The following is a 56,029-nucleotide window of genomic DNA, read 5'->3' on the forward strand; positions in this document are numbered from 1 at the left end:
GACGACGTACACCGGGTAGTCCAGCAGGGCGGCGAAGGCGTCGAAGTCGGGCATGGGTGTCGCTCCTTCCGTGCGGAGGCCGCGGTGGCGGCGGTGGGGTGCGTCCGGTCCTTCGCTGCCCGCTCCCGCGGCCGCCATTCCCGGGCGGCCGTTCGTCGGGCCTTCGCACGCGCGCCCCCGGCCGAAACCTACGTCGGTCGGTCCGGCGGCGCCCGCCGGGAGGACGGCGCCCCTCAGCGGCGGTGGCGGCCGGTGGGGCGCCGGGAGGTGAACGCCGGCCGCGAGGCCGGGAGGAAGAGGCGGGCCACCTCTCCCCCGAGGTTGACGCCGATGGCCAGGGCCATCGCGGTGGCGCACGCCCGACCGACCCAGCTGCACCCGGCCTCGGGCCGGCCCTGGACGAACGCGAGCATGCCGAAGTACAGCACCGAGCCGGGCATCAGCGGCCCGAGCGCCGCCGTGACGTGCGGCAGCGCGGACATCGCCCGGTAGCGGGCCATCAGCTGGCCGAACAGGCCGACCAGCCCGGCGGCGAGCCCGGTGGCCACGATCGGCTCGACGCCGGCACCGGCCAGGACGGCGTAGGTGGTCCAGCCGACGGCGCTGTTGAGGACGACCGGGGCCAGGGTGGCCCGGTCGGTGCGCAGCAGGACGGCGAAGGTCAGTGCCAGCAGCATCGCGGCCGCGAGTTGGAGCGGCGGGTTCACCGTGCTGCCCGGCGCCCCGTCGGGGGTCAGGTCGGCGTCGTTGCTGACGCCCAGGTACAGCACCGTCATGACGCCGATCACGATGCCGGCCATCAGGTACAGCACTTCGAGCAGCCGGGCGGCCGCGGTGAGGTAGAAGCCGGTCAGGCCGTCCTGGGCCGCGGCCACCAGCGGGCGGCCCGGCAGCAGGGCGAACAGCCCGCCGGTGATGACCACGGAGCCGCGCAGGTGGAGCCCGTTCAGCGAGAGCAGGCTGCCGATCGTCGCGGCCGGTGTCGCGGCGGCCACGAAGCCGTAGAACTCGGGCAGGTCGTGGCGGGCGACCAGGGCGGCCAGCCGGTCACCGGTCAGGGCGGCGACGAAGGCGGTCCCGAAGACCAGCCAGGCCCGGCCGTCGGCCCGGCCGCCGACCAGCAGGGTCGCGGAGCCGGCCAGCAGCCCGGAGGCGAGGACGAGGAGCCAGCCCGGGTACGGGGGCCGGCGGCCGAGCAGGACGGTCAGCCGGTGCCGGGCCTCCTCGGCCGCCACCTCGCCCGCCGTGATGGCGGTGACCAGGCGGAAGACGGCGGCGAGCCGGGTGTAGTCGCTGGCCGGACGGCGGACCGCGCGTTCGGCCGTCAGCGGCGCGACGTCCGGCGTCGGCTGGTAGGAGATCGCCACCAGGGTGTAGGTCACCTGCGGCTCGCAGGGGTACACGCGGTAGGCGTGGGCGACGCCCAGCATCGCGCCCTCCACGTCCTCCGCGGACTCGCCGCTGGCGAGCAGCGCCTCGCCCACCCGCAGGGCGAGGTCCAGGACGCCCGACGCCTCCGCCGGGCCGGGCCACTGCCGCGGTTCTCCGCCGGCCGCGAGCGGGCGTTCGGCCATCGGCATGCGCACCAGTGGCCGCATCCGGTCCGGCCAGGGCGTGTCCCCGCGACCGGCGCGCCCCGGGACGCTTTCCCCGTCGGCGGGCGGCCGGGGAGCGACCAGCCCGCCGCGGGCGTCCTCGGGCCCGGGGCCGCCCGGCGCCGCGGGGTGCGGGGCGGGGGTCGCGCCCGGCTCCGGCCCGGGGTCGCCGGCGTCGGGCCGCCGGCCCGGGTGACCTTGCTCCGACACCGCCGCTCCTCATCGTCGAGCCGCGCACCGGGGCGGTCACCTGCGGCGGGGTGGCCGCTCGGCGGCGGTGCGGGACCATCACGTTCCACTACGGATGGTCATGATCGTGCTACCCAAAGTGATCTGCGAGGGAACGCCCAGGGCGGCGCGCGGGCCGCTGCCCGGCGTCCGGCCGGTTCCGTACGCTCGGCCGACCGGGTGGCCCCGCCGCCTGCGGAGCGCGGCCGGCCCGCCGTCGAGAAATCCGCTGGCGGGCCCACTCCCCATTGGCGATCATCGGCGGTATGAACGACCAACCCGTGCGATGGACCCAGGCGACCGTCTACCCCGACATGTGGGTCGACCCGGACAACGACCCGCGCAACGGCGACGGACCCGCTCCGGACGGCGAACTCGCGACGCTGATGGGCTACCTGGCGGACTACCGTGCGACCCTGCTGATGAAGTGCGAGGGCCTGGAGCCGGAGCAGCTCGCCCGCCGGTCGGTCCCGCCGTCGACGATGTCGCTGCTCGGCCTGGTCCGCCACCTCGCCGAGGTCGAACGGGACTGGCGGAACTGGCTGGACGACGCCGAGCCGCTGCCCAAGCTGTACGGCAGGCGTGACGCGGACTTCGACGAGGTGGTCGGCGAACGGTCCGCCGTCGACGCCGCGTACGCCGACCTGGCGCGTGAGCAGGCGGCGACCGACGCCGCGCTGGCCGGACACACCGACCTCGGCGCGCGCCTGGAGAAGGACGGGATCGCCGTCCGGGAGCTGCTGGTGCACCGGATCGAGGAGTACGCCCGGCACTGCGGGCACGCCGACCTGCTGCGCGAGTGCGTCGACGGCCGGGTGGGCCAGTAGCGCCCCCTCCCACCGGAGCCCGGCCGAGCCCCCGCCGGTGCGCGCGGCCGTCTACCCGGGGGGCGACGCCAGACTCCTGGCCGCGGGAGCGTCCGGGGCGGCGCCCTCACCGGGAACATGACGGACAAGCCGGTGATGATCCACGGCGACCTGTGCGCGGACGTGACGGTGCTGTCCGCCGAGTTCGCCCCGGACCTCGTCGGTGGGGCGCTGCACGGCCCGGCGATCGCGCCCCCGTACCTCGACGGCTACGCCCAGGACATCGACCCGGCCACCGTCCTGGTCCCCGAGGTCCTCCGCACGGAGGCGGACGACGACCCGGACGAGTACCGCGGCTTCGACGCCCCGAAGGTCCACGGCGGCCGGCTGCTGCGCCACAGCGAGGAGGGCCTCCCGATCACCCTGCCCCGGTGAACCCGGCGGGGGTGCGGCCGGGCCGTCCGGGCAGCCTCGGCTGCCCCTTTGTCGCTCGTCCCACGGGGGTAAACCCCCGCATCAATCGGAGGCCATCCGCAGCGCGCCGCCATGGAATCGCAGGCGATGATCGATCCCACGACACAGTCAGCGAGTTGAGGGGTCGAAGACATGGCACGGCATCACCAGCACATCGGTCGGCGGGGGCTGCTGGCCGCGGCGGCCGTCGCGATCGGAGCGGTCCTCGCTCCGGTCGCGGCCCAGGCGGCGCCGGCGGCATCGGCGGCACCGCCCGTCGAAGCGGCCGGGACGAGCGGCGTGGTCCGCGCGCTGGACCGGGCGGCCCACCCGCTGCGCTCGACCGAACCGGGCCGCGGCACGGCCGATCTGCGCGCCCTGGGAGCGATGATCGGCGACGCGAAGGTGGTCGGGCTCGGCGAGGCCACCCACGGCTCCCACGAGTTCTTCGCCATGAAGGAGCGGGTCTTCCGCCACCTCGTCGAGGAGAAGGGCTTCACCACCTTCGCCCTGGAACTCAGTTGGTCCGCCGGACTCCGGATCGACGACTACCTGCAGACCGGCCGCGGCGGCGACGCCCGCAGCGTCGCCAAGGCGGCCCTGGCCGACTCCCCCTGGGACCGCGAGGAATTCGTCAGCCTCATCGAGTGGATGCGCGACTACAACCGCCACCACCCGGACCGCACCGTCCACTTCATGGGCGACGACATCGGCGCGCCCTCGCTCGACGACGCGTTCTTCGCCCGGATCACCGACTACGTGCGGCAGACCGACCCGCAGGCCCTCGCCCGGCTCGACGCGCTCTACACCGGACTGCGCCCGATCGACGACGCCTTCGCCTACCTGGGCAGGCCGCTCGCCGAGCGCCGGCGACTCGCCGCGCAGGCCCGGCAGGCCCTCGACCTGGTCAGCGGTCTGCGGGGCAGCGACCCGGAGGCCGCCGCCTGGGCCGAGCAGAACGCCCGCTCCGTCGCCCAGACCGCCACCTTCCTCTCCCTCGACCCCGGGGACGCCACGACACTGCCCGAGTTCGAACGCTTCCGGGACGAGGTGATGGCGCAGAACGTCACCTGGTGGCAGCGGCGCACCGGCGGGAAGGTGCTGCTCTCCGCCCACAACGACCACGTCGGCCGCCTCGCCGGCGACCCGGCGCTGTACCCCAGGACGCAGGGCGCCTACCTGAACGACACGATGGGCCGCGACTACCTGCCGATCGGCTTCACCTTCTACCAGGGATCGCTCCTCTCCAAGGACGCCGCCCTGGGCGGCCCCTGGAAGAAGTTCACCGAGGGGCCACCCACCTCGGACATGAGCGAGTACACCCTCGACCAGGTCCGCCATCGGGACTTCTACCTGGACGTCCGCACCGCCCCGGCCGCCGCCAGGGCCTGGCTGAGCGGCACCCGGCCCGTCCGCACCTACGGCACGCAGTACCCGTACCCGCCCGGGAACGTCGCGCTCGGCACGTCCTTCGACGTCCTGGTCCACCTCCACGACATCCGGGAGGCCGACCGGACGCCGTAGTGCCGGGGCCGACCGGTCCGGCTACTTGCTCCGGACGCTGCCCAGCGGCTCGGGGTCCGCCCCGAGGGCGGTGAGCGCCGCCTGCCAGTCGGCGTCCTCGGCCTGGAGGGTGCTGCGGAGGAAGGCCGTGGTGAGCCGCCGGATCAGGGCGACCCGCGCGGGGCTCTCGTCGGTCGTCTCGGCGACCTCGTACCCGACGATTCCACCGAGCGAGTGCTCCGCGCCGAACAGGGTGAGCAGGCTCTTGCGGCCCGGGCTGTAGGTGTAGGGGTCGGTGAACCAGTCCGGGCCGCGGGTGGACAGGTGGGACTGGTCGCGGTCCCCGGCGACCACGAGGGCCGGTGTGGTCATGGCGTCGAAGGACGGCTTCAGGAAGGGCAGGTGCTCGGCGGCGAACGGGGTCAGGTCGTCGCCCAGACCGGCTGCCGCCAGCAGGACGCCCGCCTTCACCCGGGGATCGGCCATGGACTCGCCGGGAACGCCGTCGGCGTCCAGGACGCGTGCGCCGAGCAGCGCGCTCGCCGTCTGGGCGCCCCAGGAGTGGCCGGCCACGGCGACCCGGCCGTGGTCGACGCGCCCGCCGAGGCCCGGCACGGCGGCTTCCAGGACGTCGAGCCCGTCCAGCACGCGCGTGAGGTCCTCGATGCGCAGGCGCCAGATCCGCGGGGTGCGCGGGTCGTCGGCCGGGATGCCGAGGGTGCGGGAGTCCAGGTGGGTGGGCTGCAGGACGACGAAGCCGTGGGCGGCCCAGTAGTCCGCGAGCGGGGCGTAGCCGTCCATCGACCAGCCGAAGCCGTGCGAGAAGAGGACCACCGGCAGGCCGCGGCCGGTCGCCGGGGCGGACACCCGGACCTGGAGGTCCTCGCCGCGGCCCGGGGCGGGCAGGACGACCGGCTTGGCGGAGAGCACCGTGGCGGGTGCGTCGGTGCTGTGGGGGACTGACATGGAGGGGCCTTCCGTTCGGGTTCGCTGCGCAGGTGGCTTCGGTGGGCCCGGCGGCGGGTGGCGCCGCCACGGGGCCGGGAATCGGCGATCGTGGGCGCTCCGCCGTCCGGTGGAGACGGGACAGCCGGTGGACGGCATGGCCGGTGGCCCCGTGTTCTGCCATCATGGCCGAAACGGAACCTCGCTCCGCAAACGATACGGAACGACGTTCCGCTTTACAAGCGTCGGTCATCGATCGTCGGTCATCGCTCGCCGGTCATCGATCGTCGGTCACCGACCGTCCGTCACCGATCGAGAGCCATCGATCGTCAGTCGTCGATCGTCAGTCGTCGACCAGGTCCGTCACGGCCCGGGTCGGTCATGGGAGGAGTGCCGTGGTGAACGACAGCGGCCAGGGCGCGGAGAGCGCAGCCGGGTCCAAGCGAAAGGACGCCCGGCGCAACCAGCAGGCCCTGCTGGACGCGGCCGCCGCGGCCTTCGTCACCTCGGGGGTCGAGGCACCGGTGCGCGACATCGCGGTCGCCGCCGGCGTCGGGATCGGTACCATCTACCGCCACTTCCCCACCCGGGCGGACCTCGTCATCGCGGTCTACCGCCACCAGGTCGAGGCGTGCGCCGAGGCCGGCCCGGCCCTGCTGGCGAGCAGCCCGTCACCGCACGTGGCGCTCGCCCGGTGGGCCGACCTCTTCGTCGACTTCCTGGTCACCAAGCACGGCCTGGCCGCCGCGATGCAGACCGACAGTGCCGGCTTCGAGACCCTGCACGCCTACTTCCTCGACCGCCTCCTGCCGGTGTGCACCCTGCTCCTCGACGCCGCGGCCGCCGCCGGCGAGACCGACTCCGACCTCACCGCGTACCAACTCATGCGCGGCATCGGCAACCTCTGCATCGGCGCCGACAGCGACCCCCGCTACGACGCGCGCCCGCTGGCCGCACTCCTCGTTGCCGGCCTGCGCCGCCGGCCCTGAGGGGCCGCCCGCCCCTGCTCACCACGCCCGACGACCGCGCCTCCGGGCCAGTGCCGGGAGACGCGGTCGTCGGCGCCGGTCAGTAGCCGACGGTGAAGCGGCGCTGCACGAAGCGCGGCAGCTCCGCCTCGTCGACCAGGGCGACGGCGGCGTCCTCCGCCGAGATCCGGCTGCGCCCGTCCGCGTCGACCACCGGCTGGTCGCCACCGATCCGGAACCGGCCGGTGCGCTCGCCGGGGGCGATGTCCTGCGCGGGGCTGAAGTACGTCCAGAGCCGATTGGACTGCCGCAGGACGTTCAGGGCGTCCCGGCCTCCGCGCACGGCGGCGGCGTATTCCTCCGGGAGTCCGAGTGCGGCGAGGATCCCGTGCAGGCGCTCGTCGGAGTCGGCCAGCACCAGCCCCGGCTCGATCTCCAGGCTGCCCGCTCCGCCGATGACGATCAGCCTGGTCCGGGGGTGACTCTCCAGGGCCTTCACCAGGGCCCGCGCGGCGGTGGCGTGAACCGTCGGGTCGGCGATCGAGCGGCGCACGGTGTCCGCGATGTCGCGGGCGCCGTTTCCGAGCTGGAACCCGCTGATCAGCACGTCCAGGCCGGGCAGGACGGCGGCGACGCCGGCCGCGTCGAGGACGTCGACGCTCTTCCAGATGACGTTCGCCCGGGCCTCCTCGATCCGGGTGGCGTCCCGGCTGAAGGCGGTGACGTGGTGCCCCCGGCCGAGGGCTTCGGTGACGACGCGGCTGCCGATGGTGCCCGTGGCCCCGATCACTCCGATGCGCATGGCTCTCCCCTGTCTCATGCTGCGGCCCGGCTCATGCTGCCGCGCTTGCGAGCGCCGCCTGTTCACGGCGTAGCAAAACTATACGGCGTGCAGTTTTGATACGGCAACCAGCACGGGGACGCCGTAGAGCCCCGCGGTAGAGTGACGGCGTGGCAAGCACAGACGCGGGAGAGACCGGCACCGGAACCCCTGACACGACGACCGCGGGCGCGGGACGGACAACGGGGCGCCGCGAGCGGCTGCGGGCCGAGACCACCGCCGAGATCAAGAAGGTCGCGCTGGAGCTGATGGCAGCGGGCGGCCCCGACGCGATCACGCTGCGGGCCATCGCCCGCGAGATGGGCATGACGGCCAACGCCATCTACGGGTACTTCGCCACCCGCGACGAGCTGGTCACCACGCTGATCGACAACGTCTACAGCTCACTGGCCGACGCCGTGGAGGCCGCTTGGGCGGCCGCCCCCACCGGGGACCCGGCGGCCCGGATCCGGGCCTGGGCCGACGCCTTCCGGGACTGGGCCCTGGCCAATCCCGAGGGCTTCCGCCTCGTCTACGGCGACCCCGTCCCCGGCTACCGGTCCCCCGAGGGCGGCGCCGCCCCGGACGCCGCCCACCGGGTCTGCACCGGCATCACCGCACTCGCGGCCGAGGCCTGGCCGTACGCCGAACCCCGGTACTCCGACAGCGAGTTCGCGTGGTCCGACTTCGACCCCGGCCTGCTCGACAAGGTCCGCCCGGCCTTCCCCGACCTGCCCCCCGCCGCCGTGGCACTCGCCCTGCGGACCTGGAGCCACCTGCACGGCCTGGTGTCACTGGAGATCTACGGCCACCTGCGGACCCAGACCCTCAGCCCCGGGAAGCTCTTCCGCGAGGAACTGGCCCAGCTCGTCCGCTCCCTGGGCATCCCCCCGCGGGGGTGACCATCACGGGTCGCGGCACCGCTCCGCCCCACCGATCCGCACCAGAGGACAGGACTCCACCCGGTGGACGACGGGAACCACGACGGGCTCGGCTCCTACTGGGACCCGCTGCCCACCGCCCGGCGGCTGCTCACCGGCCAGCCGCACCTGGACCGGTTCGGCGGCCACTGGGGCGAGCGCAACTGGCGCAACGTCCCGGGCCCGTTCTACGGCGCCGACACCGACAGCCTGCAACTGGGCCGCCGCGACGCACCCTTCCACCTCGCCCACGACGACGACCACGGCCCGTTCTCCGGCCGGGAGTTCGTCTACCGCCAACCGGTCGGCGCGGCACAGACGCGGGACCTGCTGGACGGCTGCGCCCTCGGTCACGGCGGCTTCGCGATGGACGGCGACGACCACTGGACCGTCCCGGCCGTGCGCGAGTGGTGGCAGGAACGCGGGCGGGTACGCGAATGGGCCGTCGAAGCGGCCGACCGCTGGTCGCGCGCTCGTGGAGAGCACCGCGAACACTACCGGGACGCCGCCGACGGCCTGCGCGACTACATCGCCCACCTCGACCACGGGCTGGAGGAGTACCTGCGCGGCTACCTCCTCTGGCTCGCCGAGCGCCGCCCGCGCCGCCCAGGCGAGCCGCTACCCCTTCTGGAGCGGCCCCGGCCCGGTGCGACCCTGCCCCCGACCGTCGGCAGGGCACCGACACCCGCACCCGCACCCGCACCCGGGCCAGGAGCCACGGCCGGGGAGCCGGTGCTCGCCGGCTACTTCGTGGCGGTCCCCGAGCCGGTGACCGGCTCGGGCCTGCCCCGGACGAAGCTGCTGACCACGGCGTCCGACTGCCTGATCGACCGGCTCCCGCAGGACGGCTGCTGGTTCCCCACCGCGCAGGACGCCCTGGCGGCCTGCGCACCGCTCGACGTACCGGCGGCGGCCCGGCTCTACGCCCTACTGGTACCGGCCGGCCATGCCGCCGCCCTCGCCACCGACATCCGCGCGGCAGACGGCCACGAACCGGTCCTGCTCGCACGACTCGACGGCCGGGCCGACGACCCGGCCACACCCGAGGGCGGGTACCAACTCGGCTGGGAGGTGCTCGGCTACGACCACGGCCTGCTGCACAGCTGGCTCTGCAACGACCTGTACCGGGAAGCCGTGCGCGCCCTCGCCGTCGACACCGACGACCGCGGACTGCTCTCCGGCCGGGAAGCGGCCGAGCGCGTCGCCACCTGGGCCAACGACCTCGGCGACACCAGACCCGTCACCTGGTTCCCGGCCGCCCTCGTCGAATGGAACGCCCCGATCGAGACCGACTTCGAGCCGATCACGACCGAAGCACCCCGCCCGCCCCGGCCATGGTGGCATCGCTTCACTGCCGGATGAAAGCACTCGGCCCGGTCTGGGTACTGCTGCTCCGCTCCCCGGGGATGCCGCCGGCCGCCGCCGCGGGCGAACTCCGGCGGGTGGCATTTCGCTGGTGCTGCGTCACCGTCGAATTACTGTGCGTTCCGCCGGGAGTGGATATGACGCCCAGTCATCGGAATGTCACGCATTTCCCCGAATGGATACCGGACCCTCTTCTACGGGCGGCCGGCGGTAATCGGTTCATCACGCATCGCTTTCGCTCCGCCCGGCAATTGCCGGGCGGAGCGCGGTCCGCCGCATTCCGCCCGCCCGGGTGGCCGGTTCCGGTGGGCGGGCTCAGACGTCCAGCCCGGCCTCGATGCGCTTGAGGCTGTGCCGGGCGAGTGCCAGGTTGGCCCGCGAGCGGTCCAGGGCCAGGTAGAGGAAGAGCGAACCACGCGCGCCCGCAAGGGGCCTGATCAGGTGGTACTGGCCGCCGAGGGTGATCAGGATGTCCTCGATGACATCGTCGATCGACAGCGCCGCCATGGCCCTCAGCTTCGCCCGGACGACCTCGGTGTTGCTGGCGGCCGCGACCTCCAGATCGAGCTGCTGGTTCCCCCCGAGATGCCCGAGCGACATACCGCTCTCGTAGTCGACCAGGGCCACGCCGATGGCGCCCTCGATGCCCATCGCGTCCGTGAGTGCGCTGTCAATGTTCATGACCTGTTCGTCCTTTGCGTGCCATCCGGGCGGAACCCCCGTGTGCAGGAATCAAAGTAGCAAGAAGGTCATCGGGTGTGGCCACCGCACGGAAATGGTGAAATAAAGTACGCTGCCAGCGGTTCAGAAAGCGAAGGGGTACTGGTGCACGCGCTCGAAGCTTCCCTCTCCGATGTGCTCGACTCCCCCGGAGTGGTCGGCGCCGCGCTCGTCGACGCCGTCACGGGCCTCACCTATCGGTCCGCCGGGGAGCACCGACTGCTCGGGACCGGAGCCGAACTCGCCGAGCTGGCCAACCTGATCGGCGAACGGCTGTGCGAAGCCGGGGCGGAGGGCGAGTTGGAGAGCCTGGTGGTCACCAGCACCCGCCACCACCACGTCGTCCAGGTGGTCCCCCGGCAGGGCGACCCGCTGCTGCTGGCCACCGTGCTGGACCGCAGGCAGACCAACCTCGCCCTGGCGATCCGCCAGAGCGCCGACCGGGCAAAGGGCCTGCTGGCATGACGGGCCGTCTCCACGACCCGGCCGCGCCCGCGTCCCCACTCGTGTCTCCCGCCGCACGCAACGTGCCCGCCCTCCTGCTGACGCTGCGCCAGGGCGAGTTCACCGGCTCGGTCACCGTCTCCAGCGCGCCGGGCGGCACCATCCACCTGGAGCGGGGGCTGGTCACCGCGATCGAGACGCCCGGGGCCCCGACCGTCGAGACCCTGCTGCTGAAGTCACGGCGCGTCGGCGAGGCGGACTGGTCCGCCGCCGAGACGGCCGCCACCGCCAACGCCCAAGGCGTCCCCGGCCTCCAGGGCGGCGAGCTCGGCGCGGCACTGGTGGCCCAGGGGTCGATCGGTGCCGCCGAACTCGAAATGGTCTGCGCGGCCGCCGCCTTCGACGGCGCCTTCGCCCTGGTCCTGAGCCCGCCCGGCAGTTGGGAGGTCGCCGAAGCGGCCGCCCCCGCCAGGATCGCGCTGCGCCCCGGCATCGAGCCGCAGCGGCTGTTCGAGGAAACCGGCCAACGGGTGGCCCTGTTGACCCGCCTCTGGGGGCCGCCCGGACAGCTCGCTCGCAGCCGGATCCGCCCGGCCACCCCGGCCGGGTCGACGGCACCGCGGATCCCGGACCGCTACCGGGAGATCCTGGTCGCCGCCACCGGCCGGCGCACCGCGCGCGACATCGGGTTCGCACTCGGGCGCGGACTTTTCGCCGTGCTGCTCGACCTCGCCCGGATGGACGCCCGGCAGCTGCTCCACCGCGAGCCGGTGGTCCCGCCCGCCGCGGTGCCGAGCGTGGCGCCGCGCGCGCCGCACACCGGCCCGCCGCCGGCCACGACCGGGCCGCTGCCCCGCCGGGTCCCCGCGCGGCGCGGCCCGCAGGCCCCGGACGGACCGACCGCAGCCGGCGGGCTCCCCCGCCTGCCCACCCGGCCCGAGGGCCCGGCTGCCGTCTCCGGCCAGCCATCGAACGTTCACCGCGCCGAGCGGACCGAGAAGACCGAAGAGACCGAGAAGAGCGCACCATGAGCAGCCAGACGTCATCCGCAGCACTCGTCGACGAGTTGAAGTCCCTCCGTGACCGGGTCGTGGGCATCTCCGAGAGCGTCGTCTCGACCGCCGACGGCCTGCTCGTGGCCGCCGACACGGCCGCCGTCCATCCCGAGTCGGCCTCCGCCCTGTCCGCCGCCATGCTCGGCCTCGGCCGGCGCACCGCCGCCGAGGTCGGCCTGGGCGGCCTGCGCGACGTGGTCACCCGCTGCGACGGCGGCTACGTCGTGGTGCTGGCGATCGGTGAGCAGGCGCTGCTGATGATCCTGGGCGACGAGGGCATGGACGTCGCCGGTCTGCACCGCGAGGCTCCCGCCACGATCCAGCGGCTGGGCGAGCTCCTCGGACTGGTTCCGACGCGCTAGGCCCGGACCGGGGCCACCGGCGCGGGCCGGGTCGCCGACGGGGCCCGGACCGGGGCCACCGGCGCGGGCCGGGTCGCCGACGGGGCCCGGACCGGGGCCACCGGCGCGGGCCGGGTCGCCGACGGGGCCGGACCGGGGCTACCGGCGCGGGCCGTAGTCCCAGTAGTGGTCGGGGTAGTCGCCGCACGGGTACTGCATCAGCGGTGCCTGCGGAGCGGTACTGCGGTAGGTGACGGCGAGGCACTGGTGGCTGTTGTCGTTGACGAACCGCATGCCGCGCGGCCACTTCTCGATCTTCCAGGACTGCCCCGGGCTGCTCCGGCACTCCGACTGCACCACCTCGGCGGTGGCCCGGGTACTGGAGTTCCGGACGGACAGACAGAGGGCACTGTTGTAGCTGACGATCCGGTAGTAGGTGTCGCCGTCCGGGTCCGTGTAGGCCTTCTGCGCCTCCCAGAAGTGGTCGGGGAAGTCCCCGCAGGGGTACTGCTGGACCTCCCGGCCGTCCTCCCGGGTGCCTCCGGGCGTGGCGATGCACTGCTGGCTGTTCCCGTTCCTGATCTCCACCGATCCCGTCGGCGGAACCACCGGGGCGCCGCCGAGCCGGCCCGGTGCCGGGACCTCCGCCGTCGGTGTGGAGCTGGCGGGCGCCGGGGGCGTACCGGCGGGCGTGGCCTCGCCCGAGGGGACGGCGGGAACGGCGGGATCCGGCGGCGGGCCGGCTCCCGTACTCCGAGCGGCCGTCCCGGCCGGTTCGGACGCCACCGGAGCGGACGGCGGCGGCACCGGCGGTGCGGTCGGCGTCCCGCCGGACCGGTCGGGCGCACTGCTCGGGGTGGCAGGAGCGGAGGGGGTCGACGAGACCGGCCCCGTACTCGGAGCCGGTGCCGAGGGGCTCCCGGCCGCCGGTGAGGGGGCGCCGGAGCCCGGCCTGCCCCAGGCTCCGGCCGCCTGCGGGACGGCGTCGAAGGGTCCGTGCGCCGCCGCGCCCAGGCGGACGCCCACCAACACCCCGGCCAGCACCAGGATCGCGGCCAGCACCGCCCCCGCCGCCCCGACGGCCGCCCCCGCCCCGGCCTTACGGCGCCATCGCGCACCCGTGGGCCCGCCGCGCGGCGGGCCGAGGACGGTCGCACCGATCGCGACCTCGCGGGTCGGGCCGGTCGGGCCGCTCCGGCCGTGGTCCACGACCCGGACCAGCTCCCCCCGGACGATCCGGGGCCCGGCCGGGACGAGAGCCATCCCGGTCACCTCCCGGTACTGGCCGGCCAGCGCCTCCCGCACCCCCACGAGGTCGGCCTCCAGCCGCCGCAGCACCGGTAGGTGCGCTTCCACCCCGTCGCTCACCGGCTCCGCCCCGACCCGTGACCGTTCCCGGTCGACCAGGAGCCCGACGGCCTCCTGCTCCCGGCCGGCCGTGTGCCGCGCCTCACGGGCGCTCTCCCTGATGCGCCGTACCTCGGCCAGACACCAGGTCGCCTCCCGCAGCCGGACCTGCCGGACCTGTCGGAGCGGCGCTGCCACCGGGTCGGTCGTGGCACCTTCCGGGGCGTCGGTACCGCCGGTACCACCGATACCCTCGACACCATCTGCACCACCGGCCAGCTCACTCCGCAGCTCGGCCACGATCGCGACCAGCACACGGATCAGGTCCTCCGCCTCCGCCATGCCCTCCTCGGCCTGCCGCTGCGCGTCCTGGGCCCGGTCCAGCGCCTGCTGCGCGGCCGACCGCCGGGCCGCGGGCGGCTGGAGCCCCTCGGCCGCCCGGGTCGCCTGCTCGTGCAGCTGGGCGGCCCGCGCCAGCAGCGCCGCCCGGGTCCGCGGGTCCTCCACCTGGTCGTGGACCAGCCGTTGGAGCAGGTGCCACGGGATGTCCTTCTCCGCGGAGCGGTACGCGCTCCAGCTCGTCCGACCGGCGGGGTAGCGCTGGGCGAGCCTGCGGAGGGTCACCCCCGAGGTCACCTCCCGCACGAACCGTGCCAGGGCGTCCGCCTGTTCGGTCTCCCCCTTCAGGCGCCCCTGCGGGCGTCCAGCACTACCCACCTCTTGCCCCCTCCCGTGTAGGCGGACGATCCGGGCTGTCCGCCGCTCGGTCGGCCCTCGGCCGATTCCTCGTAGCCGGACAATCCAACATGGCGCGCCGTGGGACCTCCACCGGTTCTTCGGACAACTTCCCGGTTCCGTCAGGACACCACCGGGCCGGGTGCGAATACCGAACTCGGCCAGGGCGGGCACCCCCTGAGTGCCCGCCAGGTGCCGGCCCACCGCTCCGCCGCGGCTCTCCCGCGATGGCGACCGGCACCGTCGCCCCCTCCACCCGGGCCGTCGGCCCTCCGGTAGTCTCCGCTGTCAACGGCCGGGCGCGGCGCGGCCGGGAGGCGGACCGTGGCGACAACGTACGGAGTGGGCATGACCGGTGAGGTCGTAGTCGTCGGTGGCGGGGTCATGGGGTCGTCGGCGGCCTGGCACCTGGCGGCGCGGGGCCGGCGGGTGACGCTCCTGGAGCGGTTCGCCCCGGGGCACGACCGCGGCAGCTCGCACGGCAGTTCACGGATCTTCCGGCTGGCTTACCCGGAGCCCGAGTACGTCGCCCTCGCCGTGCGGGCGCTGCCGCTGTGGCGGCGGCTGGAGGAGGAGACGGGCACCGCCCTCCTGGAGCTCACCGGGGCGGTGGACCACGGCCCGGCCGCCGCGACCTCGGCCCTGCACGCCGCGCTGGCCACCGCCGGGCGGCCCGCCGAGCTGCTCGACCCGGCGCGGGTGGCCGAGCGGTGGCCGGGATTGCGGGCCGACACCTCCGCGCTGTTCCACCCCGAGGCCGGGCGGCTGCACGCCGACCACGCGGTGGCGGCGTTCCAGCGGGCGGCCGCGGCGCACGGGGCCGAGGTCCGGCACGGCGTCCGGATCGCCCGGATCGCCGTACGCGGCGGCGGGAACGGCGACGGGAGCGGCGGCGGGGGCAACGGCGGCGCAGGCGTCGAGCTGGTGACCACCGAGGAGGAGGTGATCCTCGCCGAGCAGGTCGTGGTGGCGGTCGGCGGGTGGGCGCCGGGCCTGCTGTCGGGGCTCGTGCCCGGGCTGCCGCCGATGCGGGTGACCGAGGAGCGGCCGGTGCACTTCCCGGCCGCCGCACCGCTGGACTGGCCGAGCTTCATCCACCACGGCGGGGCGCAACTGGTCTCGGACGTCGGCGTGTACGGCCTCGGGAGCGTCGACGGCGTCAAGGTCGGCTTCCACGGCGTCGGCCCGGTCGTCGACCCGGACCACCGCGCGGGCGACCCCGACCCGCGCGCGGTGGAGCGGGTGCGGGAGTACGCGCGGCGCTGGCTGCCGGGCGTCGACCACACCGCGCCGACCGCCACCACCTGCCTGTACACCACCACCCCGGACCACGACTTCGTGGTCGACCGGCGGGGCCCGGTGACGGTCCTGGCCGGGTTCTCCGGGCACGGGTTCAAGTTCGCGTCGGTGCTCGGCGCCCTCGCCGCGGACCTGGTCGAGGGCCGCCCGGCCGCGCGCCGCTTCGCCCTCGGGGCCGGCCGGGGGCGCTGACCGCCCGCACCGGAGCGGCCGACTCAGCCGTGGCCGTCCTCGGCCGCCTCCGCCCGCTCCCGGGCCGCCATCACGTCCTCGCCGTGCTCGAAGGCCCAGGCGCCGAACGCCTCGACCGGCTCCAGCAGCGTCCGCCCCAGCCCGGTGAGGGTGTACTCCACGTGCGGCGGCGACCCGGCGTACGCGCGGCGCTCCACCAGACCGTTGAACTGGAGCCGGCGCAGCGTCTCCGTGAGGACCTTGGGGCTGATGCCGCCGATCCGCTCGCGCAGTTCGCCGGGCCGTGCGGGACCGTCGCGCAGCGCCCATACCACGACGGCGTTCCAGGTGTTGGCGAGCAGATCGAAGGCGAGCCGGGCTCGGCAGTCGGCGAGGAAGCCGTGGTCGGTGGTCACTTACCAGATGGTGCCCCAGCGGTTTCGTAGTGTCGTCCCGATTCTGAAGGACGGGTCACGACAGAGGGGTTGAGCATGATGAGGATCGGGATCGTCGGCACCGGAACGATGGCGCGGGCGCTGGGTGAGCAGTGGGCGCGGGTCGGCCACGAGGTGCTGGTGGGCGGGCGGGACGCGGACCGCGCCGGCGCCCTCGCCGACCGGATCGGCGCGCGGGCGGGGACCGCGCGGGAGGCGGCCGAGCACGGCCGGGACGCGGTGCTGCTGGCCGTGCCGTACGCGGCGGCGGTCGGCGTGGTGTCCGGTCTGGCCGGCGCTCTGCGGGGCAGGGCACTGATCGACTGCACCAACCCGGTGGCCCCGGGCTTCGTCCTCGAAACCCGGGGCGGCCCCTCGGCCGCCGAGCGCATCGCGGCCGCGGCGCCCGGCGCCTCCGTGGTCAAGGCGTTCAACCTCTGCCACGAGAGCGTGTGGCGCAGGACGCCGCCGGTCTTCGACGGACGCCCGCTCGCGGTGCCGCTCTGCGGTGACGACGCGTCGGCCCTGGAGACCGTACGGGGCCTCGTCCGCGACCTCGGCTGCGCACCGGTCGACGGGGGCGGCCTCGACCGGGCGGGCCTGCTGGAGGCGACGGCAGCGTTCCTGATCGGTCTGTGGGTCGGCGAGGGCGCGGACGCCCAGGCGATCGCCCCACCGCTGGCGTACGCGGGGGGCCGGCCCTCCTGATCCGCGCGCGGGCCGGACCGGCCCCCACGTGGTCGCCGGGGGACCTGCCGGCCCTCGGCGACCACCTGGCGGCCGGGTGCTCGGGCCCCGCGCGGGTCACCGGTCCTTGAACTCCTCGATGGCCGCCCGAGAGGCCTCGGCCATCGCCTCGCTCCCGACGTGCCCGGAGTCCTCGAAGATGTGGAGCCGCGCGTCCGGCCACACCTTCGCCAGCGCCCACGCCGTCTCCACCGGGCTCCCCATGTCGTGCCGGCCGTGCACCAGCACCCCCGGGATCCCGGCCAGCCGGTGGGCGTCGCGCAGCAGTTGGTCCTCCTCCAGCCAGGCACCGTTGCTGAAGTAGTGGGCGCAGATCCGTACGAAGGCGATCTGCTCGTCGACCTCGCGGTCGCTGTACATCCCCGGGATGCCGTTGGGCTCGTTCGAGACGACGGCGTCCTCCCAGGCGAGCCAGTCGGCGGCGGCCTTCGCGCGGACGGCCCGGTCGGGGTTCTCCATCAGCCGGGCGTAGGCCGCGAGCAGGTCGCCGTCCCGCTCGCCCTCCGGGACGCCGTCGCGGAACCGGTCCCAGGCCTCGGGCTGGAACCGCCCGGCGCCCCGGTAGAGCCAGTCGGTCTCGGCGGGGCGGGTCATCGTCACCGCCTGGATGACGATCCCGGTGACCCGCTCCGGGTGTCGCTGCGCGTAGGCCAGCGCGAGCGTGGATCCCCAGGACGCGCCGCTCAGCAACCACCGTTCGACACCGAGGTGTTCGCGCAGTCGCTCGATGTCGTCGATGAGGTGCCGGGTGGTGTTCAGGCGCATGTCCGCCGCCGGGTCGCTCGCGTGCGGGGTGCTGCGGCCGCAGTTGCGCTGGTCGAAGCGGATGAGCCGGTAGCGCTCCGGGTCCCAGGCCCGCGTCGGCCGGCGCGGGGCACCCGCCCCCGGGCCGCCGTGGACGGAGAGGGCGGGCTTGCCTTCGGGGTTGCCGAGCTCCTCGTAGTAGATCCGGTTGCCGTCCCCGGTGTCGAGGAAGCCGTGGCTGTACGGGTGGGTGGGAGCGTAGAGGTCGACCATGGCCGCCGATCCTACGGGAGCGGTCGTGCTCGAACCAGGCCGTGACAGAAGCCGGTTGGGCGGCTCCGCCGCACGTCGGCAGGACGTTCGGCGGAGCCGCCGGGGGCCCCGTCCCGCTACGCGCCCTCCCGGGTCAGGACGGCGGGCGGGGGCGCCGGGGCGGGGTCGGTGAGGAGTCGGGCGGTGAGGGCGTACTGGGTGAGGGCGCCGGCGAGCAGGACGGCGACGCCGCCGACGGCGTCCAGCACCCAGTGGTTGGCGGTGGCCACCACCACGAGGAAGGTGAGCAGCGGGTAGACCGCCGCCAGGGGTGCCAGCCGGCGGTGGCCGACGGTGGTGATGACGACCAGGGCACACCAGCAGGACCAGGCGATGTGCAGCGACGGCATCGCCGCGTACTGGTTGGAGAGCGAGGTGAGCACGCCGAGCGGGGCCTCGCCGGGGATGCCGGACGGGTCCTCCCGCAGGTTGAGCCCCGGGACGAGCCGGGGCGGGGCGAGCGGGTAGCCCCAGAAGCCGACCAGCGCCAGGCCGGTCGCGGCGAACAGGACGGTCCGGGCCGTGCGGTAGCGGTCCGGGTGCCAGACGTAGAGCCAGACCAGCACGCCGAGCGGCACCACGAAGTGCAGCACCTTGTAGTACCCCTGGGCCGCGTCCAGCAGCCAGTCACCGGTCTGCAGGGCCCAGGCGTTGACGACCGGCTCGATGTCCACGTGCAGCAGCTGTTCCAGCCGGAAGACGCTGCGGGCGTGGCCGGTGGCGGTGGCGACGCGCTCGGGCGCGACGTTGCGGATGTAGGAGTAGACGCCGTAGCCGACCTGGACGAAGAGCAGCTCCAGCACCGGGTTCGGGCGGGAGACCGGCCGTAGCGGAGCCGGCAGCAGGGGGATCCAGGGCAGCGCGGGACGCCGCCGCAGGGGCGGGCCGGGGGCGCGGCGCAGGTGCCAGAGCAGGTCGTCGCGGGCCAGGAACGGCAGGGCGGCGGCCGCGGCGAGGGAGACCAGGGTGGGGGCCTTGCGCAGCAGCAGGCCGCTGACCGGTTCGATCTCCGGGTCGAGCAGCGTGCTGGGCAGCAGCGCGACGGTGACCGCGATCACCGGCCACAGCGCGCGGGACTCGGGCCGACGGCCGAGCCGACCGGTGGCGGCGAGCAGCAGCCACCCGAGGTGGCCCGGCCCGGCCACCGGGGCGGCGACCAGGGTGGCGCAGCCGAGCACGCCGACCGCCAGCAGCGGCTGGCCGTCCCGCGCGTAGCCGCCGGAGCGGCGGACGGCGAGCAGCACGGCGGTGACGGTGACCGCCAGCCACCCGACCAGCAGCGCCGGGCCGTGCAGGCCGAGCCGGAGCAGCACGCCGAGGGCGGTCTGGTCGGACGGGTCACCGGTGACGGCCGGGGCGTCGAAGCGGCGCCAGAAGCGGGCGGCGCGGTCCGGGTCGGCGATCAGAACGGTGCCCTGCACCAGGGCGGCCACCGCGAGGGCGGTCAGGGCGGCGGACGCGGGGACGGCGCGCCGGCGCGGGAGGGCGACGGCGAAGAGGGCCAGGACGGGGTGGAACGCGATCGCCAGGCCGAGCGCGAACCCGGCCCGGCGGTTCGGGCCGCGCGGCAGCACGTCGAGCAGCACCAGGGCGGTGCCGGCGAGGCCGACCACGGCGTCCACGGGGTGGCCCCGCTGTTCGGCGCTGATCAGCAGGGTGGCGGCCACGACCGGGGCGACGGCGTCCGGGGCGGGCAGGTCCGGGGGCGGGTGGCGGGCGACCAGGGTGCCGATCACGGCCACCGCGGCGACGGCGGTGAGCACCAGGCCGACCCGGGTCGCGGTGGCGGGCCAGCTGCCGAGCAGCAGCGGGAGGAGGGGCCGGTCGTCGGCCTCGTCGCCGAGGGACGTCCAGGTGACGACCGCGGCCGCGGCGAGGGCGAGCACCAGGCAGGTGGTGGTGAGGAGGGCGGCCGGGGGGTGCCGGGTGGGCGCTCCGGGCGCCGGCCTGCTCGCGCCCATCCCGCTCCTCCCGCCGTGCCGCCGCGCCCCGGGCCGGTCCGCCGGTCGGGTCGCCTTCCTGCCGACTCTCGGGGGTCGGCGGCCGCCCCGCACGCCGGACGGCGCCGCGTGGGGGACGGCCCGGGCGGCGGCGGCCCCGACGGCGGGCGACGGCCCACCCCCACTGGTCAGGAACGGTGCCTCGGTGAAGCGGATGCCGGTGGCGTCGCGCAGCGCGTTGGGGAAGGCCGGCGGCACGGGGTCGAAGGGGCTCTCGCTCATCGACTGGGCACCGAGCGGGCCGATCGAGTCGGAGGTCTCGGCGAGGTGCACGGCGGTGCGCAGTACGTCGGCGTAGCCGGGCAGCCGGTAGCGGCGGAAGGCGCAGGGCTCCTCCCCGTGCTTGACGCCGCGAACCGAGTCCTCGATCGCCCGGTAGCCGGTGCAGCGGCCCAGGTTGCCCTTCAACGACCTGGGCGGATCGTTGAGTTGTCCTTCGTTCAGGTGGCCGCGATCTCCAGGTCTCCCCCGGCGGTCACCCGTAGCGGCTCCCGGCCGACCCGGCTCAGGTCGATCAGCCGCCGGATGGGCGGCTGCGGCTCGGAGAACGGCTGGGTGCCGCCGCCGAGGAAGGTGCCCCCGGCTGCCACACCCCGCGACGGCGGGCGTCCGCTCAACTCATCGTGGCGTCGCAAGAGCAAGCCGGGCAGCCCGACCGGGCCGTCGCTGCCCCGGGCATACCGGCCCCGCCCCGGGCGGCGTCGGCCACCGCTCAGTAGACGTCCCGGACGTAGCGCTTGTCGCTCGCCAGCTGCCGGACGTACGCGGCGGCGGCCTCCTCGTCCAGGCCGCCGTGGGCGGCGACGATCTCGCGCAGCGCCAGGTCGACGTCCTTGGCCATCCGGCCCGCGTCGCCGCACACGTAGAAGTGCGCGCCGTCCTGGAGCCAGCGCCACAGGCGCGGGCCGTGCTCGCGCATCCGGTCCTGGACGTAGACCTTGTTGCGCTGGTCGCGCGAGAAGGCCACGTCCAGGCGGTCCAGGTGGCCGGCCTCGCGGAAGGCCGCCAGGTCCTCCCGGTAGTAGAAGTCGGTGGCTTCGCGCTGCTCGCCGAAGAAGAGCCAGTTGGGGCCGGTGTGGCCGCGGGCCTGCCGGTCCTCCAGGAATCCGATGAACGGCGCGACCCCGGTCCCGGGGCCCACCATGATCATCGGAGTGGTCGGGCCGGTGGGCGGGCGGAACTGCGGGGAGCGCTGCACGAACACCGGCACCGGGCCGTCGTCGGCGCAGTCGGCGAGGTAGGTGGAGCAGACGCCGCCGCGGTCGCGGCCGAGGTCGTTGGTGTAGCGGACGACGGACACCGTGAGCCGGACCTCGCCGGGGTGGGCCAGGGGGCTGGAGGAGATCGAGTACAGGCGGGGCTGGAGCCGCTTGAGCACTCCGACCCACTCGGCTGCGGTGGCGCGCAGGGGGAAGGCGCCGACCACGTCGGCGGCCTGCCGGCCCCAGCTCCACTTGGCCAGCTCGCCCTTGTTGTCGGGGCGCAGCAGCCGCTTCAGGACGCGGTCGCCGGTGCGGTCGGCGACGAACCCGAGCAGGTCCGGGGTGAGGCGGGCGATGTCGAGGCGGGTCCGCAGGGCCTCCCCCAGCGGGAGGTCGTCGCCGTCGGCCAGCCGGACGTGCTCCTCGGGGTCCAGGCCCGTCAGGGCGAGCCATTCGGCGACCAGTCCGGCGCCGTTGGCCGGCCACACGCCGAGGGCGTCGCCGGCCTCGTAGGCGAGTTCGCCGCCGCGGGTGTCGAAGGCGAACTGCCGCACCTCCTTCTGCGATCCGGGCAGGCTGAGCAGACGGTTGCCGACCAGCAGGGTCGGGAAGGGGGCCGCTCGGGTGAAGCCGCCCGGTGTGGCGGCCGGGGTGGTGGGCGCGGCGGACACGGGCACGGGCACGGCGGGAACAGCGGGCGCCGGCGCCCGCTCCACCGGCGCCACGAGCGTGCCGGTCACCTGGTCGAGCCACTGCCCGGCGGGCCCGTCGTCGTCGGCCTCGCAGTCGGTGCGCGCGTGCAGGCGGGTCGCGCCCAGCTCGGCGAAGCGCTCGTCCAGCCGGCGGCCGTGACCGCAGAAGTCGTCGTAGCTGGAGTCGCCGAACGCCAGGACGGCGTAGCGCACGCCCTCCAGGCGCGGGGCGTCCGGGGCGGTGAGGCCCTGCCAGAAGTCGGCGCCGTTGTCGGGCGCCTCCCCGTCGCCGAAGGTGCTGGTGACGACGAGCACGTCGGTACCGGCGGTGAGCCGCCGGGGGGTGGTGTCGGCCATCGCGAGCAGGGTCGGGGCGCGGCCCGCCCCGGCCAGGCGGGCCGCGGCGGCGGCGGCGAACTCCTCGGCGTTGCCGGTCTGCGAGGCCCACAGGACGAGCAGTTCCCGGGCCGGCGCGGCGGGCTCGGCGCCGGCCGCCCCCGGCGCGGCCGGGACAGCCGGCCCGGGCGCGCCGGGGGCGCCCCGGGAGAACATGCCCGCCAGCACCCCGTCCACCCAGAGCGCCGTCGCCGGGGCGAACGGTGCTCCCGCCGGGAGCACCGGAACGGCCCCGGACGGCGCCGTGGCGGCGGCCGCGACGTACCCGGAGAGGTATCCGGACAGGTAGCGGCGCTCCGGTTCGGCGAGCACCGGCGGGGCGAGGTCGGCGAGGCCGAAGAGCGCGGTCAGGGCGGAGACGGCTTCGGACGCGCCCCCGGGCACCGCCGGCACGGGCCGCACGGCGAGGGGCGGCTGCCCCGTCCCCGCACTCGGGTCGGCGGTCACCGGCACGGGCGCGGTCTCCTCGGGGGTCGGGGCGGGCACCACGCGCAGCGCCACGGCGCAGGCCTTGAACTCGGGCTGGAAGGAGACCGGGTCGACGGCGTCGTTGGTGACGGCGTTGATGCCGAGGTACTCGCCGAAGAGGTCGTTCCAGTGGAACGGCGCGAAGCAGTTCCCGGGGCGGACCCGGTCGGTGACGACGGCGGGCAGCACGGCGCGGCCGCGGCGGGAGGCGACCTCGATGTGGTCGCCCTGCCCGGCGCCGATCGCGGCGGCGTCGTCGGGGTGGAGCTCGACGAACGGGCCGGGGTCGAGCTTGTTGAGCTTGGCCACCTTGCCGGTCTTGGTGAGGGTGTGCCACTGGTGCTGGAGGCGGCCGGTGCTGAGGACGAACGGGTAGTCGTCGTCCGGGAGTTCGGCGGCGGGCAGGTGCGGGCGGCCGAAGAACCGGGCGCGGCCGGTGGGGGTGGGGAACGCGAGTCGGGGTCTGCTCCCGTCGGCGCGCTCCAGCAGGGTCTGGCTGACGCCGTCGTTGAGGTACCGGATCGGGTTGCGGTCGGGGCCGTCCGCGGCGGGCGCCGGCCACTGGACGGGCGTCCCGCGCAGCCGCGGGTAGCTGACGCCGCGCAGGTCCCAGCCGGTCGCCGGGTTCCAGGCCCGCTTGAGCTCCTCGAAGACCTCCTCGGCGCTCGTGTAGCCGAAGGCGTCGGCGTAGCCCAGCTCGCAGGCGACCCGGGCGATCAGCTGCCAGTCGGGCAGGGCCTGCCCGGGCGGGTCGACCACGCCCTCGACCAGGGTGAGGTTCCGCTCCGAGTTGATCATGACGCCGTCGGACTCGGCCCAGAGCGTGGCGGGCAGCAGCACGTCGGCGTAGGCGTTGGTCTCGGTCTCCGTGAACACGTCCTGGGTGATGACCAGTTCGGCGGCCTCCAGGGCGGCGATGACGGTCTTGCGGTTGGCGACCGAGGCGACCGGGTTGGTGCAGATGATCCAGCAGGCCTTGATCTCGCCGGCGGCCATCCGCTCGAACATCTCCACCGTGCCGCGCCCGGCCTCGGTCCGCAGCGTGCCGGCCTCGACACCCCAGAGCTCCTCGACGAAGGCCCGCTCCTGCGCCACCAGGACGGAGCGCTGGCCGGGCAGGCCTGGGCCCATGTACCCCATCTCGCGGCCGCCCATCGCGTTGGGCTGGCCGGTGAGCGAGAACGGACCGGAGCCCGGGCGGCAGATCGCACCGGTGGCGAGGTGCAGGTTGATCAGGGCGTTGGTGTTCCAGGTGCCGTGGGTGGACTGGTTGAGGCCCATCGTCCAGCAGCTCATCCACTCCCCCGCCTCGCCGATCCACCGCGCGGCCTGCCGGATGTCCGCCTCGGGTATCCCGGTGATCTCGGCGACCTTCGCGGGCGGGTAGTCCGCCAGGAAGTCGGGCATCTCCTCCCAACCCTCGGTGAACTCCGCGACGAACGCCTCGTCGGTGTGCCCGTTCTCGACCAGCAGGTGCAGCAGTCCGTTCAGCAGGGCGAGGTCGGTGCCCGGCCTGATCTGCAGGAAGAGGTCGGCCTTCGCGGCGGTGGCGGTGCGCCGCGGGTCGACGACGATCAGCTTCGCCCCGGCCGCCTTGACCCGGTCCATCATCCGCAGGAACAGGATCGGGTGGCAGTCGGCCATGTTGGCGCCGATGACGAGGAACGCGTCCGCGTGGTCGAAGTCCCGGTAGGAGCCGGGCGGCCCGTCCGCGCCCAGCGAGAGCTTGTAGCCGGAGCCCGCGGAGGCCATGCAAAGGCGGGAGTTGGACTCGATCCGGCTGGTCCGCACGAACCCCTTGGCGAGCTTGTTCGCCAGGTACTGCGCCTCCAGGGACATCTGCCCGGAGACGTAGAGGGCGAGCGCGTCGGGGCCGTGCTCGTCCAGGATCGCGCGCAGCCGCCCGGCCACCGCCGTGATCGCCTCGTCGACGTCCACCGGGACGGGTTCGGCGCCGCGCCCGGCGCGGATCAGCGCGGTGGCGGCCCGCCCGGAGGCGGCCATCATCTCGGCACTGGTCGCGCCCTTGGTGCAGAGCCGCCCGGCGTTCGTCGGGTGGCTCTTGTCCCCCGACACCTTGGCGACGGTGCGCCTGCCGGTGGCGGCGTCCCGGCCGATGTCGAGCACGACGCCGCAGCCGACGCCGCAGTACGAGCAGACCGTCCGTACGCTGTCCGCCTTCGAAGCCGGCATCGTCACCGAGACTCCCTCCCCAGGGATCACGCGGTGGGAAGGTCCCACGATCGTGACCCTAGGAAGAGCGCATTACCGCCTCGTCACAGCGCCTGTTTCGCGAGGTTAACCGGACCGCACGGGCGCCTCCCGGTGGACGTGAGCACCACGGCGCGCTGCCATGCCTCCCGCCAAGCCGTCGATCACGCCACGCCCGGCACGATCCGGGGTGCGGTCCGCGACGAGGGCCCCGCGAGGCGGCGCGGCGCCCCTGCGTTCCCGGCCCTGCGTGCCCGGGCCGGTCGCCCTAGGGTGGAGGGGTAACGGCGCCGCCGGGCGGCCGGTGGACCTGCCGTCGGGCCCGCTCCCGCACGAGGTGCCCCGGGGGAGGGCGGCCCGGTCCCGACCCACCGGCGGAGCGAGGTGCGATGCGGTTGCCCCACCGGGCGGCGTCCCCGCTCCTGCCCCGCCCCGATCCCCCGGTGGCGCACCGCGCGGTCCGGGTCACCGCCGCCGCGTGCACGGGCTTCTACGTCTTCCGCTACGGCTTCGACCAGCCGGTGACGGCCACCTACGCCCTGTTCGGGGCGATCGCGGTCGGCGTACTGGCCCGGGTGGAGGGCGGCGCGCGCGCCCGGGGTCGGACGCTGCTGCTGACCCTGCCCTTCGCCTGGGCGCTGGTCTGCCTGGGCACCGCGCTGGCCGTGCACGCCTGGACGGCGGCGCTGGGCATGGTGGGCGTGGGCTTCGCGGTGTCCTTCGCCTCGGTGGGCGGACCGCGGCTGGTCGGGCTCACCACCGGGCTCCAGCTCTTCTACATCCTGCCGTGCTTCCCGCCCTACGCCCCGGACACCCTGCCGCAGCGGCTGGCCGGCGTGACCGCGGGCCTGCTGCTGCTCGCCGCCGCGGAGCGGCTGCTGTGGCCGGAGCCGCCGCCGAGGGACTACCGCGACCGCGTGCGGAGCGCCGCCCTGGCGCTGGCCGGGCTGGCCGACCGTGCCGCCGCGCACTGCGGCGGGCCGCCGCCGACCGCCACCGGCGCCGTGCCGGACGATGCCACCGCGGCGGACCGCGCCCGGGCCCTCCTCGACGACCTGCGGTTCTCCCGGATCCCGCTGATGGAACGGCCCGCCGGCCCGGGGGCCGCCGACCGCGCGCTCACCCACTGCGCGACCACGCTGCAGTTCATCGGAGCCGAGCTGCTGCGGATCCGCCGGCTGGGCGCCACCGGCGGGCCCTACCCCGAGGCGGCCGCCCTGGTGGCGACCACCGCCGGTGCGCTGCGCGCGGCCGCGGCGGGGGTTCGGCCGGACGGTCCGGTCCCGTCCGCCGCGCCGGTCGAGACGCGGATCGCCGCCTTCGACGCCGACCGCACCTCACCGGCCGGCGGTACCGACGCGTCGGACGGCCCCACCGGCCCCACCGTCGCCCGGCTGGCGCTCGGCACCCTCGCCCTGAGCGCCGCCGAGGGCGCCCGCTTCCTCACCCTCGCCACCCGCACCAGCCGCCGGGCACCGCCGCCGCCCGACAGCACCCCGCCCGACCAGCGCCCCGGCCCGTTCTGGTACGCCTACGAGCCGACGCCGATGCTCTGGTGGCGCCGGATCCGCGGCAACCTGACCCCTCGCTCGGTGTACTTCCGCAACGCCCTGCGCACCGCCGGCGCCCTCGGCGCGGCCCGTCTGGTGGTCGGCGCCCTCGATCTCACCCACGGGTTCTGGGTCCTGCTGGCGACCCTCACCCTGATGCGCACCAGCGCGGCCGACACCCGGATCACGCTGCGCCCCGCCCTGGCCGGCACCGCCGGCGGCGCCGTCGTGACGGCGCTGCTGCTGATCGCGGTCGGCGAGCACCCCGTCTTCTACGCCGCCGCGCTGCCGCCCGCGATGCTGTTCGCGTTCGCCTTCAGCCCGGGGCTCGGGCTGGCCTGGGCGCAGGGGACGTTCACCGTCGTGGTCGCCATGGTCTTCACCCAGCTCGCCCCGGCCGGGTGGCGGCTGGCCGAGGCCCGGCTGGTCGACGTGGCGACCGGTGCCACGATCGGCATCCTCGCCGGGCTCTGCGCCTGGCCGCGCGGCGGCGGTCACGACCTGCGGCGGCGTACCGCCGAGCTGCTGGACCGCAGCGCCGCCGCGCTGTCCGAGACCGTCGCCGTGGTCACCGGGTCGGGCCCGGCCAGGGGCGCGCTGCAGCGGGCCCGGCACAGCACGCTGCTCACCGAGGCGCTGTACGCCCAGTACCGCAGCGAGCGCCACCAGCCGGCCGGGGAGGGCCCGAACTGGCAGGCCGCCGTGCTGACCGGGCAGCACACGGTGCGCGGGGCCGAGCCGCTGCTCGCCCGGATCCCGCCGGGCACCGCGGCCTCCGGCCCGCACGGCGGGGCGGCCCTGGTCGGCCGCGCCGAGCAGGTCGCCGCGGCATTCCGCCGCGAGGGCGCGGCGCTGCTCGACCCGGCCGGGTTCGCCGCGGCGGACCGGGCGCTGGCCGAGGCCCTCGCGGCCCTGCACGAGGACCGCGTCACGGCCACCCGAACGCCCGAGGACCCGGTCTCACTGCACACCGTGGACGTCACGCTCTGGCTCACCGGGCTGCTGGACGACCTCGGCCGGGTCCACGGCTCCGCCCGGGCCGCCCCGGGCGGCACGCCGGCCCCGGCAGAGCGCCACGCTTGACAGGTAGGCAAGCCTTACCTAAGTTGAACGTCCATGTTCCGCAACCGCCCCGACACCACCCACCCGGCCGCCCTGCTGCGACGCCTGCGTCCGGGACCGCTGCCGATCGACCCGCAGGCCGATGTCGGGCGGCGGGCCTGGGCGGCCTGTCGGGCTGCGACGACGCCCGCGGGTGCGCCGGCTGCGCGGAGCGGCGCAACTGCCGCGAGCACTGGCGCTACCTGCTCTCCAACACCGGCAGCGTGCTCCACCTCCAGTGCCCCACCTGCACCCACGTCTGGGACCACGAGACCGGCTTCGGCGCCACTCGGCAGGAGATCCGGCGACCGGCCTGAGCGGCGCCGCCGAGAGCACCGCCGAGGGCACCGCACGGCCACCGGGCGGGCGGCCGCGTTCGGGTAGAGTCACCGGCACGGGGCGGCCGTTCGCCGTCCCACGGCCTGCGCGAGGCGCGCGGGCCGACCGTCGTACCGGGGCCGATGACGCCCCCGCGAGGATCCGCCGGCAGGAGAAGAAGCGTGTGCGAGCCCCGGGTACCCGGCGCCACCGCCTGCCCGCCGTGAGCTTCCACGCCTGAACCGCCCGGCCGCCCCCACGGGGCCACCGCACTCACGCGTCGGAGCCCCGGGCCAGCGGAGCACCCGCCCCCGGGCGACGCGTGGGACGCGGCCGCGGCCTTCCGCACCCCGTCCGTCCCCCGCGCACCCGCCGGTCGCGCCCGAGCACGACAGGTCCACGCCGTCTTGCAGACTCCCCCGCCCACCGCTGCCGCACGCCTGCGCGCCGCCCGCCCCGACTGGCTGACCGACCCGAAGGTCTGGCGCACCGAGGTACTGGCCGGCCTGGTGGTCGCGCTCGCGCTCGTCCCCGAGGCGATCTCGTTCTCGGTCATCGCCGGCGTACCCCCCAAGATCGGCCTGTTCGCGTCCTTCACCATGGCGGTGACGATCGCGATCGTCGGCGGGCGCCGCGCGATGATCTCGGCCGCGACCGGCGCCGTCGCGCTGGTGATCGGGCCGCTGAACCGCGAACACGGCTTCGGCTACCTGGTCGCGGCGGTGATCCTGGCCGGCGTCTTCCAGATCGTGCTGGGCGCGCTCGGGGTGGCGAAGCTGATCCGGTACGTGCCCCGCTCGGTGATGGTCGGCTTCGTCAACGCGCTGGCGATCCTGGTCTTCATGGCCCAGGTCCCCGAGATGACGGACGTGCCGTGGCCGGTCTATCCGCTGATCGCGGCCGGCCTGGCGCTGATGGTGTTCTTCCCGAAGGCCACCACCGTCGTCCCCGCGCCGCTGGTCTCGATCACCGTCCTCACCGTGGTCACCGTGGCGGCCGGCCTCGCGGTACCGACCGTCGGCGACAAGGGCGGCCTGCCGTCCTCGCTGCCGGTGCCCGGGCTGCCGGACGTGCCGTTCACCCCGCACACCCTGGCGGTCGTCGCTCCGTACGCCCTCGCGATGGCGCTGGTGGGGCTGATGGAGTCGCTGATGACCGCCAGGCTCGTCGACGACATCACCGACACCCGCTCCGACAAGACCCGGGAGTCGGTCGGCCAGGGCGTCGCCAACATCGTCACCGGCTTCTTCGGGGGCATGGGCGGCTGCGCGATGATCGGGCAGACCATGATCAACGTGAAGGTGTCCGGCGCCCGGACCAGGCTCTCCACCTTCCTGGCCGGTGCCTTCCTGATGGTGCTGTGCATCGTCTTCGGCCCGGTCGTCTCCCGCATCCCGATGGCCGCGCTGGTCGCCGTGATGGTGATGGTCTGCTTCGCGACCTTCGACTGGCACTCCGTCGCGCCGAAGACCCTGCGGCGGATGCCGGCCGGCGAGATCGCCGTCATGGTGATCACCGTCGCCCTGGTCGTCGCCACCTCCAACCTCGCCGTCGGCGTCGTCGCCGGCTCGATCACCGCCATGGTGATCTTCGCCAAGCGCGTCGCCCACCGCGCCGACCTCACCGCCGTCACCGACCCGGACGGCGGCCAGGTGATCTACTCGGTCACCGGGGAGCTCTTCTTCGCCTCCAGCAACGACCTCGTCGCCCGCTTCGACTACGCGGGTGATCCGGACCGGGTGGTCATCGATCTGAGCCGGGCGCACATCTGGGACGCCTCCTCGGTGGCCGCCCTCGACGCGGTCGAGGCCAGGTACGCGCAGCGCGGCAAGTCCGTCGAGATCACCGGCCTCAACCGGCCCAGCGCCGAGATCCACCGCAGCCTGAGCGGCGAACTCGCCGGCCACTGAGGCCGCCACCGGTACCACCGCGCCCGCCCTCCGGTCCGTCGGAGGGCGGGCGCGGTGCTGTGCCGGCGCCGATCAGCCCGGCAGCGCGTCCAGCAGGAGCTCCGGGCGCACCGGGAGGTCCCGCACCCGGACCCCGGTGGCGTGGTGGACGGCGTTGGCGACGGCCGCGGCGGTGCCGACGATGCCGATCTCGCCGATCCCCTTGGAGCCCATGGGGTTCAGGTGCGCGTCCTCCTCCTCGATCCAGTGGGCCTCCACGGACGGGATGTCGGCGTTCGCGGCCACGTGGTACGCGGCCAGGTCGCGTTCGGCGTGGTCTCCGAACTCCCGGTCCATCGTGCTGTGTTCGAGGAGCGCCATCGAGACACCCATGATCATCCCGCCCACCAGCTGCGACCGGGCGGTCCGCTCGTTCAGGATCCGCCCGGCCGCGAAGACCCCGAGCAGCCGGCGCAGCCGCACCTCTCCGGTGTCGGCGTCGACCGCGACCCGGACGAACTGGGCGCCGAAGGCGTGCCGGGCGTACTCGCGACCGGCCTTGACCGCCCCCGTGGTGTCCGCCAGGTGGCGCAGCCCCTCGGCGGGCAGCGGCGCGGTGCCCCGTTCGGCCAGCGTGCGGCGCAGCCCGGTGCACGCCTCGTGGACCGCCCAGCCCCAGGACGCGGTGCCCGACGACCCTCCGGCGAGCGGAGCCCGGGGCAGGTCGGTCCGGCCGATCGCGACGCCGACCCGGTCCGCCGGCACACCGAGCGCCTCGGCCGCGATCCCGGTGAGGGCCGCCCGGGCGCCGGTGCCGATGTCGGTGGCGTTGGTGCGCACCAGGAAGGTGCCGTCCGGGAGGGCGACGGCCTCGGCGGTGGAGGGCGACACCAGCACGGGGTACGTCGAGGCGGCGACGCCGCAGCCGAGCAGCCAGGCCCCCTCGCGACGGGGCCCCCGGGCGCGCTCGCCCGCCCAGTCGAACCGGCGCGCACCCTCCCGCAGGCACTCCACCAGGTGGCGGCTGCTGAACGGGCGGCCGGAGTCCGGCTCCACGGCCGGTTCGTTGCGCAGGCGCAGGTCGACCGGGTCCAGCCCGCAGGCCTCGGCGAGCTCGTCCATCGCGCATTCCAGGGCGAACATGCCCGGCGTCTCGCCCGGGGCCCGCATCCAGGAGGGGGTGGGCACGTCCTGGCGGACCACCCGGTGCGACGTCCTGCTGTGCGGCGCCGCGTACATCACGCGGGCCGGCACGGCGGCCTGCTCGACGAACTCGCGCACCGTCGAGGAACGGGTGACCACCTCGTGCGCCAGGGCGGCGAGCCGGCCGCCGTCGTCGGCTCCCAGGCGCAACCGGTGCACCGTGGGCGAGCGGTGGCCGGTGAGGGCGGGCAGCTGGGCCCGGGGCAGGGCGAGCCGGACGGGACGGCCGACGTGCAGGGCGGCCATCGCCGCCAGGACGACGTGCGGCCTGGTGGTGCCCTTGCTGCCGAAGCCGCCGCCGACATGCTCGCTGATCACCAGGACGTCCTGCGGCGCCACCCCGAACAGTGCGGCCAGGGTCTCCTGGACGTTGTTGCCCCCCTGGCTGGAGTCGTGCACGGTGAGCCGGCCGTCGGCCCACCGGGCGGTGGCGGTGTGCGGCTCCATCGGGTGGTTGTGCAGCGGGCCGATGCGGTAGGTGCGGTCGATCCGGACGTCGGCCTGCTGGTAGGCGTGGTCGAAGTCGCCGTGGGTGCGGACGGCGGGGTAGCCGCCGTTGGCCTTCTCGGGCGTGTAGAGGCCGGGGTGGTCGTCGGTGAGCACGACGTCGTGCGGTTCGGCGGCGTAGCCGATCCGGACGGCCTCGGCCCCCGCCCGGGCGTCCTGCGGGGTTTCGGCGACGACCAGGGCGGCCACCTCGCCGCGGTGCGCGACCCGGGGGGACTGCAGCACGGCCAGCGTCGGGTCGCCGTCCGCGGGCAGGGTGAGCACGGGTGCGTCGCGGTGGCTGAGCACCGCGACGACCCCGGGGATCGCCAGGGCGGCGGCGGTGTCGACGCCGGTGATGTCGCCGCGGGCGACGGTGGTGGGGACCGGCCAGGCGTGGAGCAGCCCCTCGGGGTGGTGGTCGCCGGCGTAGCGGGCGGCTCCGGTGACCTTGTCCAGGCCCTCCGGTCGGGCGAGGTCGCTGGTCATCGCTGCTCCTGACCGGTGGCGAGCAGGCCGAGTTCGCGGACGGCGAGCCGACGGGCCAGCGCCACCTTGAATGCGTTGTCGGGCAGCGGGCGGGCGGCGGCCAGTTCGGCGTCCATGGCGGCTCCGACGGCGGCCGCCGTGAACGGCTCGCCGAGCAGCGCGGCCTCCGCGGTGAGGGCCCGCCACGGCCGGGGGGCGAGGGCGCCGAAGGCGAGCCGTACGGTCTCGACCCGGCCGTCGCGCAGGGTCAGGAGGGCGGCGAGCGAGCACGTCGCGAAGGCGAAGGAGGCCCGTTCGCGGACCTTGCGGTACACCGAGCGCGCCCCGGCCGGGGGCGGCGGCAGCTCGACGGCGGTGACGAGTTCGGCGGGCCCGAGTTCGGTCTCGCGGTCCGGGGTCGAGCCCGGCAGGCGGTGGAAGGCGGTCAGCGGCATGGTCCGGTCCCCGGCGGGGCCGGTCAGGTGCAGGACGGCGTCGACGGCGACGAGCGCCACCGCGAGGTCGGAGGGATGGGTCGCCACGCAGTGCTCGGAGGTGCCGAGGACGCCGAGGTCGCGGTGGACGCCGGTGCGGGCCGGGCAGCCGGAGCCGGGCAGCCGCTTGTTGCACGGCTTGGAGACGTCCTGGAAGTAGAGGCAGCGGGTGCGCTGGAGCAGGTTGCCGCCGGTGGTGGCGGCGTTGCGGAGCTGGCCGCTGGCCCCGGCCAGGACGGCCCGGGACACCACCGGGTGGCGCTCGCGGACCAGCGGGTGGTCGGCGAGGTCGCTGTTGCGCACGTTGGCGCCGATCAGCAGGCCGCCCTGCGGTGTCTCCTCGACGCGGTCGAGCGGTAGGCGGGCGATGTCGACGAGCAGCCCGGGCCGTTCGACGCCGAGCTTCATCAGGTCGACCAGATTGGTGCCGCCGGCCAGGGCCTTCGCGTCCGGACGCCCGGCCAGCAGGGCGACGGCGGCGGCCACCTCGGTGGGCCGGGTGTAGCCGTGGGGCTTCATGCCGGACCCTCCTCGTTCCCCGCCCCGGCCCCGGTGGCCGACGCGCCCCGGCCCTCGGCCTGGGCCTGCCGGACGGCCCGGACGATGGCCGGGTAGGCGCCGCAGCGGCAGATGTTGCCGCTCAGCAGTTCGCGTAGCGTCGCCTCGTCGGTCGGAGCGGGGTCACCGGCGGTCTCCGCGAGGACGCCGGCCGCCGAGCAGAGCTGGCCCGGCGTGCAGAAGCCGCACTGGAAGGCGTCCTGTTCGAGGAACGCCCGCTGGAGCGGGTGCGGGCCGTCCGCGCCGGCCAGGCCCTCGACGGTGGTGACCGCGCGGCCGTCCTGGGCGACGGCCGGCAGCAGGCAGCTGTTGACCCGCCGTCCGTCCAGCAGCACGGTGCAGGCACCGCACTGGCCGTGGTCGCAGCCCTGTTTCGCACCGGTCAGACCGAGCCGGTCGCGCAGCACGTCGAGGAGGGTGGCGCGATGGTCGACCGTGAGGGTGTGCGGCCGATCGTTGACGGTCAGGGCGATCCCGCTGCTCGTCGCGAGGGTGTCGGTGGCATCCATGGGCCCACGCATTCCACGCGGGGCCCCGCCGGACACCCCCCGACCCGCCCGACAACCGCTTCGCCGTACACCGCCCCGGCGGGCGCGCCGGTGGTTACCGGGTCCGCCGGTGGTCAACCGGTCCGCCGGTGGTCACGGCGGTGCGAGGTCGCCCTCCGGGCGGCCGGCTCCGCCGTCGGGGGCCGGTGCGGACACGAACAGGCCGAGGGTGTCGGTCAGCACGAGGAGCCGCCGCACCACCTCGCTGGCCGCGGTGAGGACCACGTCGCGCCCCCCGTGGTGAGCGGTCACCCGCAGGCGCAGCAGGGTGTTGAGGCCGGTGCTGTTGCAGAAGGAGACGCCGGACAGGTCGACGTCCAGGCCGCTGCCGCTGGCGTCCAGGGCCCGTTCGAGCGCCTCGTCGAGCGGCCCGGCGGCATCGAGGTCGATCTCCCCGGTCACCCGCACCAGGACCCGGTCCCCGTTCCGCGCGGTCTCCCAGTGCACCCACAGGCCGTGCGCGAGCCGCTGTCCGAGCGGGCGGCCGCCGTTCACCACCGCCGCCGGCGAGGCCGGCGCGGCGTCGGTGCTCCTTCGGTACGGGTCTTCGACCATGGCCTCCTCCTCCGGGCGACGCAGGCGGACCCTTCAAGGGTGGGCCCTTCAAGGGTGGGACCCATCGCTTCGCTCGTCAACCGATGCCCGAACGCCGATTCGCCTGTGGCAAGAAGGGAATCGGCACTCCTAGGATGGGGGTATGGCCGTGGAAGGATCAGCGCGAACGGGCTGGACGTTCGTGACCAACCACGCCCGGGTGCTCGCCGCGATCGCCCGCGACCCCGGGGTTCGGCTGCGCGATGTCGCGCTGGAGGTCCAGCTGACCGAGCGCGCCGTCCAGGCCATCGTGACCGACCTGGAGCAGGCCGGCTATCTCACCCGGTCCCGGACCGGGCGCCGCAACCTCTACCGGATCGCCGCCGGCACCTGGCTCCGGCACCCGGCGGAGTCCGGGCTGAGCGTGGCCGAACTCCTCGACCTGCTGGCCCGGGCCCACCACGACGGCGCCCCGGGGCAGGGGGCGGCGGAACCCCCCGGGGCCGGGGAGCAGGACGGCGCCGGGCGCCGACACGCCCCGCAGCGGTCCGACCGGCACGCCGGCCGCCAGGTGTCTTGACCGGGTGGGGGTCGGTCAGTCCGCCGGGATGTGCGCGAGCATCCGCTCAACGCCGCCCACCCAGGTGGCCCTGAGCGCGTCGATCGCCCTTTTCCTCGACCTGGAGGCCGGCCGGAGCCGGCGGGCCCGGAGGCCCGGCCGGCCCGCGGCGCGGCGGGGACCGTCAGCCCTCGGCCGGCAGCTCGTAGACGTGGTCCGGGGTGATGATCGAGGTGATCGCCCTGGCCAGCAGGGTGCTCGGCTCGAAGCCGTCGTGCAGGATGTCGGTGTTGATCAGGAGCACCATGGTGGCCTCCTGCTCCGGCAGGTACATCGTCACGCTCTCGTAGCCCGGCAGCGAGCCGTTGTGCCCGACCCAGCCGTGCGTCCGGAAGAGCCCCAGGCCGTACCCGGCGCCGTCGAAGCCGGGGACGGTGATGAACTTCTCCCGCTGCGCCTGGGTGGCCGGGGACAGCAGGGTGCCGGTGGCGACCACCTTGGCCCAGCGGCGCAGGTCGTGCAGGTCGGAGATCATCGCACCGGCCGCCCAGCCCCAGCTCGGGTTCCAGTCCGTGGTGTCGGCGACGTCGCCGCTCAGCGTCTGGTTCGTGTAGCCGTGCGCGTGCGGCTGCGGGAACTCCGCGCCGGTCGGCAGGAAGGTGTGGTCCAGGTGGGCCGGCCCGGTGACCCGCTGGTGGACGAAGTCCTTGAGCGGCATCCCGCCGAGCTTCTCCACCAGCAGGCCGAGCAGGACGTAGTTGGTGTTGGAGTACTGGAACGCCGCGCCCGGGGCGAAGACGTTCTGGTGGGTGAAGGCGTAGGCCAGCACCTCCTGCGGGGTGAACGACCGGGTCGGGTCGCTGAGCAGCGCCTGCTGGAAGGCCGGGTCGGCCGTGTAGGAGAACAGGCCACTGCGCATCTCCAGCATCTGCCGGACGGTGATGTGCTCGCCGTCCGGGACGCCGTCCAGGTAGGCGGCGATCGGGGTGTCCAGCCCGACCAGGCCGTCGTCGACCAGTTCCAGGACGGCGGTGGCGGTGAAGGTCTTGGTCTCGCTGCCGATCCGCATGTTGAAGTCGGTCCGCATCGGCGCGCCGGTCACGGTGTCGGCGACCCCGGACGAGCGGACGTAGGTGCCCCGGCCGGGCAGCCAGAGCCCGACGATCACCCCGGGGATGCCTGCCTCCAGGCGCGTGCACTCGATCGCCTCGTCGAGGCGGGCCGCGAGCGCGGGGTCCAGCCCGTGCGGCGGCCGGCCGTCGGCGGACCGGTCGGCGGCGGTGACGACCGCCGCCGGGGCGGCCTGGACCGGGGACACCGAGAGGGTGACGGGCGCGAGGGTGGAGAGGGCGAGCAGGGCGGTGGCCAGTCTGCGTGCGGGCACACGGCGCATGGGTGGGGGTCTCCTCCGGAAGTGGGCGGACGCTGCGAGGCCAAGGTCACCACCCCCGTGGCCCCGCCCCGCGCGCCCGCCGCCCACCCCCCGGCGAGTCCATCCGTACGGACCACCGCCACGCTCGGTCCCCTCAGCTCACCGGGCCGGGCCCGCCCGGAGCCCCGGGGCCCACCGGGCGGGCCGGGCCCGGCGGCGCCGCACACCGCCGCCGGAAATCCTGACGAAATCCTTACGCGAGCGCCTCCGGGCCGGACACCACCCCCCCTGACCTGCCGCGACGACCGTCCGCCGACCGGGCGGGCCACCGGCCGCGCCCCGGTCCCGCCCCGGCGCCCCCGGTCCGCCCCCTCCGCTCCGGGAGCGGACTCGCCGAGGGGAGTACGATCGCGCCGACGAAGCGCCAAGTGGGGTCGACCGCAAGCCCGGTGACGCTCAGTGCACCCGGCGGCCAGGCCGCCGGGAGCCGCGGAACCGCTCGCCGTCCCCCCACCGGGCGCGTGAGGCGACGAGTCGAACGGGGGCGGTCGGCATGAGCACACCGGCGGGTAGTGGTCAGTTCAGCGTGAACAGTCAGGCGATGAAGGGTTCGCAGTCGGCCTTGAACGGCATGGCCCTCGACTGCCCCACCATCGGCGCGCTGGCGGACGAGTCGACCAACGCGGCGGCCGCCGCGCACCAGGGCTGGGACACCGCCGGTGCGCTGCGCGCGGCGCTGGCCGAATGGCACGAGCAGGTCGAGCAGTTGACCGCGCGGCTGCACCGGAACAGCTCCGCGATGGAGCAGACGACGCTCAACTACCACACCACCAACCAGTCCATCGCCGACCTGCTCAAGGTGAAGTGACCATGCTCGGATACGAGGACGTCCTCCACGCGAACCCCGGCACGCTGTCCACCGCCGCGACGCAGTGGCGGGCGATGGCCGACCGGTTCCACACCATGGAGGGCAGCTTCGACCGCGACGTGCTCTCGGTGACCCGCGACGGCCTGTGGACGGGCGGCACGGCCGGTCTGGCCGACTTCCAACTGATGGCGACCAAGGGGCAGATCGTGGCCGCCCAGGTCGAGGCGAAGGCGATGGCCTCACTGCTCGACGACGCGCGGGCGGACTTCGAGGCCGCGCAGAAACAGGTCCGCGACGCCGCGGACGGCGCGGTCAAGGCCGGCTTCAAGGTGACCGGCACCGGCGTCGCCGTGCTCGATCCCAGCACGCTCGACCCGGGCACGCTCAACGACCTCCACCACGACGCCGACACCCAGCGGGCCTACCAGGAGGCCGCGGGCAAGTGGACGCAGGCCATCGAGGCCGGCCTCCAGCGGGCCACCGACGCCGACCAGCGCGCCGCCCGCGCCCTGCGCAGCGCCTCGAAGGCCGGCAGCTTCGACAACTCCTTCAACGGCTCGGCGCTGGGCGGCGGCGACCAGGCGGACGCGCAGCGCGCCGCCGACCTCGCCACCCGGATCGACAGTCTGAACGGCGACGAGCGGGCCCAGCTGGCGAACCTGATGAAGGCCAACGCGGACAGCCCCGAGTTCTCCCGGACACTGCTGGACACGCTCGGCCCCGACGGCACCCTGAAGCTCGCGGAGAAGCTCAACGACCCGGGCAAGGACGACGGGAAGAAGGGCAGCTACCCCGGTCTGCAGACCGACCTCACCCGGGCCATCGCCTCCGCCACCCAGGACCCGAACACCGAGTTCTACCAGAAGTGGCGGGCCGGCCTGCGGGAGAACGGCACCAGGAACTTCGGCTCCAACACCGAGCCGGTCTACGGGTACCAGATCCTCGGCACCCTGATGGGCAAGGGCGACGCGAAGTACTCCACGCCCTTCCTCACCGACCTCGGCGACGACATCATCGCCGCCGAGAAGAAGCAGCCGGGCCTGTGGAGCTACCGGGCGTCGCACGACGGCACCTCGCTCGGCGCCGACCCGCTGGACGAGCTGCTCGGCGTCATGGGCCGTCAGCCCGAGGCCGCGACCTCCTTCCTGGACCCGGGCGCGGACGGCTCCAACCAGCGGCTGCACTACCTGCTGAAGGACCGGGACTGGCCGCAGGGCTACCTCACCGGCTACACGGGCGAGATGAAGATGCCCGACCCGCTCTCCCAGAGCGGCCTGGCCGCCGCCGTCGAGGCCGCCGCCACCGGCGAGCGGGCCGGTACCGCGCACGACGGCAAGCACACCGAGGCCCAGGCCCGCGTCATGCACGACACCATCGTCACCATGGACGAGGGCCACGGCGGCGACAAGATCAAGGACACCCTGCGCCGGCCGCTCGCCAACGCCCTCGCCGACTACGTCGGCGACACCCACGAGCTGCTCAACGGCCGCAACGACGTCTACAACGGCCACACCGGCCACGACTCGGTGTGGAAGGACGGCGACACCACCCGGATGGCCGTCGGACAGGACAGCCTGGTCCGGTTCATGCGCGGCCTCTCCGACGATCCGGCCGCCTACGGCACCCTGCACCGCGCCGAGACGGGCCGGATCGACCAGGAGCTCGCCGCCATCGGCCCCAACCCCACCGAGGCCCAGATGAAGGACCCGATGGGCAAGGGCGCGGCGGCGCTCGGGGTCTTCGACGCGATCCGCGCCGACGCGGACCTGGACATGCGCGACGACAAGAACGCCCAGGCGGACTGGAAGGCCAAGGTCCTCTACCACACCATCGGCGCCCCGATCACCCCGATCGCACCGCTCGGCGACGCCGCCCAGCGCCTGGTCGACACCTGGACGTACGAGGTCAGCCTGGAGGAGAAGGACCGCAACAACAGCGAGGCCAACGCGAAGGTGTCGGACACCTACCTCGGTGCCAACCGCCAGATGTCCGACATGGTCGGCATCTGGGCCAGGGACCGCGGCATGGACCCGGACGGCCCGACCGTCAACTCCCTCCAGGACGACATGCTCAACAGCCGCAACCGCAGCAACGACGTCGCCGGCCGCTACCTCGGCCGGGGCAACGCCTGATGGCAGCAACGCCCGGGGCCCGCCGCACCGCGGCCGCCGCCACCGCCCTGGTGGCGGCGGCCGCGGTCGGCACCGGGCTCTGGTGGACGCTCGGGCGCGACGACCCCGACCGGGACTGCGCGGGCCTGCGCACGGACGCCCGCGTCCGGACCGTCCTCGGTGACACCTGGCGGTCCGACCTGCCGTGCGGCGAACTCGCCGCCGGGCTCCGCCGCGCCACCGTCGGGACGCGGCCCGGCGCCCACACCCTCGGGCAGGCCCACGCGATGCGCACGGTCGTGCTGGCGGTCGCCGACTCCGCCGGCCACCGGGTGCACCCGGACGTGCGCGGCCCGCTCGCCGAGGCCCTCGCCGACTACGCGGCCGACACGCACACGGTGCTCACCGGCGTCAGCAACACCGCGATGGCGCACGACGGCCCGGACGACGACGCCTGGCAGGACGACCGGGGGGTGCACTTCGCCGTCCGCGAGGACCAGTTGATCGAGGTCCTGCGCGGCCTCGCCGAGAGCGCGGCGGCCTACGCCGGCCTGCGCGGGGCGGACCTGCGGCAGGGCGCGGCGGGCCTGGCCGCCGTCCCGGCCGCCCCGTCGCCGGCCGCGATCGAGGACCCGCTGGCACGCGCCGCCGCACCCGCCGGGGTCTTCGACGGGATCGCCGACGACGTCCTGCGCGGGCGCTCCGGCGCCGCCCGGACCGCCTGGCAGGAGGGGGTGCTCCAGGGCCTGGCCCCCGCAGGGGCGCCACCCGCGTTCGGCGACGCCCCTGCCGAGTACCTCGCCCGGACCTGGCTGGGTCGGCTCGCGGAGCCCGCGCCCACCGCGCGGGAGCGGTTCGCCCGCCTCGACGACCAGGCCAACGGTCTCCTGGGCCTCTGGGCCGACGCCACCCACCAGGACGGGGCCGGGATCGGTCTGCCCGCGCTCCGGGACCGGGCCCGCGCGTCCACCGACCGCGAACGGGGCGCCGCGGCCGGACAGCTCAAGCAGGAGTCCTGACCGGCGCCGCCCCGACCGCCTAGGCCGGCCGGGGGCGCTGTTCCTCGTGGCCGCAGAGCCAGGCGAGCGCCTGGTAGGCGCCGAGGGCGTAGTCGGCGTCGTCCCGCAACGGCTCGCTCACCCGGACGGCCGCGGCTTGGCATTCGGCCAGGAGCTGTGCCCGGCACGGCCCTCCGGCGGCGCCGAGCGGGGCCGCCGCGGTCACCGGGGCGCCGGGCTGGGCGCCGGCGGCCCAGCGGTAGGCGCCGAGTACTCCGTGTTCGAAACCGGTCCACGGTTGCGGCGATCGGTTGGCTTCCTCGATCGCCTCGAACACCTCGTCCAGCCCCCGCACCCCCACGGCCGGGATCGTCGTTTCGTCACTGGTCATGACCGCAACCTACGTCCGACGGCGCCCGGTCGCCCGCCGAGGACGCCCGGCGGCGCGGTCCGGCCCACCGGGACCGGGTGTCCGTTCCCCTGGCGGTACGGGGGACGGCGGGCCGCGCACGCGGCCGGCGGCGTTGGGCCGTGGGAGGGATCCGGCCCGCCCCGGGCAGCGCCCGACCCGTGGCGGCTCAGCCCGAGGTGGCGACCCGGTCCCGCCACCACCGCAGCGTCGCCGCGACCTGCTCGTCGACGGGAGTGGCCCGCACCGCGAACTCGGCCTCGTAGGCGCTCGCGTCGACGACGTACGGGCGGTCGAACTGGTAGCGGGTCTCCTTCAGCTCCCGGACCAGCGGGGAGAAGAGTGCCGCCACCCCCAGCACGGCCGGCGCCAGCCTGCGCACCGCGACCGGCCCCGTTCCCGCCCCGGCGGCGAGCCGGTCGACCATCTCCCGGGCGGACCGCGCGGGCGCCGTCGGGACGTGCCAGGCCCGCCCCCAGGCACGCTCCTCGCCCGCGACCTCGACCAGCGCCCGGGCCACGTCGGGCAGGTAGCTCCAGCTGTGCGGGGCGTCCGGATCCCCCAGCGTGGAGACCGGCTTGCCGCGCAGCACGCGCGGCACGACCCGCCCGGCCAGGTGCCCGCCGTCGGTCACGCCGGGCCCGAAGAAGTCCGAGGCCCGCACCTCGACCGCCCGGATCCGGCCCTGCTCGTGCAGTCGGCGCGCCTGCTCCCACAGCGCGGCGCGCACCCGGCCCTTGGGCCCGGTGGCCGCGAGCGGCAGCCGCTCGGTCAGCGGGCCCGCCACCGGGCCGTAGCCGTAGAGGTTCCCGAGCATGACCAGCACGGCGCCGCTCGCCTCGGCCGCCGCGCAGGCCGAGGAGGCCAGCGGCGGCCAGTCCCGCACCCAGTGGTGGTACGGCGGCGCGGCGCAACTGTGGATCGCGGCCGCGCCCTTCGACAGCTCGGTCAGCCGGGCGCTGTCGGCCGCGTCCGCCGCGACGTGCTCGATCCCCGGTTCCGGGCTGCGGCCCGACCTGGTGACCACCCGTACGGTATGCCCCTGCTCGGCCAGCAGCCTGGCGGTGGCCGCCCCGGCGGGCCCGAATCCCATGACGACATGAAGGCTCACCCACGCACCCTAGCGCGACCGCACGGTGTCCTTTCGGCCGTCGGTCCGCGCTCCGGCGCCCGGAGTTGGCCGCCCGGCGCTCCCGGGGGACCGGCTCAGGCCGGGCCGGGCGGCGCGTCGATCGCCAGCACCTCGGCGGTGGCCGGGCCCGCAGGCGTGTCGTAGGAGACGGCTTCCCCGGTGCGGCGGCCGAGCAGCGCATGGCCGAGCGGGCTGTCGTAGGTCACCAGGGTCTGCTCGAACTCGTTGGCGAGCTCGCCGATCTGGAACGTCTCCTCGCCGCCGTCGGCGAACCGGAGGGTCACGGTGCTGCCCACCCCGATGACGCCGGGCGGAGCGGCGGGGGCCGTGGCCGCCTCGCTCAGTCGCGCGGTGATCCCGGCGATCCGGGCGTCCAGCCGGGCCGTCTCGGTGACGCGCTGCAACTCGTCGGCCTGGTCGGCCAGATCGCCGGCGGTATCGGTGCCGGTGCCTTTCAGGGTCGCCGCGACGGCGTCGCGTTCGATCCGCAGCTGCGCGAGCTCCTGTTCGAGGGCCTCACGGGCCTCGGGGCTGATGGGCTCGGGGACACCGGTCATTCCTGCTCCCGTGGTGTGGCGGGACAGAACAAATCGCCCTGAAGCGGGTATTTCCGAGCATAGCAAGGACCCTTCGGGCCGGTCGCCCCGGCGGCGCTCCCGGTAGGGCGACCGACCGGCCCCGTGTCCGGCCGGTCACCCCCCGGGGCCGGTCAGTCGCCGGCCGTGGTGGGGCGGTGGTGGACGTACTCGACCACCGTGCCGTCGGGGTGGCGGACGTTGAACCCGGCACCGGTGGGAACGTCCCGGAGCGGGACGACGATCTCCGCCCCCTCGGCGAGCAGCCGCTCGTAGTAGGGGCGGACGTCGTCCACCAGCAGCGTGCCGCTGGTGTCCCGGTACGGCGCCAACTCGCCCTCCTCGCCCGCGATCAGCAGGAACGCGCCGACGGTCGCCAGCCGCAGGGCGCCGAAGTCGAAGCCGGAGTCGGCCGTCACCGCCTGCAGCCGCTCGTAGAAGGCGACGGCGCCGTCCAGGCCGTCCGGTCCGAGGAAGACCCGGATCAGGACACGGGGCTCGGCGAGGTGGGAGGAATCGTTCTGCCGGCGCCACACCCGGGGCGTCCGCTGCTCAGCTGTCATACCGTCAGCCTCGCCCGTCCCGGGCGGTGGTGGCAGCCCACCGTTCATGGGGTGAGTCGCACTCATAGGATCAGCCCATGGACGAGTCGCTACGCCGAGAGCTCGGTGCCCATCTGCGCGCGGCCCGGGCGTCGATCGCCCCGCAGGACGTCGGCCTCGGCGCCGGCGGCCGGCGCCGCTCCCCCGGGCTGCGCCGCGAGGAGGTCGCCACCCTCGCCGGGGTCAGCGTGGCCTGGTACACCTGGCTGGAACAGGGCCGGGTGAGCACCTCGCGACAGGTGGTCGACGCCGTCTGCCGGGCGCTGCGAATGGATCCGGTCGCCCACCGGCACGCCCTGGCGCTGGCCGGGTTCCTACCCCCTCCCCCGCGCGCCGGGCAGTGGGCGGCGGCCGTCCCCGGCCCGGACACGCTGGCGCTCGTCGACAGCTGGCACGCCACCCCGGCGCTGGTACTGGACGAGCGCTTCGACGTCCTCGCCGCCAACGCGGCCCACCGGCGCCTGTGGGGGCCCCTGGAGGAGGCCCCGGCCGAGGAGCGCAATCTGCTGCTGCACCTCGCCGCGGGCCCACCCGGACGCCACCGGATCACGGCCGGCCCCGCCGACGGGAACGGCCCCGGCGGACAGGCGCTGCTGCGCGGCCTCTACGAGCAGTTCCGGGCTGCCACCGCCCACGTCCCCGACGACCCCCGGTCCGCGGAGATCGTCCGCCGGCTGCACGCGCTGCGGCCGGACGCCGCGCACTGGTGGCAGTGCCGCGCCGTCGCGGACTTCCGGCCGAGCACGGTCGAGGTGATGGACACCGGGCGCCCGGACCGGGTGCTGCGGCTGACCTTCTCGCTGCTGCGGCCGGCGGCCGACACCGGGGTGCTGCTGCTCACCCAGCACCCGGCCGACGCCACCGGAGCCGCCCTGCTCGCCCGGCTCGCGGCGTGCGCCGATCGGGCTGACGCAGCGTCAACCCATCTGTAGGCAGAGCATGGTGTCCGACGAACCCGGCCCGGGCACGCGGGTTCGGCCGCCGCCGCGGGTGGAACACCCCCCAAGGGATCTCCGGTGGAGGGAACAGCGCCATGGGCCTCTTGCACACCGCCTGCACGGTGGCCGTTCCGCTCCTCGCGATGTGGTCCGTCCTGCGCGTGTGGTTCCGCGGCGACGCCGTGGTCGCGGACTCGCTCGCCGCGTACTGCTGGTCGGCCGTCGGCATCGCGCTCGGCCGGACGGCCGGTCCGTGGTGGCTGCCGACCGTCTGCTGGACCACCGCGGGCGCCACCCTGCTGTCGCACCTGATCTCGCTGCTGAGGCTGCTGTTCGAGAAACCGCTGGTCCGGGTCGACCCGGCACGCTTCCGGGAGAGGCTGCTGGAGATCTGCGGGACGGAGACCGGACCGGAGGCCTTCCTGGTCGGCGTGGGCCCGGACGGCACGGTCGTGGTCCGGGGCCTGGAGGCGGCCGGAGTGCCGCGCCACCGGCACCGGCCGGGCCCCGGCTGCGCCACCTGCTACCTGGAGGAGTTCGTCCGCGAGCTCGCCGTCAACGGCACGGACGCGGTGGACCGCTACCGCGGCCTGCTGAAGCGCCGCGCCAACCGGCTCTTCCTGCTGCGGCGCGGCGTGATCGACAACCGGTGGACGGCGGAGCTCCGGCAGGTGCCCGGCTTCAGGACGCCGTTCGAGTACTCTCCGTGCGCCGTCCACCGCCTCTGACGGCGCTCCGCACACCGCCGGTCACACCGAAGCGGCCGTTCGAGACCGGCGCCGCGGTGGCACCGGTCTCGAACGGCCCCGGCAGCGGGTCCGCGGAGCGGAGGCGCTCAGGGAAGCAGCTTGTCCAGGGCGGCGGGGCCCTCCGCCGCCAGCTTCCGCTCCGCCCACGCGAGGGTCTCCGGGGTGATGTCGCGCCCGGAGGCCAGCACCAGGTCCTCGGGGGTGACCTCACCGCCGGCGCCGGTGTGCAGCAGGGCGTCCGGCGTGACCTCGCCGGGCCACTGAATCGAATCGGGTCGGTCGTTCATACCGCCTCCTAGTTCGTTCACTGCCTCCATCCTGGCGCCTGGAGGGCGAAAACGGACAGCCGTACGGGGTACGCGGGGCCAGATGGTGGAACCGGCCGCGCGCTCGGCCCGCGCGGGGGTGGCACCGGGAGCGCGCCGGAACCCGGACAATGACGGGATGAGCAGCGCACACCAGCAACCCCGTGGCCTCACCTCACTGATCCCGCAGTCACGGGCCACCACGGCCAGTGAACGGGCCGCCGCCCAGCTCCTGCACCTGCGCGAGACCTCGCTGCCGGTGCCGGTGGTCGCGGCCGCCGCCGAACTCATCGCCGACCGCCTGGACGACCCGGATCCGGTCACCCGCGAGGTCGCCGCCGCCGTCCACAGCCGCCTGCTCGCCGCCCTGGCGGACATCGCGCCCGGCCGGTGAGCCCGCCCGGCGACCGGGGGCCGCTCAGCGGGTGCCGACGGCGTCCAGGACGCGCAGCGCCCGGTCGGGCAGCTCGACCGAGGCCGCCGCGATGTTCTCGCGCAGGTGCGCCACCGAGGAGGTCCCGGGGATGAGCAGGATGTTCGGGGAGCGCCGCAGCAACCAGGCCAGCGCCACCTGCCGGGCCGTGACGCCCAGGTCACGGGCGACGTCCTCCAGGGCGTCGACCTGGAGCGGGCGGAAGCCGCCCAGCGGGTAGTAGGGCACGTAGGCGATGCCCTGCTCGGCGCACCGGTCGACCAGGTCGTCGTCCCCGCGCAGGGCGACGTTGTAGTGGTTCTGCACACAGGCCACCGGGGCGATGTCGCGAGCCGCCCTGACCTGCTCGGCGCCGACGTTGCTGACCCCGAGGTGGCGGATCAGGCCCTGCTCGCGCAGTTCGGCGAGGACGGCGAACGGCCCGGCGAGGTCGGCGGCGGCCCGGGTGTCGGTCATCCGCAGATTGACCAGGTGCAGCGCCGGTACGTCCAGCCGCCGGAGGTTGTCGTGGACGGCCCGGACCAGCTCGTCGCGGGACAGGGCGGCGGGCCAGGCCCGGTCCGGGGTGCGGCGGGCGCCGACCTTGGTGGCGATGCACAGGTGCTCCGGGTACGGGTGGAGGGCCTCCCGGATCAGGTCGTTGACCACGTGCGGGCCGTAGTAGTCGCTGGTGTCGAGGTGCGTGATCCCGGCCTCGACGGCGGTGCGCAGGACGGCGAGGGCGGCGTCCCGGTCCCGGGGCGGCCCCCACACCTTCGGGCCCGCCAGCTGCATCGCGCCGTAGCCGAGCCGGGTGAGGGCCAGCCCACCGATCTTCCAACTGCCCGCCGCGGCCGGGGCGGTCGTCTCTGAGGTCATGCCCGGATGATCTCCGGGCCGTACACTGGGCCGCCAACGATTAAGGGATGTCCGAATCCTGAGGAGGCCGCGTGCACGCGGAACTGGCGTTCTCGGCCGCCGACCTGGCCCTGGTGCGGTTCACCGTCTCGCCGATGTGGGAGGTGGGCACCAGCTACCGGCTGCTGGCCTCCGGCGCCGCGCACCCCGTGCACCAGCCGTGGATCCAGCAGGTCCGGCCGCGGGTCACCGCCGCGGGCCTGGACCGGGGGCTGCTCGCCGAGCTGGTGCCGCGCGCCGGCTACGTCGCCGACTTCCTCAACCCGGCGCCCGCCGGGCCCGCGCCCACCCTGGCGCAGGAGCTGGCCGGGATCCGCGCCACGCCCCCGTCCCGGGTGCACCAGGACCTCGAACGCCTGCGGGGCGAACAGGGCTCCCCCGGCCCCCGGCTGCGGGCCCTCCAGGCCTCCCCGCCGGCCCAGCTGGAGCGGCTGGCGGAGGAGATCGAGACGTACTGGGAGCTCGCCCTGGCCCCCTACTGGGCGCGGATCCGGGCGGTGCTCGACGCCGATGTCTTCCACCGGGCCCGCCAGGTCGCCGAGCACGGCACCGGGCGACTCCTCAACGAACTCCACCCCTCGGCGAGTTGGGACGACAACGCGCTGCGGATCGCCCGCCGGCGGCGGACGCTGTCCCGGCAGGGCGCCGGCGACGGGCTGCTGCTGATCCCCTCGGCGTTCACCGGGCCGCACCTGCTCACCCGGCTGATGCCGCCGGAGCCGCCCCAACTCGCCTATCCGGCCCGCGGCATCGGCGCCCTGTGGGAGTCCCGGCCGGCCCCGGCGGCGAACGCCCTGGCCGCCGTCCTCGGCCGCTCCCGGACCAGGCTGCTGACCGAACTGGACTCTCCGGCGTCCACCACCGAACTAGCCCGCCGCACCGGGCTCTCCCCGGCCGGGGTGTCGCAGTACCTCACCGCGCTGCGCGACGCCGGCCTGGTCAGCGCCCACCGGGCCGGCCGCTCGGTGCTCTACGCCCGTACCTCCGTCGCCGAAGCCGTGCTGGCGGCACCCCGGCCCTGAGGGCGTCGGCCGAGGGGGCTTGACCGGTCGTCACCCGTCCTGGGACTGCGAGTTCGAGACCTCCCAGCTGCAGGGCGGCCCGCACCTGAGGGTCGACGCCTCCTGCAAGCACGTCTACGCCCGGGACATCTACGCCTACGCGGGGAACTTCGCGCCCGGCTACGCCACCCCGCAGAACATCATCGCCTGGGCCGGCATCGCCAGCGCCCTGGAGAACGTCCTGATCGCCAACGGCCCGGTCGCCACCGTCAATTCCGGGGTCGACCTCTTCTCCGGCCCCGGCACGGTCGCCGTCCTGCGCGACGTGGTCGGCCTCTACGGCATCAGGCCGACCGGCCACCACGTGTCCTACGAGAGCTCCAGTTCGGGCGAGTTCCGGGTCGAGAACACCTACGGGAGCACCACCCAGGCCGGTGCCGGCGTCAGCCAGTCGGGCGGCACCCTCCCGACGAAGCACGCGCCGAACCCGCCGCTGCGCCTGGTCGCCGGCCCGGTCGGCGACGCGAGCTTCACCCGGCCGCCGGCCGACGGGACGCTCGCCGTGGACACCGCGTCGAAGCGGCTGTACGTGCGGGTGGACGGCGCCTGGCTCTGGTCACCGCTCAACCCGTAGCCGGGCACCCGGCCCGACACCGCGCCCGCGCGGTGTCAGGCCGCGCCGGTGCCGCCCTCGGAGACGGCGGCGGTGTCCACGACCGGCGCGGGGTCCGCGGTGACCCGGGTGCCGGGGTGCAGCAGCGCGCAGACGAAGGCGACCGCGAGCGCGGCCGCCATGCCGTAGAGCACGGGCCCGTTCGCCTCGGCGAAGTCCTGCCGGATCGCGTCCAGCAGCGTGGCGCCGACGCCGTTCGGCGCCTGCGAGCCCGAGCCGTGGCCGGTGATGCCCTTGGTGACGGTGTCGGCGACGCCGGGCGCGGCGTCCACCGGGACGCCGTTGGCGACCAGCGTGCTCCGCACGTTCCTGGTGGTGCTGTGCAGCAGGACGGTGCCCAGCACCGCCAGGCCCAGGCTCGCGGAGTAGTTGCGCACCGTCTGGGTGATCCCGGTGACCTCGCCGTACGAGGCGTTGATCGAGCGGTTGACGGCGTCCGTCGAGGCGGGGGTCAGCAGCAGCCCGATCCCCGCGCCCGCCAGGACGATGTACGGCCACTGCGCGCCGAGCGACAGGTCGGTGATCTTCGAGGCCCAGAGCGCGAAGCCGACCGCGGACACCGCCGTGCCCAGCAGCATCGGCGGGCGTGCGCCGCGCCGGTCCAGCATCCGCCCGCCGATCTGCGAGCCGGGGGCGAACCCGGCGAAGAAGACCAGCAGGTAGAGACCCGCCTCGTTGGGCGTCTGGTCCAGCGCCACCTGCGCGTAGACGGAGGCGAAGAAGAACACCGGGACGAAGGCGATCATCGCGAAGAAGAGCACGGCGTTGTCCGCCGCGAAAGCCCGGTCGGCGAAGACCCGCATCTTGATCAGCGGGTGCTCGGTGCGCAGCTCCAGCGCGACGAACACCACCAGGACGACCAGCCCGCCGACGATGCACAGCCAGGTCGCCCAGCTGCCCCAGCCCCAGGCCGCCGCCTGCTGGAGGCCGAGCACGCTCAGACCCATCCCGACGGCCACCAGGGCAGCGCCCGGCCAGTCGACCGGCTCGCGGCGGGGGTGGTTGCGGATGCCGGCGAGTACGGTCAGGACCACCGCGACGACCGCGACCGGCACGTTGACCCAGAAGATCGCCCGCCAGGTCCAGCTGGTCAGCCAGCCGCCGAGGATCGGGCCGATCGCGGTCAGACCGCCCGCGACCCCGAAGAACAGCGCCAGCGCCCGGCCGCGCCGCTCGACCGGGAACACCTCCACCACCACGGCCAGCGCCGCCGGGAACATCAGCGCCGCGCCGAGGCCCTGCACCGCCCGGAAGCAGATCAGCCAGCTCTCGGCGGCACCGCCGGAGGGCACCGCGCCGCAGAGCGCCGAGGCGATCACGAAGGTGAGCGTCCCGATCAGCATCATCCGTTTGTGGCCGAGGACGTCCGCCAGCCGGCCGCCGAGGGCGAAGAAGGCCGCGAGGGAGAGCAGGTAGGCGTTGACCACCCACTGCATCCCGACGGCCGACAGGCCCAGTTCGCGAATGATGTCGGGCGCGGCGATCGAGACGATCGTCTGGTCGATGAAGGTCATCGAGACCGCGAAGAGCATGGCCGCGAGCGTCAGCGACTGGCTCGCCGCGACCGGCGCGGACTCCTTCGGGGTGCGGTCGGGCCGCGGTGTACCCATCCGTCGCGTCCTTCCGTTCCTCCGGGGCCTCGGGGGCCTCCGGGTCCTCCGGTGGGTCCTCCGGTGAGCTCTTCGGGCCCTCCGGGCTCGGCGCCCGGCGGGCGGCGAGCCGCCGATCCCACGGTCGACACCCCCCCTGCGACCGGTCCCGCACGGCGTTCCCCGCGGTGGCCGCGTACCCGCAGCTCGGTGGCGGAGACGGCGCGAGACCACCGGCGGCCCCTCGCCGGGCCACCGGTGGCCGCTCAGGAAGTGCTCAGCACTGGGGCCGACGGCCGTGATTGGCCCCGCGCTTGGCTCGTGCCTTCTTCTTGCGACGTCGCTTCGACGACATGGCCACTCCTCTCCCGACGGGGTGCGCTGACCCCGGATTCCACCGTGGCACATCGGGCCGCGACGGGCCTCCGGAGCGCGTACGGGAGGGGGATCGGTGAGCGTGGAGGCCGCGCCGGCCGCCCGGGCCCGGCGCGGCCTCCACGCGTCGGCCCGCACACCGGAGCGGCCGACGGACCGAGTCGAACCTCCACTGTTCAGTGTGTTTTTGACTGCTCATCAGATCTATCGCTCACGCCCTCCGCAGCGCGCCGTGGCATCGCGGATACGGCCGCGCCCGGCCCGGGCGAACGGGCGGAACGGGCGGAACCGCGCGGGCGGGGAGTGGTCCGGGACTGCCGGGGGCCGGCCCCGACTACCGGGGCCGGCCCCCGGCGGTCAGAACGCCGAGGTGTAGGCGGTGAGGAACGGCGCCGACACCGGCGATCCGGCGGCGTTGAAGCAGATCGTGTAGAGCTTCACCGTGCCGGCGCTGCGGGCCCACGGCAGGGCCAGCCCGCACCAGCCCGGGCCGGGGCCGTACGCCGTGGCGTGCGCGGTGTCCGAGGGGACGGCCACCCCGGGCAGTGTGATGGTGAACGGGACCGAACCGGCCAGCGTGTTGGTCGCGCCGCTGGAGTTGAAGTTCGTCGCCGCGGGGACCCCGCCGTTGAACCAGAGGTAGCCGAACGACTTCGGCGGGAACGCCGGCCCGTGCAGGGCGCGCTTGAGGGAGTAGCTCAGCGTCCACCGGGTGTCGTACGGCGCGCCCGCCGCGTTGAAGCAGCTGACCACCACGGTCTGACCGGACGCCGCCGGCGCCCAGTCGGCCACCTTGCAGCGCGCGCCCTGGACCGCGTCGACCGCGGTGACCTCGATGTTCCCGGCAGCGGTGGACAGGCCCAGACCGGGCAGCCAGGCCTTCCAGATCCCGGTCGAGCCGTGACTCACCGTGTTGACCGCGCCGGCGGAGTTGTACTGCGCGAGCACCGCCCCCGAGATGTCCGAGAAGGTGTAGCCGTAGGAGCCGCCGGCCGGCGACGGGGTCCCGCTGCTGGTGGTGTAGAGCACGGTGAACAGCGTGTTGTCGGGGGCGCCGCCCGGCCGGTAGCAGTTCACCGCGACGTCCTGCCCAGTGCCCGCCGTGGACCAGCCCTTGATCTGGCACCAGTTGCCGGTACGGCCGACGGCGGTGGCGTGGGCGATGCCGCCCGGGCCGGCGATGAACGGGAAGTGCACGAGGTACGAGCCGACCGCGAGCTGGTCGACCTTGACGGGGTTGCTCGCCGGGGAGGGCCAGCTGCCCCACTGCCGGGTGGGGTCGGGAACGTACCCGGCGGGCGGGGTCGGGTTGTCGAGGAACGCGAAGCCCCAGCGGTCCGGCACGGCGGCCCGGGCGGGGCCGGCCGTCGGCAGGGCGACCGCCACCACGGCGGCCAGCGTGGTCAGAACGAGCAGGACGGCGCGGACGGGTCTGAACGACGGTGCGACAGTGCGGGCATGCATGGGCGTACTCCCTGGGTGGTGAGGAGGGGTGTGCGGCCTGCGTCGGTGCAGCCTGCGCTACGAGCCCGCTCCCGGTCCCCGGGGCGGGCCGTGGCCGACGGGACGCACCGGTGCCCGGAGAGCCCGGTGGTGTCCGACGTCGGCCGACGCTGTCGGGGTCAGGCCGACGGCGCCTCACATCGTAGGAGCGCACCGGCCGCAGGCCCAGGCCTCTGGCATGTCCCGGACGGCGGTTGTCGGCCGTTCGCCGGACCGCCCCACCCGCCCCGGCGGCGCCCGCGGGACGCTCCGCCCCCACCGGCCGGTGGCCACCGGCACCCGGGACCTCACGGCCGGTCGGCCGCCCCAGCCGTACCACACCGCCCGCGCCGCGGCGGTGACCGGAACGCGGCCCGGTGTGGGGGCGGGCGGGGCCCGTACGGCGGGCCGGCGCGCCCGACCCCGGACGCCCCGCCCGCCGCGGAGTGCGACCGCCACCCATCCGGCCTATGGTCGGTGTACGGGGGCACGGCAAGGCGAGCGGTCCGCTGCTCCCGGAGACGACGTGCCGGCCCCTCCCGGCGAAGGAGATGGCCCGGTATGACCAGCGCGTCCGAAACCCCCGTGCTCGACACCCTGGCCGCCATGACGCTCGACTCGGTCGAGCGGTGCGGCCTGCCGATGGACACCTTCCTCCTCACCCGGATCGCGGCGCTCGTCGCGATGGACGCACCACCGATGTCCTACCTGGCCCACATCGGCGCCGCCGACGGAGCCGAGCTGACGGCCGCACAGCTCCAGGACGTGCTGGTCGCCATCGCGCCGATCGTGGGCACCGCCCGCGTGATGTCGGCGGCCGGGCACATCGCGGAGGCCCTCGGCATGGCCATCGCGGTGGCCGAGACCGACATCGCGGCGGGCGGCTGACAGCCTTCCCTCCACCGGCGGGCGGCGTGCCGCGAGGTCGGCGCCCAGCCGCGACCACCCGAACCGGGTGGCCGGTCGACACCGTCCGGGCACCCGGTGACCGGACGCCCCGCGCCCGGGCGCGCCGGGAGCGTCGTGCCCGGTGCCGGGCGAAGACCGAGGAGACGCGCAGCATGGCGTCCCGTTCCCTCCTGAGTGCCCGCTGGTCCGCCCGGGCGGCCCTGGCCTGTGTGCTGGGCGCGGTGGCCGTGCTGGTGGGCACGGTCGGCGCCGGCGGCATCCTGGTGCTCGCCGTCGGGCTGGCCGGGCTGGCGCTCACGGCGGCCGGGACGTGGTGGGTGGTCTCCCACCACGGGGTCGTCCGGCTGGCGGGCGCCCTGCTCGTGGTCGCGGCGCCCGCGGCCGTCGTGGTGGGCTATGCCCGGGCCGGGCTCTGGCCGGTGGCGCTGGCCGCGCTCGCCCTGTGGGCGGTCGCCGCGGCGTTCGCGCGGTCGGCGTTGCGCGCGGCCCGGCCCTTCCACGGCATGCGGGCGGTGGCCCGCGCGCTCCCCCGGCACCCCGTGCTGATCATGAACCCGAGGTCCGGCGGCGGCAAGGTCGACCGGTTCGCCCTGGTGGAGCGGGCCGAGGCCCTGGGCGCCCGGGTCGTCCTGCTGGACACCGCGACCCACGTGGACGTCGCCGAACTCGCCCGCCGGGCCGTCGCGGAGGGCGCGGACCTGCTCGGCGTGGCCGGCGGCGACGGCACCCAGGCCACGGTGGCCGAGGTCGCCGCCGAGCACGACCTGCCGTTCCTGGTGATCTCGGCGGGGACGCGCAACCACTTCGCCATGGACCTCGGCCTGGACCGCGACGACCCGGCCCGCTGCCTGGACGCGCTGACCGACGGGGTGGAGCTGCGGGTCGACCTGGGCACCGTGGGCGGCCGGGCCTTCGTCAACACGGCCTCGTTCGGCGCCTACGCCGAGATCGTGCAGACCCCGCAGTACCGCGACGCCAAGGCCGGCTCGGCCCTCAGCGCCCTCCCCGACCTCCTCCTCGGCCACTCCGGGCACGCCCTGGAGGCGGTGCTGGCGGACGGCACCCGGCTGACGGGACAGCAGGCGCTGCTGGTCAGCAACAACCCGTACACGGCTCCCGAACCGACCGTGGTGGGCAACCGCCGGCCGCGGCTGGACCGGGCGACGCTGGGGGTGGTGGGGATCCGGGTGGGCAACGCGTCGCAGGCCGCCGCCGTGGCGCTGCGGGGCAGCCGGGCGGCGGGCCTGCGCGTCCTGACCGCGCCCCGGGTGGTGGTCGACGCCGATGCCGGGCGGATCTCGGTCGCCGTGGACGGGGAGGCGCTGCGGCTCCCGACCCCGGTCACCTGCGCCGTCCGGCCCGGTGCGCTGCGGGTGCTGGTGCCGCGCGACCGCCCGGGGGCCCCGCCGGCCCGGCCGGCCATGGACTGGCGCGAGGTCGCGGCCCTCGCCCTGGGCCGCCGGCCCCCGTCGGGGTGACGGGGCGCCTGGAGACGGGGGCGCGCGACGGTGGGGCGCGTCGGAGCGCCCGCGCGCCGGTCGCGGACTTCGACCGCCCTGCGCGGGTTCCGGTCGCGCCGGGACCACCGGACCGGCGCGCCTCCGATCACCGGCGGCGTACGCCGGTCCGCCCGGACCGTCCGGGCAACGCCGCTTCGGGGGAACGGCCTTGACGGTCCACCGGGGCCGGCGTCCACCGCACATCACCTGCCGAAGCCCTCCGCACGGCCCGTCGAAGGCCCGTCGCAGACCTCGGCCTAGCACGAACTCGCCACGCTGCGGGGGGATTTCCCGGGGATACCCCTCACATGAGCGAACCCCGCCCCGGCCACGGTACGACGGGCCCGGGACAGGGCAAGTCTGGTGCCTGTGCTCAGCCGGCCGGCCCGATCCGGCCGGCGTCCGGGTTCCGCGGAACGTGCGACAGAGCCACACCGAATCGGCTATAAAACACTGTTACTGATCTTTCGTCAGAAATGTCCCGGAGTTCCGGTTGTCCCGACCCCGGGCCGGGTCCCGGCGCGCACCCTTCGCGCCGGGGCCGCCCGGCCGGGTGCGGGCGCCGGTCCGCCCACGGTCCGGCGCCGCCGGAGCCGGCCCCCGCCCACTCTCCCCACTCCTTCGAGCGCTTGAGGATGCTGATGCTTCGTGCTGGATCGTCACCCGGAGGCCGACGCCCGGCTCCCGTTCTCGTGTGGCTGGTGCCCACGGTCGTGACGGCGGGCGCCGCTGTCGTCGCCGCGCTGGTGGTCTCCACCGGCGCCCGCGCGGGGGTCCTCTGGTCCGGAGCGGTGGGCACCGCGGCGGTGGCGGTGGTGGCGGCCGAGACGGCCCGCCGGGGCCGCGCCCTCGCCGCCCTGCGCGAACGGTTCGCCCTCCAGGAGAACGAGCTGCGCCGCCGGCTGGCCCGGCAGGAGGCCGAGACCCTCCGGCTCGCCCAGACGACCATGCCCGAGGCCATCGCCCGGCTCCGGCGCGGCACCTCGACCGACGAGATCGTGCGGTCGTACGAGCCCCAGGACACCGGCACCGGCCCGCAGTTCCACGCCGCCCGGCTGGCGGTGCTGCGCAGCATCCTGGAGATCGTCGACACCGAGGAGGGCATGCGCGAGGCCACCCAGCGGGCCTTCGTCAACATCGCCCGCCGCGTTCAGGCGATCGTGCACCGGCAGGCCCAGGAGCTGCGCCAGATGGAGGACCGGCACGGCAACGACCCGGCGGTCTTCGAGGACCTGCTGCGCCTGGACCACGGCAACGCCCTGATCGGCCGCCTCGCCGACAGCATCGCCGTCCTCGGCGGCGCCCGCCCCGGTCGCCAGTGGCGCAGGGCGGTCCCGCTGTACAGCGTGCTGCGCGGTGGCATGTCGCGCATCCTCGACTACCGCCGGGTGGAACTGCACCCGGTCTCCCAGGTCGCCGTGGTCGGACCGGCCGTCGAGCCGCTCATCCACGCGGTCGCCGAGCTGCTCGACAACGCCACCCGCTACTCCCCGCCGCAGACCAGCGTGCACCTGACCGCCGTCGAGGTGCAGACCGGCATAGCGATCGAGATCGAGGACGGCGGCCTCAGCCTGAGCGAGGAGGGCCGGGCCCGCGCCGAGCGGATGCTCCTGGAGGCGCAGGCCGGCATCGACCTCAACGACCTCGGGGAGACCCCCCGGCTCGGCCTGGCCGTGGTCGGACGGCTCGCGCAGGCCTACGGGTTCCAGATCTCGCTGCGGCCCTCCGCCTACGGCGGGGTGCGCGCGGTGCTGATCGTGCCGCAGGAGCTGATCACCACCGCCCCCGCCACCGGCCGGGCCCACGGCATCGGTGCCGCCGCGAACCCCCTGCCGGCGCCGGACACCGCGCCCCGGCCCTCGGAGCGGACGCGTCCGGTGTCCGTCTCGCGGCCCTGGGGTTCGCGGACCGTCGCCACCGCCTCGCAGCCGTTCCCGGTCGGCGACGACGTGCCGGTGGTGACCGAGCGGACCGCGAACGGCCTGCCCCAGCGCCGCCGCCACGCCGCGCCCTACCGACGGGGCGCGGCCGAATCCCCCCGGATCGCCCCGGCCCCCCGGGCCCCGGAGCCCGCGCCGGCCCCGGCCCAGGCGCCGGCCCAGCCCGGTATGTGGCTGGCCGCGTTCACCGAGGGGGTGAACGGCCACACGCCGTCCACCGACACGGCCGGCCCCACCAGCGAAGAGTCGTCAGGGAAGAGCGAGCAGTGATTCAGCAGCGGAGCAACATGGACTGGATGCTCAAGGATCTGGCGGAGAGCGTCCCGTACACCCGGCACGTCGTCGTCCTCTCCGCCGACGGTCTGCGGATGGCCCAGCACGGCACCGACAACGACACCGCCGACCGGCTCGCCGCCGCCTGCGCCGGCCTGCAGAGCCTCGCCGCCGCGGTCGGGCACGAGTTCCCGCACAGCGACGGCCGGATGCGGCTGGTCGTGATCGAGATGGGCGGCGGCTTCTTCTACCTGATGGCGGCCGGCGCCC

The 56,029-nt window shown here is 75.2% G+C and carries 50 protein-coding genes and 1 pseudogene (2 of these 51 running past the window's edge); 27 read left to right on the forward strand and 24 right to left on the reverse strand.

From position 1 onward, the window contains the following. Both OG618_RS03640 and OG618_RS03645 read right to left on the reverse strand, forming a co-directional pair. Positions 1 to 54: the 5' end (the start) of a flavin reductase family protein gene (locus OG618_RS03640; protein ID WP_329485681.1), read on the reverse strand. It extends 426 nt beyond the left edge of the window; only the first 54 of its 480 coding nucleotides appear in the window; the start codon lies at positions 52 to 54; its stop codon lies off the left edge, out of view. 179 nt (positions 55 to 233) lie between these two features. Next, positions 234 to 1,580 carry a threonine/serine ThrE exporter family protein gene (locus OG618_RS03645; protein ID WP_329485682.1) on the reverse strand — a complete coding sequence of 449 codons (1,347 nt, stop codon included), beginning with the start codon at positions 1,578 to 1,580 and terminating at the stop codon, positions 234 to 236. 509 nt (positions 1,581 to 2,089) lie between these two features. Here OG618_RS03645 and OG618_RS03650 point away from each other — a divergent pair. The 3 genes from OG618_RS03650 (at position 2,090) to OG618_RS03660 (ending at position 4,606) form a co-directional block, all read left to right on the forward strand. Further along, the gene (locus OG618_RS03650) at positions 2,090 to 2,650 is read left to right on the forward strand and encodes a DinB family protein (protein WP_329485683.1); all 561 of its coding nucleotides are present in this window, start codon (positions 2,090 to 2,092) and stop codon (positions 2,648 to 2,650) included. 117 nt (positions 2,651 to 2,767) lie between these two features. Next, a complete protein-coding gene (locus tag OG618_RS03655; protein WP_329485684.1) occupies positions 2,768 to 3,064 on the forward strand; it encodes a hypothetical protein in 297 nt (98 codons plus the stop codon). 171 nt (positions 3,065 to 3,235) lie between these two features. Beyond that, complete coding sequence (locus tag OG618_RS03660; RefSeq protein WP_329485685.1) at positions 3,236 to 4,606, forward strand: erythromycin esterase family protein; 1,371 nt, start codon at positions 3,236 to 3,238, stop codon at positions 4,604 to 4,606. A gap of 21 nt (positions 4,607 to 4,627) precedes the next feature. Here OG618_RS03660 and OG618_RS03665 read toward each other — a convergent pair whose 3' ends face one another. Then, positions 4,628 to 5,551: an alpha/beta hydrolase family protein gene (locus OG618_RS03665; protein ID WP_329485686.1), complete on the reverse strand. Its 924-nt coding sequence runs from the start codon at positions 5,549 to 5,551 to the stop codon at positions 4,628 to 4,630. Positions 5,552 to 5,928: 377 nt separating this feature from the next. On the opposite strand from OG618_RS03665, the gene OG618_RS03670 reads away from it, so the two are divergent. Beyond that, on the forward strand, positions 5,929 to 6,519 hold the full coding sequence (locus OG618_RS03670; protein ID WP_329491997.1) for a TetR/AcrR family transcriptional regulator: 591 nt from the start codon (positions 5,929 to 5,931) through the stop codon (positions 6,517 to 6,519). A 79-nt stretch (positions 6,520 to 6,598) separates the two neighbouring features. Here the strand turns inward: OG618_RS03670 and OG618_RS03675 are convergent, their stop codons facing one another. After that, positions 6,599 to 7,300, reverse strand: a complete 702-nt coding sequence (locus OG618_RS03675; protein ID WP_329485687.1) for an NAD(P)-dependent oxidoreductase — start codon at positions 7,298 to 7,300, stop codon at positions 6,599 to 6,601. Positions 7,301 to 7,449: 149 nt separating this feature from the next. On the opposite strand from OG618_RS03675, the gene OG618_RS03680 reads away from it, so the two are divergent. Next, positions 7,450 to 8,220 (forward strand): TetR/AcrR family transcriptional regulator, encoded by a 771-nt coding sequence (locus OG618_RS03680; RefSeq protein ID WP_329485688.1) that lies wholly within the window; start codon positions 7,450 to 7,452, stop codon positions 8,218 to 8,220. Between the two features lie 63 nt (positions 8,221 to 8,283). Continuing rightward, positions 8,284 to 9,600 carry a hypothetical protein gene (locus tag OG618_RS03685; protein ID WP_329485689.1) on the forward strand — a complete coding sequence of 439 codons (1,317 nt, stop codon included), beginning with the start codon at positions 8,284 to 8,286 and terminating at the stop codon, positions 9,598 to 9,600. 318 nt (positions 9,601 to 9,918) lie between these two features. On the opposite strand, the gene OG618_RS03690 is transcribed toward OG618_RS03685, so the two are convergent. Beyond that, positions 9,919 to 10,284: a hypothetical protein gene (locus tag OG618_RS03690; protein ID WP_329485690.1), complete on the reverse strand. Its 366-nt coding sequence runs from the start codon at positions 10,282 to 10,284 to the stop codon at positions 9,919 to 9,921. A 144-nt stretch (positions 10,285 to 10,428) separates the two neighbouring features. Here OG618_RS03690 and OG618_RS03695 point away from each other — a divergent pair, with 144 nt between their 5' ends. From OG618_RS03695 to OG618_RS03705, 3 genes are read left to right on the forward strand one after another with little or no spacing between them, the layout of a single operon-like run. Next, a complete protein-coding gene (locus OG618_RS03695; RefSeq protein ID WP_329485691.1) occupies positions 10,429 to 10,788 on the forward strand; it encodes a hypothetical protein in 360 nt (119 codons plus the stop codon). Beyond that, positions 10,785 to 11,798: a hypothetical protein gene (locus OG618_RS03700; protein ID WP_329485692.1), complete on the forward strand. Its 1,014-nt coding sequence runs from the start codon at positions 10,785 to 10,787 to the stop codon at positions 11,796 to 11,798. Before OG618_RS03695 ends, OG618_RS03700 begins: the two co-directional genes overlap by 4 nt. After that, positions 11,795 to 12,184, forward strand: coding sequence for a roadblock/LC7 domain-containing protein (locus tag OG618_RS03705; RefSeq protein ID WP_329485693.1), 390 nt, complete (start codon positions 11,795 to 11,797; stop codon positions 12,182 to 12,184). The genes OG618_RS03700 and OG618_RS03705 overlap by 4 nt, the downstream gene beginning before the upstream one ends. Before the next feature lie 138 nt (positions 12,185 to 12,322). Here the strand turns inward: OG618_RS03705 and OG618_RS03710 are convergent, their stop codons facing one another. Next, positions 12,323 to 14,134 carry an RICIN domain-containing protein gene (locus tag OG618_RS03710; protein ID WP_329485694.1) on the reverse strand — a complete coding sequence of 604 codons (1,812 nt, stop codon included), beginning with the start codon at positions 14,132 to 14,134 and terminating at the stop codon, positions 12,323 to 12,325. Between the two features lie 459 nt (positions 14,135 to 14,593). On the opposite strand from OG618_RS03710, the gene OG618_RS03715 reads away from it, so the two are divergent. Further along, complete coding sequence (locus tag OG618_RS03715; protein WP_329485695.1) at positions 14,594 to 15,736, forward strand: FAD-dependent oxidoreductase; 1,143 nt, start codon at positions 14,594 to 14,596, stop codon at positions 15,734 to 15,736. 23 nt (positions 15,737 to 15,759) lie between these two features. On the opposite strand, the gene OG618_RS03720 is transcribed toward OG618_RS03715, so the two are convergent. Then, on the reverse strand, positions 15,760 to 16,131 hold the full coding sequence (locus OG618_RS03720; RefSeq protein ID WP_329485696.1) for a winged helix-turn-helix transcriptional regulator: 372 nt from the start codon (positions 16,129 to 16,131) through the stop codon (positions 15,760 to 15,762). A gap of 78 nt (positions 16,132 to 16,209) precedes the next feature. Here OG618_RS03720 and OG618_RS03725 point away from each other — a divergent pair, with 78 nt between their 5' ends. After that, positions 16,210 to 16,857 (forward strand): NADPH-dependent F420 reductase, encoded by a 648-nt coding sequence (locus tag OG618_RS03725; protein ID WP_329491998.1) that lies wholly within the window; start codon positions 16,210 to 16,212, stop codon positions 16,855 to 16,857. A gap of 96 nt (positions 16,858 to 16,953) precedes the next feature. Here the strand turns inward: OG618_RS03725 and pip are convergent, their stop codons facing one another. From pip to OG618_RS03745, 4 genes are all read right to left on the reverse strand, one after another. Next, the gene (gene pip, locus OG618_RS03730) at positions 16,954 to 17,913 is read right to left on the reverse strand and encodes a prolyl aminopeptidase (protein WP_329485697.1); all 960 of its coding nucleotides are present in this window, start codon (positions 17,911 to 17,913) and stop codon (positions 16,954 to 16,956) included. Between the two features lie 116 nt (positions 17,914 to 18,029). After that, positions 18,030 to 20,360, reverse strand: a complete 2,331-nt coding sequence (locus OG618_RS03735) for a phosphatase PAP2 family protein (protein WP_329485698.1) — start codon at positions 20,358 to 20,360, stop codon at positions 18,030 to 18,032. Positions 20,361 to 20,392: 32 nt separating this feature from the next. Next, positions 20,393 to 20,542, reverse strand: coding sequence for a hypothetical protein (locus OG618_RS03740; protein ID WP_329485699.1), 150 nt, complete (start codon positions 20,540 to 20,542; stop codon positions 20,393 to 20,395). Positions 20,543 to 20,664: 122 nt separating this feature from the next. Further along, positions 20,665 to 24,903 (reverse strand): molybdopterin-dependent oxidoreductase, encoded by a 4,239-nt coding sequence (locus OG618_RS03745; protein WP_329485700.1) that lies wholly within the window; start codon positions 24,901 to 24,903, stop codon positions 20,665 to 20,667. A 407-nt stretch (positions 24,904 to 25,310) separates the two neighbouring features. On the opposite strand from OG618_RS03745, the gene OG618_RS03750 reads away from it, so the two are divergent. The 3 genes and pseudogenes from OG618_RS03750 to OG618_RS03760 all read left to right on the forward strand — a co-directional run bounded on the left by OG618_RS03750 (position 25,311) and on the right by OG618_RS03760 (position 29,800). Continuing rightward, positions 25,311 to 27,554: an FUSC family protein gene (locus tag OG618_RS03750; RefSeq protein WP_329485701.1), complete on the forward strand. Its 2,244-nt coding sequence runs from the start codon at positions 25,311 to 25,313 to the stop codon at positions 27,552 to 27,554. A gap of 99 nt (positions 27,555 to 27,653) precedes the next feature. Beyond that, positions 27,654 to 27,889 (forward strand): annotated as a pseudogene (locus OG618_RS03755) (hypothetical protein). A gap of 408 nt (positions 27,890 to 28,297) precedes the next feature. Next, positions 28,298 to 29,800: a SulP family inorganic anion transporter gene (locus tag OG618_RS03760; RefSeq protein WP_329485702.1), complete on the forward strand. Its 1,503-nt coding sequence runs from the start codon at positions 28,298 to 28,300 to the stop codon at positions 29,798 to 29,800. 72 nt (positions 29,801 to 29,872) lie between these two features. On the opposite strand, the gene OG618_RS03765 is transcribed toward OG618_RS03760, so the two are convergent. From OG618_RS03765 to OG618_RS03780, 4 genes are all read right to left on the reverse strand, one after another. Further along, complete coding sequence (locus OG618_RS03765) at positions 29,873 to 31,957, reverse strand: xanthine dehydrogenase family protein molybdopterin-binding subunit (RefSeq protein ID WP_329485703.1); 2,085 nt, start codon at positions 31,955 to 31,957, stop codon at positions 29,873 to 29,875. Next, positions 31,954 to 32,949: an FAD binding domain-containing protein gene (locus tag OG618_RS03770; protein ID WP_329485704.1), complete on the reverse strand. Its 996-nt coding sequence runs from the start codon at positions 32,947 to 32,949 to the stop codon at positions 31,954 to 31,956. The genes OG618_RS03765 and OG618_RS03770 overlap by 4 nt, the downstream gene beginning before the upstream one ends. Beyond that, positions 32,946 to 33,497, reverse strand: a complete 552-nt coding sequence (locus OG618_RS03775) for a (2Fe-2S)-binding protein (protein WP_329485705.1) — start codon at positions 33,495 to 33,497, stop codon at positions 32,946 to 32,948. The genes OG618_RS03770 and OG618_RS03775 overlap by 4 nt, the downstream gene beginning before the upstream one ends. A gap of 132 nt (positions 33,498 to 33,629) precedes the next feature. Further along, complete coding sequence (locus OG618_RS03780; protein WP_329485706.1) at positions 33,630 to 34,091, reverse strand: STAS domain-containing protein; 462 nt, start codon at positions 34,089 to 34,091, stop codon at positions 33,630 to 33,632. A gap of 142 nt (positions 34,092 to 34,233) precedes the next feature. Here OG618_RS03780 and OG618_RS03785 point away from each other — a divergent pair, with 142 nt between their 5' ends. Continuing rightward, positions 34,234 to 34,650 carry a helix-turn-helix transcriptional regulator gene (locus tag OG618_RS03785; RefSeq protein ID WP_329485707.1) on the forward strand — a complete coding sequence of 139 codons (417 nt, stop codon included), beginning with the start codon at positions 34,234 to 34,236 and terminating at the stop codon, positions 34,648 to 34,650. A 163-nt stretch (positions 34,651 to 34,813) separates the two neighbouring features. On the opposite strand, the gene OG618_RS03790 is transcribed toward OG618_RS03785, so the two are convergent. Further along, positions 34,814 to 36,022 carry a serine hydrolase domain-containing protein gene (locus OG618_RS03790; RefSeq protein WP_329485708.1) on the reverse strand — a complete coding sequence of 403 codons (1,209 nt, stop codon included), beginning with the start codon at positions 36,020 to 36,022 and terminating at the stop codon, positions 34,814 to 34,816. 580 nt (positions 36,023 to 36,602) lie between these two features. On the opposite strand from OG618_RS03790, the gene OG618_RS03795 reads away from it, so the two are divergent. The 3 genes from OG618_RS03795 to OG618_RS03805 are packed head-to-tail and all read left to right on the forward strand — an operon-like array spanning position 36,603 to position 39,999. After that, positions 36,603 to 36,869, forward strand: a complete 267-nt coding sequence (locus OG618_RS03795; RefSeq protein ID WP_329485709.1) for a hypothetical protein — start codon at positions 36,603 to 36,605, stop codon at positions 36,867 to 36,869. 2 nt (positions 36,870 to 36,871) lie between these two features. After that, a complete protein-coding gene (locus tag OG618_RS03800; RefSeq protein WP_329485710.1) occupies positions 36,872 to 39,001 on the forward strand; it encodes a DUF6571 family protein in 2,130 nt (709 codons plus the stop codon). Continuing rightward, positions 39,001 to 39,999, forward strand: coding sequence for a hypothetical protein (locus OG618_RS03805; RefSeq protein ID WP_329485711.1), 999 nt, complete (start codon positions 39,001 to 39,003; stop codon positions 39,997 to 39,999). The genes OG618_RS03800 and OG618_RS03805 overlap by 1 nt, the downstream gene beginning before the upstream one ends. 19 nt (positions 40,000 to 40,018) lie before the next feature. Here the strand turns inward: OG618_RS03805 and OG618_RS03810 are convergent, their stop codons facing one another. From OG618_RS03810 to OG618_RS03825, 4 genes are all read right to left on the reverse strand, one after another. Next, the gene (locus OG618_RS03810) at positions 40,019 to 40,369 is read right to left on the reverse strand and encodes a hypothetical protein (RefSeq protein WP_329485712.1); all 351 of its coding nucleotides are present in this window, start codon (positions 40,367 to 40,369) and stop codon (positions 40,019 to 40,021) included. Between the two features lie 187 nt (positions 40,370 to 40,556). Further along, a complete protein-coding gene (locus OG618_RS03815) occupies positions 40,557 to 41,498 on the reverse strand; it encodes an NAD-dependent epimerase/dehydratase family protein (protein ID WP_329485713.1) in 942 nt (313 codons plus the stop codon). A gap of 95 nt (positions 41,499 to 41,593) precedes the next feature. Next, entirely contained in the window at positions 41,594 to 42,076 is a 483-nt protein-coding gene (locus OG618_RS03820) for a GreA/GreB family elongation factor (protein WP_329485714.1), read from the reverse strand. A gap of 152 nt (positions 42,077 to 42,228) precedes the next feature. Next, entirely contained in the window at positions 42,229 to 42,657 is a 429-nt protein-coding gene (locus OG618_RS03825; protein ID WP_329485715.1) for a VOC family protein, read from the reverse strand. Positions 42,658 to 42,734: 77 nt separating this feature from the next. On the opposite strand from OG618_RS03825, the gene OG618_RS03830 reads away from it, so the two are divergent. Both OG618_RS03830 and OG618_RS03835 read left to right on the forward strand, forming a co-directional pair. Then, positions 42,735 to 43,628, forward strand: a complete 894-nt coding sequence (locus OG618_RS03830) for a helix-turn-helix domain-containing protein (protein ID WP_329485716.1) — start codon at positions 42,735 to 42,737, stop codon at positions 43,626 to 43,628. 101 nt (positions 43,629 to 43,729) lie between these two features. After that, the gene (locus OG618_RS03835; RefSeq protein ID WP_329485717.1) at positions 43,730 to 44,362 is read left to right on the forward strand and encodes a hypothetical protein; all 633 of its coding nucleotides are present in this window, start codon (positions 43,730 to 43,732) and stop codon (positions 44,360 to 44,362) included. 107 nt (positions 44,363 to 44,469) lie between these two features. Here OG618_RS03835 and OG618_RS03840 read toward each other — a convergent pair whose 3' ends face one another. Then, positions 44,470 to 44,670: a hypothetical protein gene (locus tag OG618_RS03840; RefSeq protein ID WP_329485718.1), complete on the reverse strand. Its 201-nt coding sequence runs from the start codon at positions 44,668 to 44,670 to the stop codon at positions 44,470 to 44,472. 157 nt (positions 44,671 to 44,827) lie between these two features. On the opposite strand from OG618_RS03840, the gene OG618_RS03845 reads away from it, so the two are divergent. Then, positions 44,828 to 45,082 carry a hypothetical protein gene (locus OG618_RS03845; protein ID WP_329485719.1) on the forward strand — a complete coding sequence of 85 codons (255 nt, stop codon included), beginning with the start codon at positions 44,828 to 44,830 and terminating at the stop codon, positions 45,080 to 45,082. A gap of 24 nt (positions 45,083 to 45,106) precedes the next feature. On the opposite strand, the gene OG618_RS03850 is transcribed toward OG618_RS03845, so the two are convergent. Next, complete coding sequence (locus tag OG618_RS03850; protein ID WP_329485720.1) at positions 45,107 to 45,979, reverse strand: oxidoreductase; 873 nt, start codon at positions 45,977 to 45,979, stop codon at positions 45,107 to 45,109. Between the two features lie 71 nt (positions 45,980 to 46,050). On the opposite strand from OG618_RS03850, the gene OG618_RS03855 reads away from it, so the two are divergent. Together OG618_RS03855 and OG618_RS03860 are read left to right on the forward strand one after the other, a co-directional pair. Next, the gene (locus tag OG618_RS03855; RefSeq protein WP_329485721.1) at positions 46,051 to 47,040 is read left to right on the forward strand and encodes an ArsR/SmtB family transcription factor; all 990 of its coding nucleotides are present in this window, start codon (positions 46,051 to 46,053) and stop codon (positions 47,038 to 47,040) included. Positions 47,041 to 47,059: 19 nt separating this feature from the next. Beyond that, positions 47,060 to 47,653 (forward strand): hypothetical protein, encoded by a 594-nt coding sequence (locus OG618_RS03860; protein WP_329485722.1) that lies wholly within the window; start codon positions 47,060 to 47,062, stop codon positions 47,651 to 47,653. Positions 47,654 to 47,688: 35 nt separating this feature from the next. Here the strand turns inward: OG618_RS03860 and OG618_RS03865 are convergent, their stop codons facing one another. Both OG618_RS03865 and OG618_RS03870 read right to left on the reverse strand, forming a co-directional pair. After that, positions 47,689 to 49,302, reverse strand: coding sequence for an MFS transporter (locus OG618_RS03865; protein WP_329485723.1), 1,614 nt, complete (start codon positions 49,300 to 49,302; stop codon positions 47,689 to 47,691). A gap of 711 nt (positions 49,303 to 50,013) precedes the next feature. Then, a complete protein-coding gene (locus OG618_RS03870; protein WP_329485724.1) occupies positions 50,014 to 51,120 on the reverse strand; it encodes a hypothetical protein in 1,107 nt (368 codons plus the stop codon). A gap of 579 nt (positions 51,121 to 51,699) precedes the next feature. Here OG618_RS03870 and OG618_RS03875 point away from each other — a divergent pair. The 4 genes from OG618_RS03875 to OG618_RS03890 form a co-directional block, all read left to right on the forward strand. Then, complete coding sequence (locus OG618_RS03875; RefSeq protein WP_329485725.1) at positions 51,700 to 52,026, forward strand: carboxymuconolactone decarboxylase family protein; 327 nt, start codon at positions 51,700 to 51,702, stop codon at positions 52,024 to 52,026. A gap of 173 nt (positions 52,027 to 52,199) precedes the next feature. Continuing rightward, the gene (locus OG618_RS03880) at positions 52,200 to 53,525 is read left to right on the forward strand and encodes a diacylglycerol/lipid kinase family protein (protein ID WP_329485727.1); all 1,326 of its coding nucleotides are present in this window, start codon (positions 52,200 to 52,202) and stop codon (positions 53,523 to 53,525) included. 662 nt (positions 53,526 to 54,187) lie between these two features. Then, on the forward strand, positions 54,188 to 55,756 hold the full coding sequence (locus tag OG618_RS03885) for a sensor histidine kinase (protein ID WP_329485728.1): 1,569 nt from the start codon (positions 54,188 to 54,190) through the stop codon (positions 55,754 to 55,756). Continuing rightward, positions 55,753 to 56,029, forward strand: the 5' portion of a protein-coding gene (locus OG618_RS03890) for a roadblock/LC7 domain-containing protein (protein WP_329485730.1). Its footprint extends 131 nt past the window's final position; only the first 277 of its 408 coding nucleotides appear in the window; it begins with the start codon at positions 55,753 to 55,755; its stop codon lies beyond the right edge, outside the window. Before OG618_RS03885 ends, OG618_RS03890 begins: the two co-directional genes overlap by 4 nt.

This window comes from Kitasatospora sp. NBC_01246 (genome assembly GCF_036226505.1).
Taxonomy (GTDB): Bacteria; Actinomycetota; Actinomycetes; order Streptomycetales; family Streptomycetaceae; genus Kitasatospora.

Excerpts from the sequence above, each read along its gene's own strand:
- OG618_RS03665 (WP_329485686.1), bottom strand. The coding sequence starts at position 5,551 with ATGTCAGTCCCCCACAGCACCGACGCACCCGCCACGGTGCTCTCCGCC.
- OG618_RS03770 (WP_329485704.1), bottom strand. The coding sequence starts at position 32,949 with ATGAAGCCCCACGGCTACACCCGGCCCACCGAGGTGGCCGCCGCCGTC.
- OG618_RS03845 (WP_329485719.1), top strand. The coding sequence starts at position 44,828 with ATGAGCAGCGCACACCAGCAACCCCGTGGCCTCACCTCACTGATCCCG.
- OG618_RS03765 (WP_329485703.1), bottom strand. The coding sequence starts at position 31,957 with ATGACCAGCGACCTCGCCCGACCGGAGGGCCTGGACAAGGTCACCGGA.
- OG618_RS03810 (WP_329485712.1), bottom strand. The coding sequence starts at position 40,369 with ATGACCAGTGACGAAACGACGATCCCGGCCGTGGGGGTGCGGGGGCTG.
- OG618_RS03660 (WP_329485685.1), top strand. The coding sequence starts at position 3,236 with ATGGCACGGCATCACCAGCACATCGGTCGGCGGGGGCTGCTGGCCGCG.
- OG618_RS03775 (WP_329485705.1), bottom strand. The coding sequence starts at position 33,497 with ATGGATGCCACCGACACCCTCGCGACGAGCAGCGGGATCGCCCTGACC.
- OG618_RS03865 (WP_329485723.1), bottom strand. The coding sequence starts at position 49,302 with ATGGGTACACCGCGGCCCGACCGCACCCCGAAGGAGTCCGCGCCGGTC.
- OG618_RS03875 (WP_329485725.1), top strand. The coding sequence starts at position 51,700 with ATGACCAGCGCGTCCGAAACCCCCGTGCTCGACACCCTGGCCGCCATG.
- OG618_RS03830 (WP_329485716.1), top strand. The coding sequence starts at position 42,735 with ATGGACGAGTCGCTACGCCGAGAGCTCGGTGCCCATCTGCGCGCGGCC.
- OG618_RS03650 (WP_329485683.1), top strand. The coding sequence starts at position 2,090 with ATGAACGACCAACCCGTGCGATGGACCCAGGCGACCGTCTACCCCGAC.
- OG618_RS03835 (WP_329485717.1), top strand. The coding sequence starts at position 43,730 with ATGGGCCTCTTGCACACCGCCTGCACGGTGGCCGTTCCGCTCCTCGCG.
- OG618_RS03805 (WP_329485711.1), top strand. The coding sequence starts at position 39,001 with ATGGCAGCAACGCCCGGGGCCCGCCGCACCGCGGCCGCCGCCACCGCC.
- OG618_RS03745 (WP_329485700.1), bottom strand. The coding sequence starts at position 24,903 with ATGCCGGCTTCGAAGGCGGACAGCGTACGGACGGTCTGCTCGTACTGC.
- OG618_RS03880 (WP_329485727.1), top strand. The coding sequence starts at position 52,200 with ATGGCGTCCCGTTCCCTCCTGAGTGCCCGCTGGTCCGCCCGGGCGGCC.
- OG618_RS03870 (WP_329485724.1), bottom strand. The coding sequence starts at position 51,120 with ATGCATGCCCGCACTGTCGCACCGTCGTTCAGACCCGTCCGCGCCGTC.
- OG618_RS03655 (WP_329485684.1), top strand. The coding sequence starts at position 2,768 with ATGACGGACAAGCCGGTGATGATCCACGGCGACCTGTGCGCGGACGTG.
- OG618_RS03820 (WP_329485714.1), bottom strand. The coding sequence starts at position 42,076 with ATGACCGGTGTCCCCGAGCCCATCAGCCCCGAGGCCCGTGAGGCCCTC.
- OG618_RS03690 (WP_329485690.1), bottom strand. The coding sequence starts at position 10,284 with ATGAACATTGACAGCGCACTCACGGACGCGATGGGCATCGAGGGCGCC.
- OG618_RS03725 (WP_329491998.1), top strand. The coding sequence starts at position 16,210 with ATGAGGATCGGGATCGTCGGCACCGGAACGATGGCGCGGGCGCTGGGT.
- OG618_RS03795 (WP_329485709.1), top strand. The coding sequence starts at position 36,603 with ATGAAGGGTTCGCAGTCGGCCTTGAACGGCATGGCCCTCGACTGCCCC.
- pip (WP_329485697.1), bottom strand. The coding sequence starts at position 17,913 with ATGGTCGACCTCTACGCTCCCACCCACCCGTACAGCCACGGCTTCCTC.
- OG618_RS03850 (WP_329485720.1), bottom strand. The coding sequence starts at position 45,979 with ATGACCTCAGAGACGACCGCCCCGGCCGCGGCGGGCAGTTGGAAGATC.
- OG618_RS03780 (WP_329485706.1), bottom strand. The coding sequence starts at position 34,091 with ATGGTCGAAGACCCGTACCGAAGGAGCACCGACGCCGCGCCGGCCTCG.
- OG618_RS03700 (WP_329485692.1), top strand. The coding sequence starts at position 10,785 with ATGACGGGCCGTCTCCACGACCCGGCCGCGCCCGCGTCCCCACTCGTG.
- OG618_RS03840 (WP_329485718.1), bottom strand. The coding sequence starts at position 44,670 with ATGAACGACCGACCCGATTCGATTCAGTGGCCCGGCGAGGTCACGCCG.
- OG618_RS03645 (WP_329485682.1), bottom strand. The coding sequence starts at position 1,580 with ATGCCGATGGCCGAACGCCCGCTCGCGGCCGGCGGAGAACCGCGGCAG.
- OG618_RS03825 (WP_329485715.1), bottom strand. The coding sequence starts at position 42,657 with ATGACAGCTGAGCAGCGGACGCCCCGGGTGTGGCGCCGGCAGAACGAT.
- OG618_RS03790 (WP_329485708.1), bottom strand. The coding sequence starts at position 36,022 with ATGCGCCGTGTGCCCGCACGCAGACTGGCCACCGCCCTGCTCGCCCTC.
- OG618_RS03785 (WP_329485707.1), top strand. The coding sequence starts at position 34,234 with ATGGCCGTGGAAGGATCAGCGCGAACGGGCTGGACGTTCGTGACCAAC.
- OG618_RS03885 (WP_329485728.1), top strand. The coding sequence starts at position 54,188 with ATGCTTCGTGCTGGATCGTCACCCGGAGGCCGACGCCCGGCTCCCGTT.
- OG618_RS03715 (WP_329485695.1), top strand. The coding sequence starts at position 14,594 with ATGACCGGTGAGGTCGTAGTCGTCGGTGGCGGGGTCATGGGGTCGTCG.
- OG618_RS03675 (WP_329485687.1), bottom strand. The coding sequence starts at position 7,300 with ATGCGCATCGGAGTGATCGGGGCCACGGGCACCATCGGCAGCCGCGTC.
- OG618_RS03705 (WP_329485693.1), top strand. The coding sequence starts at position 11,795 with ATGAGCAGCCAGACGTCATCCGCAGCACTCGTCGACGAGTTGAAGTCC.
- OG618_RS03750 (WP_329485701.1), top strand. The coding sequence starts at position 25,311 with ATGCGGTTGCCCCACCGGGCGGCGTCCCCGCTCCTGCCCCGCCCCGAT.
- OG618_RS03800 (WP_329485710.1), top strand. The coding sequence starts at position 36,872 with ATGCTCGGATACGAGGACGTCCTCCACGCGAACCCCGGCACGCTGTCC.